At 40.4% G+C, this 57,671-nt stretch carries 62 protein-coding genes and 3 pseudogenes (2 of these 65 only partly in view); 8 read left to right on the forward strand and 57 right to left on the reverse strand.

What is annotated here, in order from left to right:
* A protein-coding gene (locus C400_RS0122090; RefSeq protein ID WP_017428231.1) for a bifunctional cytochrome P450/NADPH--P450 reductase crosses the window boundary here: on the forward strand, nt 1-3,051 show its 3' portion. 126 nt of this gene lie to the left of the window's left edge; 3,051 of the gene's 3,177 nt are visible here — the last part of the coding sequence; its start codon lies off the left edge, out of view; its stop codon occupies nt 3,049-3,051.
* 94 nt (nt 3,052-3,145) lie between these two features.
* Here the strand turns inward: C400_RS0122090 and C400_RS0122095 are convergent, their stop codons facing one another.
* The 4 genes from C400_RS0122095 to C400_RS0122110 form a co-directional block, all read right to left on the reverse strand.
* A complete protein-coding gene (locus C400_RS0122095; protein WP_017428232.1) occupies nt 3,146-3,733 on the reverse strand; it encodes a restriction endonuclease in 588 nt (195 codons plus the stop codon).
* A gap of 167 nt (nt 3,734-3,900) precedes the next feature.
* Nucleotides 3,901-5,310: an aspartate ammonia-lyase gene (gene aspA / locus C400_RS0122100; RefSeq protein ID WP_016821686.1), complete on the reverse strand. Its 1,410-nt coding sequence runs from the start codon at nt 5,308-5,310 to the stop codon at nt 3,901-3,903.
* 199 nt (nt 5,311-5,509) lie between these two features.
* Nucleotides 5,510-6,040: a GNAT family N-acetyltransferase gene (locus C400_RS0122105; RefSeq protein ID WP_017428233.1), complete on the reverse strand. Its 531-nt coding sequence runs from the start codon at nt 6,038-6,040 to the stop codon at nt 5,510-5,512.
* Nucleotides 6,041-6,146: 106 nt separating this feature from the next.
* On the reverse strand, nt 6,147-6,551 hold the full coding sequence (locus C400_RS0122110; RefSeq protein WP_017428234.1) for a VOC family protein: 405 nt from the start codon (nt 6,549-6,551) through the stop codon (nt 6,147-6,149).
* Nucleotides 6,552-6,848: 297 nt separating this feature from the next.
* Between C400_RS0122110 and C400_RS0122115 the strand changes: the two genes are divergently transcribed.
* Nucleotides 6,849-8,012 (forward strand): aminotransferase A, encoded by a 1,164-nt coding sequence (locus C400_RS0122115; RefSeq protein WP_017428235.1) that lies wholly within the window; start codon nt 6,849-6,851, stop codon nt 8,010-8,012.
* A 519-nt stretch (nt 8,013-8,531) separates the two neighbouring features.
* On the opposite strand, the gene C400_RS0122125 is transcribed toward C400_RS0122115, so the two are convergent.
* The 7 genes from C400_RS0122125 to C400_RS0122155 form a co-directional block, all read right to left on the reverse strand.
* Entirely contained in the window at nt 8,532-9,605 is a 1,074-nt protein-coding gene (locus tag C400_RS0122125) for an ABC transporter substrate-binding protein (protein ID WP_017428236.1), read from the reverse strand.
* Entirely contained in the window at nt 9,602-10,423 is an 822-nt protein-coding gene (locus C400_RS0122130) for an ABC transporter permease (RefSeq protein WP_017428237.1), read from the reverse strand. Before C400_RS0122130 ends, C400_RS0122125 begins: the two co-directional genes overlap by 4 nt.
* Nucleotides 10,413-11,225, reverse strand: coding sequence for an ABC transporter permease (locus tag C400_RS0122135; protein ID WP_017428238.1), 813 nt, complete (start codon nt 11,223-11,225; stop codon nt 10,413-10,415). The genes C400_RS0122130 and C400_RS0122135 overlap by 11 nt, the downstream gene beginning before the upstream one ends.
* Nucleotides 11,215-12,324 carry an ABC transporter ATP-binding protein gene (locus tag C400_RS0122140; protein WP_016821693.1) on the reverse strand — a complete coding sequence of 370 codons (1,110 nt, stop codon included), beginning with the start codon at nt 12,322-12,324 and terminating at the stop codon, nt 11,215-11,217. Before C400_RS0122140 ends, C400_RS0122135 begins: the two co-directional genes overlap by 11 nt.
* Before the next feature lie 71 nt (nt 12,325-12,395).
* Nucleotides 12,396-13,535, reverse strand: a complete 1,140-nt coding sequence (locus C400_RS0122145; RefSeq protein ID WP_017428239.1) for an N-acetyldiaminopimelate deacetylase — start codon at nt 13,533-13,535, stop codon at nt 12,396-12,398.
* 182 nt (nt 13,536-13,717) lie between these two features.
* Entirely contained in the window at nt 13,718-14,431 is a 714-nt protein-coding gene (gene dapD / locus C400_RS0122150) for a 2,3,4,5-tetrahydropyridine-2,6-dicarboxylate N-acetyltransferase (RefSeq protein ID WP_013372273.1), read from the reverse strand.
* 212 nt (nt 14,432-14,643) lie between these two features.
* Nucleotides 14,644-15,549, reverse strand: coding sequence for a hypothetical protein (locus C400_RS0122155; RefSeq protein WP_017428240.1), 906 nt, complete (start codon nt 15,547-15,549; stop codon nt 14,644-14,646).
* A gap of 232 nt (nt 15,550-15,781) precedes the next feature.
* On the opposite strand from C400_RS0122155, the gene C400_RS0122160 reads away from it, so the two are divergent.
* Nucleotides 15,782-16,726 (forward strand): DMT family transporter, encoded by a 945-nt coding sequence (locus C400_RS0122160; RefSeq protein ID WP_017428241.1) that lies wholly within the window; start codon nt 15,782-15,784, stop codon nt 16,724-16,726.
* 74 nt (nt 16,727-16,800) lie between these two features.
* Nucleotides 16,801-17,664 (forward strand): sulfurtransferase, encoded by an 864-nt coding sequence (locus C400_RS0122165; protein ID WP_017428242.1) that lies wholly within the window; start codon nt 16,801-16,803, stop codon nt 17,662-17,664.
* Nucleotides 17,665-17,806: 142 nt separating this feature from the next.
* On the opposite strand, the gene C400_RS0122170 is transcribed toward C400_RS0122165, so the two are convergent.
* The 21 genes and pseudogenes from C400_RS0122170 to C400_RS0122275 form a co-directional block, all read right to left on the reverse strand.
* Nucleotides 17,807-18,829, reverse strand: coding sequence for a phosphotransferase enzyme family protein (locus C400_RS0122170; RefSeq protein WP_231124941.1), 1,023 nt, complete (start codon nt 18,827-18,829; stop codon nt 17,807-17,809).
* 18 nt (nt 18,830-18,847) lie between these two features.
* A complete protein-coding gene (locus tag C400_RS0122175) occupies nt 18,848-19,447 on the reverse strand; it encodes a YdeI/OmpD-associated family protein (RefSeq protein WP_017428244.1) in 600 nt (199 codons plus the stop codon).
* Between the two features lie 203 nt (nt 19,448-19,650).
* On the reverse strand, nt 19,651-19,959 hold the full coding sequence (locus C400_RS0122180; protein ID WP_128574153.1) for a hypothetical protein: 309 nt from the start codon (nt 19,957-19,959) through the stop codon (nt 19,651-19,653).
* A gap of 91 nt (nt 19,960-20,050) precedes the next feature.
* The gene (locus C400_RS0122185) at nt 20,051-20,674 is read right to left on the reverse strand and encodes a class I SAM-dependent methyltransferase (RefSeq protein ID WP_017428246.1); all 624 of its coding nucleotides are present in this window, start codon (nt 20,672-20,674) and stop codon (nt 20,051-20,053) included.
* A gap of 21 nt (nt 20,675-20,695) precedes the next feature.
* Complete coding sequence (locus C400_RS0122190; RefSeq protein ID WP_017428247.1) at nt 20,696-21,151, reverse strand: DinB family protein; 456 nt, start codon at nt 21,149-21,151, stop codon at nt 20,696-20,698.
* A gap of 79 nt (nt 21,152-21,230) precedes the next feature.
* Nucleotides 21,231-21,449 carry a GNAT family N-acetyltransferase gene (locus C400_RS0122195; RefSeq protein ID WP_017428248.1) on the reverse strand — a complete coding sequence of 73 codons (219 nt, stop codon included), beginning with the start codon at nt 21,447-21,449 and terminating at the stop codon, nt 21,231-21,233.
* A 48-nt stretch (nt 21,450-21,497) separates the two neighbouring features.
* Nucleotides 21,498-22,373: pseudogene (locus C400_RS0122200) on the reverse strand (class I SAM-dependent methyltransferase).
* Nucleotides 22,374-22,421: 48 nt separating this feature from the next.
* Nucleotides 22,422-22,919, reverse strand: coding sequence for a hypothetical protein (locus C400_RS28170; RefSeq protein WP_017428251.1), 498 nt, complete (start codon nt 22,917-22,919; stop codon nt 22,422-22,424).
* A gap of 87 nt (nt 22,920-23,006) precedes the next feature.
* Nucleotides 23,007-23,447 (reverse strand): hypothetical protein, encoded by a 441-nt coding sequence (locus tag C400_RS0122210; protein WP_017428252.1) that lies wholly within the window; start codon nt 23,445-23,447, stop codon nt 23,007-23,009.
* A gap of 71 nt (nt 23,448-23,518) precedes the next feature.
* On the reverse strand, nt 23,519-24,142 hold the full coding sequence (locus C400_RS0122215) for a hypothetical protein (protein WP_017428253.1): 624 nt from the start codon (nt 24,140-24,142) through the stop codon (nt 23,519-23,521).
* 19 nt (nt 24,143-24,161) lie between these two features.
* Nucleotides 24,162-24,740 carry a hypothetical protein gene (locus C400_RS0122220; protein WP_017428254.1) on the reverse strand — a complete coding sequence of 193 codons (579 nt, stop codon included), beginning with the start codon at nt 24,738-24,740 and terminating at the stop codon, nt 24,162-24,164.
* 136 nt (nt 24,741-24,876) lie between these two features.
* The gene (locus C400_RS0122225) at nt 24,877-25,401 is read right to left on the reverse strand and encodes a hypothetical protein (protein ID WP_017428255.1); all 525 of its coding nucleotides are present in this window, start codon (nt 25,399-25,401) and stop codon (nt 24,877-24,879) included.
* Between the two features lie 312 nt (nt 25,402-25,713).
* Entirely contained in the window at nt 25,714-25,983 is a 270-nt protein-coding gene (locus tag C400_RS0122230; protein WP_017428256.1) for a hypothetical protein, read from the reverse strand.
* A 772-nt stretch (nt 25,984-26,755) separates the two neighbouring features.
* Nucleotides 26,756-27,607, reverse strand: coding sequence for a phosphotransferase (locus C400_RS0122240; protein WP_232795408.1), 852 nt, complete (start codon nt 27,605-27,607; stop codon nt 26,756-26,758).
* Entirely contained in the window at nt 27,601-27,879 is a 279-nt protein-coding gene (locus tag C400_RS28175) for a hypothetical protein (RefSeq protein ID WP_017428259.1), read from the reverse strand. Before C400_RS28175 ends, C400_RS0122240 begins: the two co-directional genes overlap by 7 nt.
* Before the next feature lie 280 nt (nt 27,880-28,159).
* Nucleotides 28,160-28,786 carry a hypothetical protein gene (locus C400_RS0122250; RefSeq protein ID WP_017428260.1) on the reverse strand — a complete coding sequence of 209 codons (627 nt, stop codon included), beginning with the start codon at nt 28,784-28,786 and terminating at the stop codon, nt 28,160-28,162.
* An 8-nt stretch (nt 28,787-28,794) separates the two neighbouring features.
* Nucleotides 28,795-29,148 (reverse strand): toll/interleukin-1 receptor domain-containing protein, encoded by a 354-nt coding sequence (locus tag C400_RS0122255; protein ID WP_232795409.1) that lies wholly within the window; start codon nt 29,146-29,148, stop codon nt 28,795-28,797.
* 42 nt (nt 29,149-29,190) lie between these two features.
* Nucleotides 29,191-29,637 (reverse strand): hypothetical protein, encoded by a 447-nt coding sequence (locus C400_RS0122260; protein ID WP_017428262.1) that lies wholly within the window; start codon nt 29,635-29,637, stop codon nt 29,191-29,193.
* 206 nt (nt 29,638-29,843) lie between these two features.
* A complete protein-coding gene (locus C400_RS0122265) occupies nt 29,844-30,446 on the reverse strand; it encodes a DMP19 family protein (RefSeq protein ID WP_017428263.1) in 603 nt (200 codons plus the stop codon).
* A gap of 124 nt (nt 30,447-30,570) precedes the next feature.
* Nucleotides 30,571-30,984, reverse strand: coding sequence for a GNAT family N-acetyltransferase (locus tag C400_RS0122270; RefSeq protein WP_017428264.1), 414 nt, complete (start codon nt 30,982-30,984; stop codon nt 30,571-30,573).
* 89 nt (nt 30,985-31,073) lie between these two features.
* Nucleotides 31,074-31,523 carry a GNAT family N-acetyltransferase gene (locus C400_RS0122275; protein ID WP_017428265.1) on the reverse strand — a complete coding sequence of 150 codons (450 nt, stop codon included), beginning with the start codon at nt 31,521-31,523 and terminating at the stop codon, nt 31,074-31,076.
* A gap of 504 nt (nt 31,524-32,027) precedes the next feature.
* Between C400_RS0122275 and C400_RS0122280 the strand changes: the two genes are divergently transcribed.
* Nucleotides 32,028-32,435 (forward strand): hypothetical protein, encoded by a 408-nt coding sequence (locus C400_RS0122280; RefSeq protein ID WP_017428266.1) that lies wholly within the window; start codon nt 32,028-32,030, stop codon nt 32,433-32,435.
* Nucleotides 32,436-32,528: 93 nt separating this feature from the next.
* Here C400_RS0122280 and C400_RS0122285 read toward each other — a convergent pair whose 3' ends face one another.
* Complete coding sequence (locus C400_RS0122285; RefSeq protein WP_017428267.1) at nt 32,529-33,098, reverse strand: TetR/AcrR family transcriptional regulator; 570 nt, start codon at nt 33,096-33,098, stop codon at nt 32,529-32,531.
* 220 nt (nt 33,099-33,318) lie between these two features.
* Between C400_RS0122285 and C400_RS28760 the strand changes: the two genes are divergently transcribed.
* A complete protein-coding gene (locus tag C400_RS28760) occupies nt 33,319-33,627 on the forward strand; it encodes an SDR family NAD(P)-dependent oxidoreductase (RefSeq protein WP_017428268.1) in 309 nt (102 codons plus the stop codon).
* Between the two features lie 231 nt (nt 33,628-33,858).
* Here the strand turns inward: C400_RS28760 and C400_RS0122295 are convergent, their stop codons facing one another.
* From C400_RS0122295 to C400_RS0122335, 9 genes and pseudogenes are all read right to left on the reverse strand, one after another.
* The gene (locus C400_RS0122295; RefSeq protein ID WP_017428269.1) at nt 33,859-35,580 is read right to left on the reverse strand and encodes a helix-turn-helix domain-containing protein; all 1,722 of its coding nucleotides are present in this window, start codon (nt 35,578-35,580) and stop codon (nt 33,859-33,861) included.
* A gap of 109 nt (nt 35,581-35,689) precedes the next feature.
* A complete protein-coding gene (locus C400_RS0122300; RefSeq protein ID WP_017428270.1) occupies nt 35,690-36,466 on the reverse strand; it encodes a (2Fe-2S)-binding protein in 777 nt (258 codons plus the stop codon).
* Between the two features lies 1 nt (nt 36,467).
* The gene (locus tag C400_RS0122305) at nt 36,468-37,508 is read right to left on the reverse strand and encodes an ABC transporter substrate-binding protein (protein ID WP_017428271.1); all 1,041 of its coding nucleotides are present in this window, start codon (nt 37,506-37,508) and stop codon (nt 36,468-36,470) included.
* 713 nt (nt 37,509-38,221) lie between these two features.
* Complete coding sequence (locus tag C400_RS0122310; RefSeq protein WP_017428272.1) at nt 38,222-38,722, reverse strand: hypothetical protein; 501 nt, start codon at nt 38,720-38,722, stop codon at nt 38,222-38,224.
* A 146-nt stretch (nt 38,723-38,868) separates the two neighbouring features.
* Nucleotides 38,869-39,513, reverse strand: coding sequence for a hypothetical protein (locus C400_RS0122315; RefSeq protein ID WP_231124942.1), 645 nt, complete (start codon nt 39,511-39,513; stop codon nt 38,869-38,871).
* Nucleotides 39,514-39,686: 173 nt separating this feature from the next.
* A pseudogene (locus tag C400_RS0122320) lies at nt 39,687-39,947 on the reverse strand (DUF3024 domain-containing protein); the annotation flags it as partial.
* Nucleotides 39,948-40,303: 356 nt separating this feature from the next.
* Nucleotides 40,304-41,117: pseudogene (locus C400_RS0122325) on the reverse strand (class I SAM-dependent methyltransferase).
* Nucleotides 41,118-41,312: 195 nt separating this feature from the next.
* Nucleotides 41,313-41,795: a hypothetical protein gene (locus tag C400_RS0122330; RefSeq protein WP_232795411.1), complete on the reverse strand. Its 483-nt coding sequence runs from the start codon at nt 41,793-41,795 to the stop codon at nt 41,313-41,315.
* Nucleotides 41,796-42,205: 410 nt separating this feature from the next.
* Nucleotides 42,206-42,430 (reverse strand): helix-turn-helix domain-containing protein, encoded by a 225-nt coding sequence (locus tag C400_RS0122335; RefSeq protein WP_010345209.1) that lies wholly within the window; start codon nt 42,428-42,430, stop codon nt 42,206-42,208.
* 153 nt (nt 42,431-42,583) lie between these two features.
* On the opposite strand from C400_RS0122335, the gene C400_RS0122340 reads away from it, so the two are divergent.
* Nucleotides 42,584-42,871: a DUF6809 family protein gene (locus tag C400_RS0122340; RefSeq protein WP_016821722.1), complete on the forward strand. Its 288-nt coding sequence runs from the start codon at nt 42,584-42,586 to the stop codon at nt 42,869-42,871.
* 168 nt (nt 42,872-43,039) lie between these two features.
* Here C400_RS0122340 and C400_RS0122345 read toward each other — a convergent pair whose 3' ends face one another.
* From C400_RS0122345 to C400_RS0122420, 15 genes are all read right to left on the reverse strand, one after another.
* A complete protein-coding gene (locus C400_RS0122345; protein WP_128574155.1) occupies nt 43,040-43,513 on the reverse strand; it encodes a hypothetical protein in 474 nt (157 codons plus the stop codon).
* Between the two features lie 224 nt (nt 43,514-43,737).
* Complete coding sequence (locus C400_RS0122350) at nt 43,738-44,145, reverse strand: hypothetical protein (RefSeq protein ID WP_017428274.1); 408 nt, start codon at nt 44,143-44,145, stop codon at nt 43,738-43,740.
* Nucleotides 44,146-44,537: 392 nt separating this feature from the next.
* Nucleotides 44,538-45,590, reverse strand: coding sequence for a hypothetical protein (locus tag C400_RS0122355; RefSeq protein ID WP_017428275.1), 1,053 nt, complete (start codon nt 45,588-45,590; stop codon nt 44,538-44,540).
* 169 nt (nt 45,591-45,759) lie between these two features.
* Nucleotides 45,760-46,209 carry a hypothetical protein gene (locus C400_RS0122365; protein ID WP_016821725.1) on the reverse strand — a complete coding sequence of 150 codons (450 nt, stop codon included), beginning with the start codon at nt 46,207-46,209 and terminating at the stop codon, nt 45,760-45,762.
* Nucleotides 46,210-46,447: 238 nt separating this feature from the next.
* On the reverse strand, nt 46,448-47,407 hold the full coding sequence (locus C400_RS0122370; RefSeq protein ID WP_017428277.1) for a hypothetical protein: 960 nt from the start codon (nt 47,405-47,407) through the stop codon (nt 46,448-46,450).
* A 159-nt stretch (nt 47,408-47,566) separates the two neighbouring features.
* A complete protein-coding gene (locus tag C400_RS0122375; RefSeq protein WP_017428278.1) occupies nt 47,567-48,055 on the reverse strand; it encodes a hypothetical protein in 489 nt (162 codons plus the stop codon).
* Between the two features lie 174 nt (nt 48,056-48,229).
* Nucleotides 48,230-48,868, reverse strand: coding sequence for a hypothetical protein (locus C400_RS0122380; RefSeq protein WP_016821728.1), 639 nt, complete (start codon nt 48,866-48,868; stop codon nt 48,230-48,232).
* 218 nt (nt 48,869-49,086) lie between these two features.
* The gene (locus tag C400_RS0122385) at nt 49,087-49,659 is read right to left on the reverse strand and encodes a hypothetical protein (protein ID WP_016821729.1); all 573 of its coding nucleotides are present in this window, start codon (nt 49,657-49,659) and stop codon (nt 49,087-49,089) included.
* A gap of 152 nt (nt 49,660-49,811) precedes the next feature.
* Nucleotides 49,812-50,159, reverse strand: a complete 348-nt coding sequence (locus C400_RS28180; RefSeq protein WP_017428279.1) for a hypothetical protein — start codon at nt 50,157-50,159, stop codon at nt 49,812-49,814.
* A 399-nt stretch (nt 50,160-50,558) separates the two neighbouring features.
* The gene (locus C400_RS0122395; protein WP_016821731.1) at nt 50,559-50,786 is read right to left on the reverse strand and encodes a tyrosine-type recombinase/integrase; all 228 of its coding nucleotides are present in this window, start codon (nt 50,784-50,786) and stop codon (nt 50,559-50,561) included.
* Entirely contained in the window at nt 50,783-50,959 is a 177-nt protein-coding gene (locus tag C400_RS28185) for a hypothetical protein (protein WP_016821732.1), read from the reverse strand. Before C400_RS28185 ends, C400_RS0122395 begins: the two co-directional genes overlap by 4 nt.
* A gap of 192 nt (nt 50,960-51,151) precedes the next feature.
* Nucleotides 51,152-51,532: an immunity 22 family protein gene (locus C400_RS0122405; RefSeq protein ID WP_016821733.1), complete on the reverse strand. Its 381-nt coding sequence runs from the start codon at nt 51,530-51,532 to the stop codon at nt 51,152-51,154.
* A 158-nt stretch (nt 51,533-51,690) separates the two neighbouring features.
* The gene (locus C400_RS0122410) at nt 51,691-53,754 is read right to left on the reverse strand and encodes a methyl-accepting chemotaxis protein (protein WP_017428281.1); all 2,064 of its coding nucleotides are present in this window, start codon (nt 53,752-53,754) and stop codon (nt 51,691-51,693) included.
* A 283-nt stretch (nt 53,755-54,037) separates the two neighbouring features.
* Nucleotides 54,038-54,577 (reverse strand): CueP family metal-binding protein, encoded by a 540-nt coding sequence (locus tag C400_RS0122415; RefSeq protein ID WP_017428282.1) that lies wholly within the window; start codon nt 54,575-54,577, stop codon nt 54,038-54,040.
* A gap of 135 nt (nt 54,578-54,712) precedes the next feature.
* A complete protein-coding gene (locus tag C400_RS0122420; protein WP_017428283.1) occupies nt 54,713-57,100 on the reverse strand; it encodes a polyprenyl synthetase family protein in 2,388 nt (795 codons plus the stop codon).
* 178 nt (nt 57,101-57,278) lie between these two features.
* Here C400_RS0122420 and C400_RS0122425 point away from each other — a divergent pair, with 178 nt between their 5' ends.
* A protein-coding gene (locus C400_RS0122425; RefSeq protein ID WP_017428284.1) for a TerD family protein crosses the window boundary here: on the forward strand, nt 57,279-57,671 show its 5' portion. 177 nt of this gene lie beyond the right edge of the window; the window shows 393 of its 570 coding nt (coding positions 1-393); the start codon lies at nt 57,279-57,281; its stop codon lies off the right edge, out of view.

The raw sequence follows: 57,671 nt of genomic DNA on the forward strand, positions 1-57,671 counted from the left end.
CGCATGGATCTGCCTGAAGGAACGAACATTTATATTTCCGGTCATAAGCTGGTCGCAGATGCTTGTGATGAATCCCGTTTCGACAAACAGGTGTGGGCTCCCTTACAAAAAGTACGAGCTTTTGCCGGAGATGGACTATTCACAAGCTGGACTGAGGAGCCGAACTGGCGCAAGGCCCATCAAATATTGCTGCCAAGCTTTAGTCAGCGGGCCATGAAGGGTTACCACAATATGATGCTTGATCTTGCTGTTCAGCTGGTGCAGAAATGGTCTCGGCTCAATCCAGATGAAAGTGTAGAGGTACCGGAGGATATGACCCGCCTGACTTTGGATACTATCGGGTTATGCGGCTTTAATTATCGTTTTAACAGCTTTTACCGCGACCAGCCCCATCCGTTCGTGACCAGTATGACACGCGCACTGGATGAAGCAATGGGTCAGTTGCAACGTCTCAATTTGCAAAACAAGCTGATGTTATCGAAGAAAAAACAGTTTAAACACGACATCGAAACGATGTTCTCTCTGGTGGACAGCATTATTCAAGAACGCAAAACCACGGGCAACCAAGGTGAAGAGGATTTACTGGCACGTATGCTGGAAGGCAAGGACCCGGAAACAGGTGAAACGCTGGATGATGAAAATATCCGCTATCAGATCATTACCTTTCTCATCGCCGGTCATGAAACGACCAGTGGACTTTTATCCTTTGCCATTTACTATTTGCTTAAAAATCCACGAACACTAACCAAAGCCTATGAAGAAGTAGATCGCGTGCTCACCGATTCGCTGCCTTCCTATACTCAGGTGCGTGAACTCAAGTACATAAGGATGATACTGAATGAAGCCCTGCGGCTGTGGCCAACAGCTCCCGCCTTTTCTCTCTTCGCCAAAGAAGATACGCTGCTCGACGGAACCTATCCGCTTAAAAAAGGCGACAGTGTCAATGTACTCATCCCGAAACTGCACCGTGATACCGAGGCTTGGGGTGAAGATGTTGAGGAATTTAGACCCGAACGCTTTGAGGACCCATCCGCCATTCCGCAAGATGCCTACAAACCGTTTGGCAACGGTCAACGGGCCTGTATCGGACAACAGTTTGCCTTACAGGAGGCCACCCTTGTGCTGGGTATGGTACTGAAACATTTTGAGCTGATTGACCATACTCATTATGAGTTGAAAGTCAAAGAAACGCTCACACTCAAGCCTGAGGGCTTCACCATTCAAGTACGTCCGCGCAGCACACAGACTACCGTCATGCTGCCAGGTGCCACTCAAGAACTTCATGAAAAAGAGGAACAAAAAGTTGCAGCCCCCCATGCCGAAAAGCATGATACATCTTTGCTATCTTTGTACGGCTCGAATCTGGGTACAGCTGAGGGACTTGCAGGTGAACTAGCCGATTTAGGCCGGAATTGGGGTTTCAACAGTAGCATTGCAACTCTAAATGATCGTGTGGACCATTTGCCTAAAGAAGGCGTGGTACTTATTACGACCGCATCTTATAACGGGCATCCGCCAGATAATGCAGATGCCTTCGTAGAATGGTTGAAGCAGGTAGACGAGGGACAATTGGCAGGCATAAGGTATGCTGTCTTTGGTTGCGGTGACCGGAATTGGGCCAGCACGTATCAGCGCATTCCAAGAAAGATCGATGAGCTAATGGCTGCCAAAGGGGCAAAGCGACTGTATGACCGGGGTGAAGGCGACGCCAGTGGTGACTTCGAGAAGGATTGGGAAGACTGGAACCATGGCTTATGGCCGGAATTGCTAAATGCCTTCGGAATAGAGCACAGCGATACAGAACCGCAGGACACCAGCAGTCTGAGCATAGAGTTTGTAAGCGATGTACTAAGCGCTCCGCTGGCGGCCAACTATGAGGCAGCTACTGCCGTTGTTACCGCGAATCGTGAACTGCACGCTGCTGAAAGTGAACGCAGTACACGACATCTGGAGATCCAATTACCAACCGGATTGTCCTATCGCGAGGGTGATCATCTTGGTGTTTTGCCGCGTAATCCTGCTTCGCTGGTTAATAGGGTGATGCAACGCTTTAAGTTACAGGATCAGGACTACATCGTATTAAAAGGCAGTGACCGGGATGCGGCGCATCTCCCCTTGGATCGGCCTGTCAGCGTAGGAGATTTGCTCACTCTCAGTGTGGAACTGCAAGAATCGGCAACCAGAGCCCAGCTAAGGCAACTGGCATCCTTTACAGTGTGTCCACCGCATAAGAAAGAAATCGAAGCTTTGCTCGAGGATACTACTTTCGATCAAGAGATACGAAAGAAGCGCGTCACGATGCTGGATATTCTGGAGAAGTATCCAGCCTGCGAGCTGCCATTTGAAAACTTCATCTCGCTGTTACCACCACTCAAGCCTAGATACTACTCCATCTCCAGTTCTCCGCTTGAGTCGGAGAATTCAGCGAGTATAACCGTGAGCGTCGTGCGTGGACCAGCCCGTAGCGGAAAGGGCGAATATCTCGGTATCGCCTCCAATTATTTGGCACAGCTCCAACCAGATGATCCGGTTGTCATTTTTGTGCGAAAGCCTCAGTCTGGCTTCCGTTTGCCGGAAGACCCGACCGTGCCTGTGATCATGGTCGGTCCAGGGACTGGTATTGCTCCATTCCGCGGATTTCTCCAAACACGCCATGTGCTTAAGGAGAGAGGAGAACAACTCGGCGAGGCGCATCTATACTATGGCTGCCGTGATCCAAAGCTCGATTATCTATACAAGCAAGAGCTGGAGGCCTGGGAGCAGGAAGGAATCGTTACGGTTCATACAGCCTTTTCACGTCTGCCTGGTCAACCCAAAAGGTATGTACAGCATGTCATGAATGAAGATGCAGACACTCTGATTCACTTGCTTGATGAAGGAGCGCATTTGTATGTATGCGGCGACGGTAGCCGGATGGCCCCCGACGTTGAAGACACGCTCTGTGCGGCCTATGCGGATGTACACCATACAAGTAAAGAAGAAGCGCAGCAATGGTTGGAGCAGCTCCAACAGGATAAACGCTATGCCAAGGATGTCTGGACAGGCATCTAATGATAACGGTATAAGAGCAGCATCATATTCAATAATAAAAGGGACTGATTACTAGGCTTCAAGCTTGCCGCCAGTAGTTCAGTCCCTTTTATAATTATTTTTCACTCCATTTGGAAGCGATCACCTCTGCCCTACTTTCTATTACATCCATAACCTCCTCGCGGCGCTTTGACTTGAACAAATCAATCATGTCTTCCAAATCATTGCGGTCCAATAATTTAACCCCGTTGACAGCAGCAAGTGTTTTACAGGATTCCGTGTAACGTCCGGAGGTGATAACAATAGACTTGTCGGCTGCATAATAACGCATAGAGGTGTAAATTTCCTGCACCGCACCCAAGCCGACCGGATGTTGTACAGCATAACGCTTGGCCTGAATTACGACTCTGGCGCCTTCACGGTCTGTAAATACCAGATCTGCTCCAAAATCGCGACTGTTGGTTGTTTTATAAATGTCCTTATAGCCAAGCGCGGATAATAGCCGCTGCAAATAAAGCTCAAATTCTGAGCCGTCCTCCATACGATCTATATCCTGAATTCCGATTTTACGCGGGTCCAGATCACGTAAAATCCGATTCCGACGACCACGTATCATTCCCCTGATGATGAGCACAAGCAGTAATAGTAATACAATAAGTCCTATTCCTAATTCCTTATACGCCGATAATTGCTCCAGCAGCATTCCTCTTCCCCTTTTCTACAGCAGGCATGCAAGCGGTATATTCCTTAGTAGGGTTACCGTTACTACCTATCACACTGACACGGTTTTACACAAAAGCAACCCCGCCGAATTCGACGGGGCTGCCTTCATTTTATCTCAAAGTTGCCTACATTCTAAACTCCGCAATATTATTCACGATTCAGCAAAGATTCTCCGGCAATACCAGGCTGAGTCATTTGGTACGGGTCCAATATAATGTCCAATTCTTCCTCAGTCAGTACATTATATAGCAGACACAGCTCACGTACCGATTTGCCAGTCGTAATTGCTTCGCGGGCAATGCGTGATACGACCTCATATCCGAGGTGCGGATTGAGCGCTGTAATAATACCTACACTGTTCTCCACATATTCACGGCACCGCTCCACATTTGCTTCAATTCCTTCCACACAATGAACACGGAAAACGTGGAAGCCCTGCTTCATAATTTCCAGCGATTGCAGCAAATTGTAGACAAGTACAGGCTCCATCACGTTCAGCTCCAGTTGGCCTGCCTCCGAAGCCAAGCAGATTGTATGATCATTACCAATGACCTGAAAGGCAATTTGATTAATGACTTCACACATCACTGGATTTACCTTGCCCGGCATAATGGATGATCCTGGTTGACGAGCAGGCAGACTCAGTTCTCCCAGACCAGCGCGTGGTCCAGAAGCCATCAAACGGATGTCATTGGCCACCTTGGACATATTCATCATACAAATTTTCAAGGCAGCGGACACTTCAGTATAGGCATCCGTATTTTGTGTGGCATCTACGAGGTTTTCGTCTGCTTCCACAGGAAAGCCACTAACCTCAGCCAGTACCTCAGCGACACGCTGAATATAACGACGGTCTGCATTCAGGCCGGTACCCACTGCAGTTGCACCCATATTAATGGTTAGCAGGTGATCTTTGGTTGCACGAACACGTCCGATATCACGGCCCAGCACACGAGCATAAGCCTGAAACTCCTGCCCTAATCGGATCGGCACTGCATCCTGCAAGTGGGTTCTACCCATTTTAATCACACTATCAAACTCAGTGGCCTTGCGGGAAAAAGCTTCCTGAAGCTCACTCATGGTGACTAACAGCTTATCAATCATACTTAATACAGCCAAATGTACAGCCGTAGGAAAAGCATCGTTCGTCGATTGCGCCATATTAACGTGATTATTAGGACTGATCTCCTGATAGTCTCCTCGCTGCTTACCGATCAGCTCCAGCGCCCTGTTTGCAATCACTTCATTTGTATTCATATTAATGGACGTGCCTGCGCCGCCCTGAATCGGATCGACGATAAAATGATCATGCAACTGTCCTTGAATAATCTCGTCAGCAGCCTGAATAATGGCCTCTGCTTTGGGGCGATGTAAACGGGTTAGTTCCATGTTTACCGTCGCTGCTCCCTTTTTTACGATCGCCATGGCTTTAATCAACTCAGGATGCAATCGTTGGCCTGTAATTGGAAAATTTTCTTTTGCTCTTAGAGTTTGTACACCGTAATAAGCATCTGACGGCACTTCCTTGGTTCCTAAAAAATCATGCTCCAGCCTCATATTCTTTGATTCCTCCGCTGTGTTTGCTACGTTCTTCAATTCAGTACAGTCAAATGACATAAAAAGATCTTTTCTGACTTCCTCTTCATTATACGTTCCGATTCCCGTGCTTTACCAGTCGAATAAACGCGGAAAAAGGTTATGTAATCCTATGACAAGTTATGATTACCCGCAAATACCACGGTTATTCGGCAAATGCTCAGCTATGACTGGAATACGAATTTAATGGCTTATAATAATATCGAGTGGCGTGCAGCTGACCATCGGCTGATTGAGCGTAGTTCGGAATAACACCAGCTTCCACAAACCCGATCGACTCATATAATCTATTAGAAGGATCTCCCACCCGCGTATCCAGCACCAGTAGGGTTCTGTTATGACGCACTGCCTCTTCTTCGGCTGCCTTCATTAACTGTCGTGCGATCCCAAGCCTGCGTCCGGACGGATGCACCATAAGCTTTGCAATTTCTGCACGATGTATAGCGTTCGCTTTTTGAGCCAACTGAAGCTGAACCGTCCCAACAGGTATTCCGTCCTTCTCGGCAATCCACAGAACTACACCGTCCTCAAGCACACTGTTCCAATAAGCTGCTGCCTCCTGATACCCCAGTGGCGGTAAGAAACCTATAGATGCACCATCAGCAACCACGTCGATCAACAGCCGGCTTAGTGAATCTGACAATACTTCGCTGAGCACTTGAACAGAGTATATTCTCACTTCGTTAGACATTGTAATTCCTCCTGATAAGTTCAATCACATGCAAGAAAGAAAGTAAACTATCCTTTTAGGATAGATTACTTTCCATGATACTTTGTTTGCTTAATCACCCTTACTTCTATGACTGCTCTGCCATATAAAAGAACTCCCATAGATGACCATCCAAATCCTGAAAACTCCAGCCATACATAAAACCATGATCTTGAGGCTCATTGGAGGGTTTGCCGCCTGCTTTCAAAGCTTTGTGGACGATCTCATCCACCTTTTCTCGGCTCTCCACCGATAGGGCAACAATCGCTTCTGTGCTTTTCGTGGCATCTGAAATTTCCTTGGAAGTGAACGCTTTAAAACGTTCTTCAACCAACAGCATGACAAAAATATGTTCACTAACAACCATGCAGGTTGCATGTTCATCCGTGAACTGAGCATTGAATTCAAATCCGATGGAAGTGAAAAAATCAATGGAGTGTTGCAGGTTTTTAACTGGTAAATTCACAAAAATTTGTTTAGCTGTTACTCCCACGACATCTCACCTCTTCATTCTACTTTATCATACTACTTCCCCACAAAAGATAACTTAACTATCCTATAAAGTCAATCAATCTGACATTTATCTAGTTCTGTGATCGTTAAGTCAATTGGCTTTGATCACTCCCATTTCCTTTATGATTACGCTTACAAACATACCCTATATTTAAGATACCACAAATTAGCCAATTTAGTACCTGAATTATGTAAAATGAATTCTTCTTGCCGTAGCATAATCAGATCATATTATTGTAAACTTGTTCTAATACAGAAAAAGGTGGCATTACACACTATGGAGCATTTGCTTAACGATCAGGTTAAAAATATTCAAATCAGTGGCATCCGCAAAATCGCCAATAAAGTTGCCGCATTACCCGGAACTCTGTCATTAACGATTGGGCAGCCAGATTTCCCCACCCCTGTACACATTATGGAAGCTGCCCATCGGGCGATTGATGAAGGTCGGACCACGTATACACCTAATCCGGGACTACCGGAATTACGCGAAGCCGCAGCAGCGTTTGTAGATCGCAAATACGGCCTGAATTACCGAGGACAGGATGAGGTTATCGTGACGAACGGAGCCAGTGAAGCGCTGGATATTACCCTGCGCACGATTTTGTCACCCGGAGACGAAGTCATTCTACCTGTGCCGATCTACCCAGGATATGAACCATTGATCCGTTTGTCAGGTGGCATTCCAGTGTTGGCTGACACCCGCAACAGCGGCTTCAAGCTAACGGCCGAGGTACTAGAGCCTTATCTGACTGAGCGGACAAAAGCAGTCATTCTCGGGTATCCTTCGAATCCAACCGGACGAGTAATGAGCCGCGAAGAGCTGGAAGCAGTCGCAGATTTGCTCAAGGAACGCGACCTGTTTATCATTTCGGATGAAATATACAGCGAACTGATTTATGATACATCGCACGTATCTATTGCGACTCTTCCAGGTTTGCGGGAGCGCACCATCGTCATTAACGGACTGTCCAAATCACATTCCATGACAGGATGGCGCATTGGTTTTACACTTGCACCTGCTGAAATCACACAGCACATGGTCAAAGTGCATCAATACAACGTGACCTGTGCTAGCTCAATTAGCCAATATGCAGCACTAGAAGCCCTGACCGCTGGGGTGGATGATGCACTTCCGATGCGCGATGAGTACCGCAAACGTCGTGACTATGTACACGGAAGACTGGCTGATATGGGAATTCCACTGGAGAAGCCCGAAGGAGCCTTCTATTTCTTCCCTTCCATCGCCCATTTTGGATTAAGCTCGATGGAATTCACATTGAAGCTGCTGGAAGAGCAAGGAGTGGCTGTCGTGCCGGGAGATGCCTTTTCTTCCTATGGGGAAGGCTACATTCGCTTATCTTACGCCTACGGACAGGATGTACTGGAGCAAGGGTTGGATAAAATAGAGAGGTTTGTTAAAGGAATTGTGAGAGGTTAAGGTGGTTAGGGGCGCTACGCAGTCCATTTGATCTTCCAATCGCTGTTGCTGCGGGATTCTTTAATTGTATAAAACATTTATAGGTAAGAATCCCTCAGCAAAGGCGAACGCTGCCGCTTCTCCAGATTCAATTGGCCCGCTTCGCTCGCTGCCCGCCTTAAAGTCCCACAATTTTCTAAGGTATGTGAAGTGGTAGGGTTAAAGACATTACTTACCGCTTCGCGCGGTGAGTACACAAAAAAAGGCCCTTGAACCACCTACGTTGGTGGTTCAAGGGCCTTTTCACTCTTCCCCTACTCCCTCACCGTCGGCGTGAGGGATTCATAGGTACGTGGCTTTAAGCACGTCACAGCGGAGGGGGCGGAATGGTGCTGGACAAGCGAAGCGGTCGCCTTAAAATTCCGATTTTCACCTTTACATATTCAATCATAAAAATCGGAATTTAACAGCGATGGTAAGCACCATCCGCCTCCGCAGCGGCCTCTAAAGCACCATTCCCTGATCCACAACGCCACTCCCCTACTTTAAATGCATTTTGAATTGCAGGAACAATTCATTATAGTGAGCGAGCATTCGCTTACCCAGATTGTTGTATACTTCCAGCTTATCTGTAATTTCAGATGGAGGATAGAAACGCTCATCGCCAGAAATATCCCCAGGCAGCAATTTCTTTGCATCCTTGTTTGGCGTGGAGTAACCTACAAACTCGGCATTTTGAGCGGCTACATCGGGCTGCATCATAAAATTGATAAATTTATGAGCCGCGTCCACATGGGTGGCCGTTTTTGGAATAACTATATTATCGAACCACAGGTTGGACCCTTCATCTGGCACGACGTAATCCAGCTTATCATTCTGATCCATGATTTCGGAAGCATCACCGGACCATACAACTCCAGCAGCAGCTTCCTCGTTGGCCAGCAGCATTTTAATCTCATCGCCAACCACTGCCTTGACATTGGGTGCTAGCTTCTCCAGCTTCGTCAAAGTTTGCTGCAAATGCGCCTGGTTCGTATCATTCAAGGAATAGTGGAGACTGTTCAGCGACATGCCCATAATCTCCCTAGCTCCATCAACTAGCAACAGATTATTACGCAGCTTCGGGTCCCATAGGCCATCCCAGCTATGAAAATCAATGCCCTTCGTTAGCTCCGGGTTAAAGACAATCCCGACTGTACCCCAAAAATACGGAACCGAATATTGGTTATTCGGATCAAACGAAAGGTTTAGATAATGAGCATCTACATGCTTCAAATTCGGCAGTTTGCTGTGGTCCAATGGGAGCAACAGATGCTCCTGCTTCATTTTAGCCAACGCATATTCCGAGGGAACCGCTACATCAAACGAAGTTCCCCCCTGCTCGATTTTCGTCAGCATCGCTTCATTGGAATCAAATGTTTGATAAATGACGGTAATGCCCGTCTCCTTCTGAAACTGTTCCAGCAGCTCAGGATCAATGTAGTCTCCCCAGTTGTACACCGTCAGTGTGTTACCACCGGAGTAGCCTTGGCTGGAGTTCAGCCACGCTGCCACGCCCATCAGGCCAAACGAGATAATGAAAATGGACAGAAACACGCGCACAAGCGACTTCATCTAGGCACCCCCATTTCCGCCGCAGGCTCTTTTTTACTATTACGATTCGCCTTGCGCATGATAAAGTAGTAGCCCACCACCAGCAGCACAGTAAACAGGAATATGAGCGTGGACAGCGCATTGATGGACAAGGAAACCCCTTGACGGGCACGTGAGTATATTTCCACTGATAAGGTCGAATAGCCACTGCCAGTCACAAAAAAGGTCACCGCAAAATCATCCAGCGAGTACGTTAACGCCATAAAAAAGCCTGCATAAATTCCTGGCTTGATAAAGGGCAAAATCACCTTGGTTAGCACATCCAGCCGGCTGGCACCCAAATCACGCGCGGCATCGACCAGAGATGGACTCATTTCCTGAAGCCGTGGCAAAATCATAATGACCGCAATCGGCACACTAAACGCAATATGGGATAACAAAACAGAGTAAAAACCCAGCTTAATCCCAACCATCGTGAACAAAATGAGGAAGGAAGCGCCAATAATAACGTCCGGGTTCACGATTAGTACATTGTTGAGCGACAGCAGCGTATTTTTGACTCGACGGTTCTGCATCTGATGAATAGCCAGCGCACCCATGATCCCAATTATCGTAGCCAATGCAGACGACAGCAAAGCAATTACCAAAGTGTTAATGACAATAATGATCAAACGGGTGTCTGCGAACACCTCTTTGTAATATTGAAGTGTAAAGCCTTCAAACTCGTGCATGGTCCCGCCGCTGTTGAAGGAATAGTACATCAAATACAAGATAGGTGCATACAACACGAGAAAAACAATCACCAAATAAATATTTCCGAATCGGTTTTTATTTGCCATGCCGCACCCTCCGTTTCGTTCGCGAGGTGAGCAGCATAATGATCGCCATCGCCAAAATCAGGAACACAGCAACTGTAGAGCCCATACCCCAGTCCTGAGTAACCAGAAAATGCTGCTCTATCGCCGTTCCCAGCGTAATCACACGGTTACCCGCAATCAGACGGGTAATCATAAACAGCGACAGCGCTGGAATAAACACAGCCATACAGCCGGATCGCACACCCGAAAGTGTTAACGGGAAAATAACCCTGCGAAACGCGGTCCATTTGGAGGCTCCCAAATCACGGGCTGCGTCCAGCAGTGAAGGATTCAAGCCTTCCAACGCGTTAAAGATGGGCAAAATCATAAAAGGCACAAAAATATACACAGATACAAACACAAAGCTGGAGCTGGTAAACAATATTTGCTGACCACCCAACCCAACCATTCCTAGCACCGCATTCACCGGACCATAGGTTCCGAAAATGCCAATAAAGGCATACGTTTTGAGCAACAAGTTAATCCAGGTTGGCAAAATAATGAGCAACAGCCACAGCTGCTTATGCTTGGTGCGAGTAAGTAAATAGGCCGCCGGATACGCCACGAGCAGTGAACATACCGTAATCAGAAATGCATACCAAAACGAGCTAAGCGTCATGCTTAAGTAAACAGGTGTCAGAAACTGAGCGTAGTTGCTGAATGTGAGATGACCATCCACATCAAACAGTGAATAGTAAAATACAAGGACAACTGGCGCCGCCACGAACAGCACAATCCATAAATAGTAAGGCAGCAGATACGCTGCTCTTGTATTACCGGACATGCTGATCTACCTCTTCATAGGCTTCCAGACGCCGATCGAATTCTTCCTCTGTCTCCCCAAAGCGCATGACATGAATGGCTTCCGGGTCAAATTTCAGGCCGATTTCACTTCCCAGCTCCGCCTTTTTGGTAGAATGCACGAGCCATTCCTGTCCTGAATCATCATAGCAGCTTATTTCATAGTGAACCCCACGGAACAATTGAGTATCCACCTTTACCCGCAGCTTGCCTTCAGCAACACTCGTAATCTCCAAATCCTCGGGCCGGATCACAATTTCAATCGGTTCGTTCGGACGTAATCCTCCGTCAACACATTCAAACTGTCGACCGTTAAATTCCACTTGATAATCCGCGATCATACGTCCAGGAACAATATTCGATTCGCCAATAAAGTCAGCCACAAATCGATTAATCGGCTCATCATAGATATCATTTGGCGTGCCGCTCTGCTCAATCTTGCCTTTGTTCATGACAAAAATTTCGTCTGACATGGCCAGCGCTTCCTCCTGATCATGCGTAACGAATATAAAAGTGATTCCCAGGCGCTGCTGCATTTCACGCAAAATATACTGCATTTCTGTCCGCAGCTTTAAATCCAGTGCCGACAAAGGTTCATCCAGTAAGAGAACATCAGGCTCATTGACGATAGCCCGTGCAATCGCTACACGCTGACGCTGCCCCCCGGACATCTCGGAAATTTCCCGTTCACCGTAGCCTTCCAGATTGACAAAGGACAACGCCTGTGTAACCTTTTCCTGAATGTCCTTTTTGTTCATCTTTTTGATTCGCAGACCAAAGGCGACATTTTCAAACACGTTCAGATGTGGAAATAGCGCATAATCCTGAAAAACCGTATTGACCTGCCGCTCATTAGCCGGAACACGATTAATGAGTTTATCATTCAAATAAATAGAGCCTTCTGTCGGCTCTGCAAAACCTGCAATCATACGCAAAATTGTCGTTTTGCCACAACCGGAAGGGCCCAGCAGTGTATAAAATTTACCACGCTCAATCTCAAAGCTGACATCCGCCAGCACTGGGGGATCGTTGTCATATTGTTTGGTCACCCGCTCAAATCGGATGATGGTTTGCTCTCCCATAACACCCTCCTTCAAAAATTCGACTTCATTCCATTACATTCTCTTCATTAAACATAATTATTCAGGCTGTATCATTCACCCTGAGACTTCCATGTAAAATAGTCTGTCAGCACGCGGATGGCTACCTCAATGGCTTCCTCTGCAGGCTCCAGCTTGGCATGATGCAAGCCATAAGGCGTATCCACGCCAAGCCAGAACATCAGACCGGGAATTCGCTCCAGGAAATACCCGAAGTCCTCTCCCGTCATTGCTTCTCCGCATTCAACAAGCTGCACATCCTGCCGATTACTAACCCATTTCATGAATTCCTCAGTCACCTTGGCTTCATTGTACACTTGCAAATAATTGGAGCCATAATGAATCTCCGCCTGACATTCAAACCCAGCTTCCACACCGCGCACCAGCGCCTCAATCCGCGATTTAACCAGCGTCATCGTATCGGCAGACAGCGTACGGATTGTACCTTCCAAACGAGCGGTTTCCGCGATGATATTTTGCTTCGTGCCTCCACTAACCTTGCCAACGGTAATGACCGCTGCATCCAGTGGATTCACATTACGGGCTACCACCGTCTGTAATTGTCCTACCAACTGGCAAGCAGCTACTACCATATCATTCGCCTTGTGTGGATACGCCGCATGTCCCCCCGTACCCTTGAGGTCGATGAAAAGCTCCGATGTATTAGCAAATAGGATGCCCGGGCGAGTGGCAATCGTGCCTACAGGATATTCTGGTGCAACATGCAATGCGACAATTTCATCCGGCATCCAGTCGGCCAGCTCCGTGCTGTTCCGCATAGGCAAGGCCCCACCAGGTCCTTCCTCAGCTGGTTGAAACAACACGACCAGATCATCCTTAATCGGATGGCTCGCAAAGTGAGTCACAATTCCCAATCCAATCGTCATATGTAAGTCGTGTCCACAAGCATGCATGTAGCCAGGATGGGTCGAACGGAAATCGTAACCCGTCTCTTCCTCAATCGGTAAACCATCCATATCACAACGATATCCATAACGGCGCTCAGGAGCCGTTCCATGAATGAATACTAACACGCCCGTACGCCATGTACGAATCTCCAGCCGCTCCTGAGGGAGCGTTTCCAAGTAGTTCAGCAAGTATCGTTGTGTTTTATATTCCTCAAACCCTGGTTCAGGTATTTGATGCAGATCCCTTCGTATTTGAACAAAAGAACGATAATCGGCTGTACTCATTTTGCTGCTACGCCTCCTCTTTATAGCTCATCAGCTCTTATCTGGCAAAAGAATAAAAGGACAAAAGCCCGGCGCAGCCGCCGAGCCTTGTCCGTTGTGCTTCGTCCCTATGTTATGCTGTCAGTCTATCATGCTCCTGACAAGGAATCGTTCACCTTTGGTACATAAAAAACTTTGCCTTCTTACAGAACGCGCAGTTCTTTCAAAATCTCAGTTTTGGATTTGGTCTTGTCATCGACCTGTTTGATTACACGTGCAGGTGTGCCCGCTACTACGGAGTATGGAGGCACATCTTCAGTTACAACCGCTCCGGCTGCGACAACTGCACCTTTACCAATGCGTACGCCTTCCAGTACAACCGAGTTCGCACCGATCAATACTTCGTCTTCTACGATAACGGGCTGTGCGGAAGGTGGCTCAATGACACCTGCAAGGACAACGCCTGCACCGATGTGGCACATGTTGCCTACTTTAACACGACCGCCAAGTACAGCATTCATATCAATCATGGTGCCTTCACCAATCGTAACGCCAATGTTAATTACTGCACCCATCATAATGACTGCGTTGTTACCGATGCCTACCATATCGCGGATATAGGCGCCTGGCTCAATGCGTGCATTAATGCCTTTCAGATCCAGCATAGGAACAGCGGAGTTACGGCGGTCATTTTCCACTACATAATCTTCTTCTTTAGCATTTGCGCTATCCAGTACCGGCTTGATATCGGCCCAATCACCAAATACCACACCGCTGTCTCCAGAAATAAAAGCTTGAACGTTCTCGCCAAAAGATGCGGAAGCCAAAGCCCCTTTTACATATACTTTAACAGGCGTCTTTTTCTTGCTGTTTTTAATCACGTTGATGACTTCTTGTGTATTCATTTCGATGGACATATTAAATCTAACAACTCCTTCATCGCTTCATACGACTTCGCAAGCCGGAATGATCTTATTCTCTCATCCTTTATAGCACAAAAGTGCAGGTCTCGCAATTACAGATTAGATCTTCGAAGCGCTAACCTTGTACCTAAAACAACAAGCTTCAGCAATTTGGCTGCCTTAAATTCATAATTATAGGCCAGCGTCCATCTGACTTTATATTAGGATTATTTATTAGCTTGCAGGCTCTCCAGCGATGTATAAATGAAGGATTCAAATCCTTCAGCAGGCTCCCCTTGTGGAATATTCACTTTCACGCTGAAAGCGCCTGTAGTATTTTCCACAACAATATACTGTTGTGTAATCTTCGAGCCGTTCGCTTGCAAGAACAGACGGCTGCTGGTCAGCACTTTAGGCACGTCTGCTTTGTCCAGCTTTTGCACCTTGTCAATGGAAGCCAAGTCCTTCTCGCCTTCTTTTTGAAGCTCATCTAAATTAAAGTTGGAGGGCAACTTCGTAATTTCGGCGTAGTAGTTATCATCTACCGCCAAAGCGACACGGTTTTGATCTGGGAACAGGGACATCGGGTCAAACACATACAGCGAATAGCCCTCTCCCTTTGCCAAGGTTGCTGTCTGCTTTTCCTTTTTCCCTTCAAGGGTAAGGTCAAAAGTTTGAGTTTTCGCACGTTCCCCGCCTACTTGTTGACCAGAACTTCCGTTTTGATTGCCGTCTGTTGCAGCCTCTGTCTTTTGAATTTTCGTTAAAGTCAGTTGCTTCGCTGTCGCGTCGCCCTCTACTGCTTGTTCGTTATATTCAAACGCTACTGGATCACCTTCTTTAAGTCCAGCTATTACCGTATCCATCCCCTCCCCTAATTGGAAGGATTGGGCTTCGCCGTTGGTTTCAATCTCTACCGTATGTGGGTCAGCAGCTCCGTTATATACGCCTGTGCCTTTTTTAACCTGCGGTTCAGCAACCGGCTCTGGTGCGACTTGCGGCTGTTGCGTTTGCGGTTGGTCTGCCCCTGAAGGTGCATTGTTATTGGTTTGCGGTTTCGTACCACAGGCTGATAGAGCCAGCACTGCCACGACAGTCAGTAGTATGATTGAAAATGTGTTATGTTTTTTCATAAAATCCACCTCCACTATGTTTGACGAGCTTGTGCAGCAAAATTTCTATGCAGCATCTCACTTAAAATCCTCCCTCTCGCTCCCGTTGATTATATTCTCAGTATTTTGCAAAATCCTAATACCATGGGAATGCCAGGTACGGTATAATGAGCTATATTAAACCTCATTTTCGAGATACTGTTAGAAAGAATTTTAACGTATTTATTTTCTTTCATACGGATGGAGCTGCCACATGAATCAAGCACACAAACCGTCGTTTTCCTTTGAATTATTGTACATCATAGGTATTATCGCTATTTCGTTCTCCTCGATCTTCGTTAGATGGTCTGAAGCCGAGGTGTCCGTCATCGCTATGTACCGTTTGTACCTGACCAATCTGCTGATGCTGCCATTGGTCTGGAAATACCGCACCGAGCTATTCAGCCTCACTCGCAAGCAATGGATGCTGATCCTCTGGTCCGGAATCGCGCTAGGGCTGCATTTCTTGCTGTGGATGGGCTCGCTGCGACTGACCACCGTTGCAAGCTCTACTGTTATTATGACATTGGAACCGATCCTTGTCATGCTCGGTTCTTTTTTGTTTTTCCGGACAGGCACGAATCGCGCTATGCTCTTCGGAATGGGTATGGCCTTTGTCGGCTCACTGGCCATCGGTGCAGGGGATTTTCATGTCTCAGGACAAGCCCTGCTCGGAGATGCACTGTCCTTTTTGGGTATGGTCGCCGTGTCCATCCATATGCTGATGGGCAAGCATCTGCGCGAGCATTTGAGCGCTTTTGTCTATAATTTTTGGGTTTTTATCATCGCAGCCACATCGCTTGCGCTGTATAATGTGGTCAATGCTATACCTTTTACTGGATATGCGCCACGGGAATGGGGACTGTTCCTGCTGCTTGCCATTGTGCCTACGCTGTTCGGACATTACCTGTTTAACTGGCTGCTCAAATACATTAACGCCACCGCTGTGTCGATGGCGGTACTCGGTGAGCCTGTTATTTCTTCCCTGCTGGCGTGGGTGCTGCTCGGGGAAAGGCTGTCTGCCTTGCAGTTTGGTGCAGGCTTTTTCATTCTGTTTGGAGTATGGGTTTTCATCCGATACGGAACGGATTTTAAAAAGCAAGTTGTCCACCAAAGTGAAATGCCTGACAATGAGCCCCCCCTGAAGGTTAGCTCTTAGCTTATTACCCCATTTTCATAAACCATACTCAATGGATTAAATTTACTGTTAAAAAAAGGAAGGCGGAATCCTCTATGAAATCCATCGTATCTAAGCGCTGGCTGTTGGCCCGATTGTATGAACCCGACATAATCATTGCCGACTGCCGTTCCGTGCTCGGACAAGCCGGGGCTGGACGGACCGAATTTAATGAAGACCACATTCCTGGGGCGATTCACTTCGATTTGGAAGAAGACCTTACCGCTCCTCTAGGCGAGCATGGTGGTCGCCATCCACTACCTGATGTAGATACACTCGCTGCACGTCTGAGCCGTGCCGGGATCAATGCAGGTTCACGCATCGTCGCTTATGATGACCAAGGGGGGATGATGGCCTCCCGCTTCTGGTGGCTGCTGCGCTACCTTGGTCATGAGCAGGTATACGTGCTGGAAGAAAGCTACAGCGCTTGGAAGGAAGCAAAATTCCCCGTTACGGCAGACCAGCCGATTCGCATTCCCTCGACCTTTGTGGCAAATATTCAGCCGCAAATGCTCACAAGTATGAAAGAAGTACAACGTATATCCGAAGCTTCTGTTCCTGTTGGCTCCTATATCGGGTTTTCACCTATATTGATCGACTCCAGAGAGCGGCCACGCTACCTGGGACTGGAAGAGCCTATAGATCAAGCAGCGGGGCATATCCCCGGTGCAGTGAATTTCTTCTGGAAAGAGGTCTTGGACGAAAAGGGTGCATTTAAAAATGCAGAGCAGTTGAAACAGCATTTCTCTGATCTTGATCAGGACGCTGAGATCATCGTATATTGCGGATCAGGCGTATCCGCCTGCCCGAATGTTCTGGCCTTGAATGAGGCAGGATTTAGTAATGTGAGACTCTATCCAGGAAGCTGGAGCGATTGGATCAGCTATGAGGAAAATCCGGTGGCGACCGGGGAGGAATAATCCGTTTTTAACGGATATAAAGGTTTTAAAGACAAACCCACTGCCTTAAGCGGTTAGACTCATGGCAGTGGGTTTGCTTTATTTATGTAAAGGATCTCTAGGTTGATTTCGGAATATAGTTATCATTAGCTTTTCATACTAATTAAAATATAGGGTTTAATTCCAACCACTTTTGAAGCAGTTTAATATCTTCATCTACATTCCTGATGACAGCAGAGTCTCCCCAAGTATTTGGAAGATAAGAAATGTATAGAGTGCCAATATTAAAAATTCTTCTGAAGGGAATAAAGAGGGCAATAGAATCTACTTCACTTTGGCTCATAGCTCTAACCTTGTTATATCCATTTAAGAATTGATATTTTCGTTCTTCTCTCTTTTTTAATTTCGTTTCGTCACATCCCATGCCAAATGGGAAAGCATACATAGATATGTCATATGCTCTCCATCCATTTCCACAGAAATCAAAATCAAAAAGGATAGGATTGCTGTTAGCGTCAACTCGGATATTCCCACTATATATGTCGCCGTGACATATACCATATTGCGGTCTTTCAACAGTTAAATACTCTAGTTTATCGCTCACATTCTTTGCAACTTCCTCTAAAAAATGCAGGTCAAAATCATGAATGGTTGAGAACTGTCTGATAGCATCCATAGAATTATCTATAAATGAGGCAGCATCTAGATTCCATCGTTTTTTTCCAAGCTCACATTTGTCCCAAGCATTATGAATTGTAGCGATATAACTACCTAATCTCTCGTTTAATTCAGCCGTTTCCGCAATTTGATTAAACTCAAGTTTTCCAACAGACGTATATAGCACTCCATACCTTATCCCATTTGCAGTGTTGAACTGTGAAATAAATTTTCCATCATGTCTTGTAACTGGTGTAGTGATTTCAATGTCTGATGATCTTAGGTGATTGAGCAAATCTACCTCTGCTTGTATTTCTTCCATGCTTCTGATCCCTTGACGGTATACCTTAAAGAAATACTCTTTTTCGTCTGCATTAACTCTATATATGTCATGTATGCCTCTATAAAATAACCGGCATTTAAGTAAGCCATAAGAAAAATATTCTCTTGAAATGTACTCACGAAGTGCATCGGCAGATAGTACAGATATCTCCAACGGAAAAAAATCCAAATAAATATCTCCCTTCAATTTTATTTCTCATCGAATTTATCGATCATTTAATCCCTTTCCTGCGAGAATGTCCTGCATACATTTTTCAATCCTCGATTCCCGAGTTTTAGATTGTTTGGGCGCAGCAAAATGCATAATGTATGCTCTTTGTCGTCCCGGCGTCAATGCAGCAAAAGCAGTTTTCAAAGCAGGATTTTCATATAATTTAGCTTGAAATTCTTCTGGAAAAATGAGTTCTGTATTCTTTTTAAAATCCACTTTCAAACCGGCTTTTTCCACTTCAACGGCTTCAATAATATAGGCTTTCAAGATGGTTTCCATCTCAACAATTTCTTCAACATTCGTGAACCGAATCTGCCGCCCTGCCTGCGTATCCTCCCCAGGTTTGATTAGAATACCATTGGGGTCTTTTAACAAAGCACCTTTGAAAAACATAAGCGCACAGTGTTCTTTAAAGCCTTGTATTATAGCTATGTTACTATTCTGAAACATGTAACAAGGTTTACCCCACTTCAGTTCTTCAGTGAGCTGGCAGTCAAGCATGATTGCTCTCAACTTCTCCATTTCCGCCTTCCATTTGTTCACTTTTCCTAAATACACATCAACCTTAGGATTCATTTCCTCTCTATTTGTCATGTTAGCTCCCCCCTTATGTTTTTGCTCATCATGTTTATGTATAAATATTTACAGAAAATCGATTTTCGATACGAATACAGAAGAAATCACGATATCAAGGGCAAAGCCGAAACGTATATTTTTTATTATACGAATTCAGTCAATCGAAGAATAGCCGTCACATTGCTATATTTATTATATGTTCACCTCATCCCATCTATAAATTACATAACCCAAACTTCTTCGTTCACTTCTCTTGTCTTTATTTTCTCACTCCAACTCATTATTCTTGAGAATTCTACCGCACCCAATACTCCCCATAGCAATGGAAAGAATAGAAATATGGCATTTACCAAAGACAATAATATACCCATCCCTACATCATCCATTGTTCTTATTGATTTAAAACAAATGTGCACCACTAGTGTCAGACTAAATAATCCCAAGCCTATAATACTTACTATTGGTTTGTCTTGCATTCTCATTTTTTTATTCCCTTCGGTTCCAATTACATATAACGATGCTGTATTCACGATGTCCTAGCGTTTTAGGACTAACAGTCCGGCTGCCACTTGCGGCAGTTAAGCGGTAGGGTGTGTCTGTTGAATTACTTCCCCGAAATAGCTATCCAATATTTTGAACAATTATATATCTTAATTCATATTCTTGTTGTTTTTCTGCATGTGTCAGATATTCTTTTATGGAACCAGTTTCTAATATATTCAAATCATTAAAATGTTCAATTAAATTTTCTTCAGTAAAGAAGTGAGCATATTTCCCTTTCTTGTATTCATATGTTCCTTCCTCAACTTTTCTACCCACGCCATTATTAAAATCGCGATCAGAAAAACACGTAAAATACATCACTCCCTGTCCCTTCAAATGTATCACACAATTCTGTATCAGTTTTTTTCGGTCTTCCAACAAAAATAAATGTAATAAATCATAACAATATATGCCGTCATACCTTTTGCTTGTACGAAACTCTAACACCGATTCTCGAATAAAATTCGTTTTTAAATCCCATTCTTTTGCTAGATCTATAGCTGAACTAGATATCTCAATTCCATCAACCTGAAAACAAGAAGAGAGCATCTTAGTATTTCTCCCATATCCAGCACCAGGAACCAATATATGATGTGCATTATTCTTTTTGAACAAATCTATAGCTTGCGTTACAGTTTGACTTGGTTCACAACCCCAAATCATTCCTTCTTCAGCAAACCTTTTGTTCCAATAATCTCTCATATTATTCACCTGCCTATATACTCACATAGCTCTTCTTTTAAGCTCATCAATCTGTCTTATATGATGTTGATCATGCCAGATAAAATCTCTTAGATAAGATATTACAGTAAACTTCCCGTCAGTATATTCTTTAGTAAACTTATCATCTTCCAAACTCTCTATGCTCTGCAATATCATGTTACGGTACTGAATAGTCATTTCAATTAATTCTTCCTTCGTTTTTGTTTTCCCATATTCAACAGTATCCTGATTAAATTGATTAAAATCAATATGTGTTAATGTCAAAGGCGTATTGTTTAATATCGGATGTATGGCTGCTTCATAAAAGTATTTATCCCACAGCAGTATATGACTTACGATATCGTGAACTGACCATTTATCTTCGGCAATCTTTATTTGCCAATCCATTTCACGAATCTCAGAAACAAAACATATCCATTCCTTGAACTCCTCTAGTAACTGCGACTTTTCATTCATGGTTTCCACACCCCTCTTTTCAGATTTGCGTTAGTTAGAATAACGTATTTGTATTCATGAACCCCAAAAGTGGGGTTTGCTAAAAATTTTTATGAATTCTATAATGATTATTTCTTTCAGCATCTATTTCTATCTCACCAACAAACTTAAAATCACTTTTTTGAATAACTCTATTGGATGGTCCATTCTCAAGTAATGCAATTGCATTTAACTCTTTAATCTCCGTATTTTCAAATAAATACTGAGTGTCTTTACATTCTATAGCCAGGCTATACGTGGAATTCTCTTTAGAGTGCATAGCGCTTCACCTTTGATTGTATTGGTATTATAATGATTTGCACTAATTTCATTTAACTGTACCAAAAGAAATCTTCATATTAGGCGCATATACTAACCAAGATTTATCACTGAACTCTTCAGAAAAAGTTGCTTTTGCTTCATATTGTTTTTGAGCTTCCATTTCGTTTAATCCTCTGGCCAATAAATTTTTGAATACCTCTGAAATATCATTAGGTTCTTGTCCCAAGCCTTCTTCTTTTAAAGAACTATAAAGCATGTTTTTACTTTCCGTGTCCATGTTCTGATCAAGAAAGTTCACCTTATCGCTAACCCTACACCCTACATTTCTTAAGCCTAGCTGGCTTAGCATGATCGGTATTTGGATGCCTATATTTCCGTCCTTAGCCGTACGCTTATGATCTCTCTCATATAACTCCTGTAGAATCCCTAACCGGATGACATCGCTTTGTTCAATTCCGTCTAGATAATAATTCGCCATATTACCAATCCAATGCGGTTCAAAACAGATAACCATTCCATTATCCTGGACACTATCAAGCATCTTTTGTAGAACACTCTTTGGATTAGGCATATGTAATAAAAAAGCATGACTGACTGCTATGTCATACTTCTTTTCTAATTCCACTTTTTCAATATCACACTCTACAAATTCAGCATTATAAGAGAGTTTCGAAAATATTTCATTGGCTTGCTTTATTAATTCCATGCCTTTGTCAATGCCAGTATATGTTGATCCATTTGGTAGCAATGGAAGAAGCTTTAGTCCCAAATATCCAAATCAGCATCCATAATCTACGATCTCTACAGGTTTATTTATCTTCCACACCTTTTGTATAAGAAATTCCAAATAATCATCGTTATAGTACAACCAGCGGGTATTTCTTAGGTAATCAATTTTAATGTCCCAGTAGTATTCAGACATAAAAATCCCCCTAGTTATTTTATTACGTCGCTTCTCCGATAACTTGCTCTAATGACTAAATTCCTTTCTAATCATGTCCTTCTTCTCATCTATTATTTCCTTTAACTTAATAGCCTCTTTTTCTGTTATTTCTCCATTTATTCTTTCAGCTTCTATTTCTTCTTTAATATCCTCTAATAAGGCCCTTGTCTGATATAACCTCAATCCAGTCCATTCAGAAATAAAAAAATCATCCTCTACCGTACCATCTAGATTGAAGATCAGCCTGTAATAACCTATATGATTTGTTCGATACTCGATTCTAATTTTCACTTCAACATACTCAAGATCTCTATTAATTGGGTCTAAATATTCCAAGCTCTTGATATGTAAGGAAACATCCTCTATTAAGATCTTTAAATAATCTTTATCATAATCCCAAAATAACTCATCAAATTGCTCAGGCTCCTCGAGCCTATAGTTATTTAAATTAAGCCAAAAAGCCTCTAATGCCCGACTTCTTATATTGTGTTTGTCTACCCAATCTCTTAGCTTTTTTACATCCATAAGATCCATCACTCCATAAAGTATTTTGCTGTATTTCAGATAAAGTTTCGTGGCCAAGGAAGCAAAAGCGACCACAGTGTGAATTACTTAATTCAATTTCCCTTTAGGCTCTACTCGAACTAGCACCTCTTCCATAGTCATCTCTGGGGTAATAATTATCGTTTTGTTTAGTTTTCGACTTAGGCTTTTTAGGAAGTTCATGAGTATATCTATTTTTTTCTCTGAGTCTATCTGTATTGGTGAAATATCAAATTCAATAACGCTTCCTTCATAAAAATGCCCACAAATATCAATTTCACTATATTCAATAGTTATCCCAATACTTGCTTCTTTTTTAATTCTTAACAATTCAGCAATATCCCTAATTCTTGTAATTAGCCCATCTATAGTCACTCGATAATTAATTTCGTTACTTTCCAAATACTCAAAAATTATAGCCCATATTTGGATGTCTGTATCCAATATATAAATGTCCCTTAGACTTCCATCTTTAAAGAATACTTCATTCGCTACTTCATCGTAATTCATGCAAACCTCCTAACACTCCGCGTTTCACCTAACGTGCTTATATTTCACGAGTCCTCACTATCTATTTGCTTCTAATCTTCGTTCATTCTATCTGCTCGTATCCAACTCATTTCCTCAATGTTTAATAATTCTTTAAACTCTTCTACTAATTCATGCTCAGATTCTAATTGTGTATAGTAACTATTATTTAAAATATCCTCTAATTGTTTTATTTGTTTATTATCCAGTTCAAAAAATCTAAATGTTTCTAAATTGCAATTTGTAAACTGTTTTGCTATTTTCTCATTGTATTCATTAGATCTCAGAACTTCTTCAATTAATTCAATTCTGATTTTGTCCCCTCTAGGGTCGACATATAAAAATTCAATGTGATCTTCCTCTGGATATCTTTCTTCTGCAAGCTTAATAATTGAAGTATCTAATAAAACATAAGATATATGAAGACTTGCTATCTCTTGTGAATTGTAAACTACACGGTATCCCCAACAGTGATCTTCAAAATTATAAAAATATAACACTGGGATTTTTTCTGAAATTTGAAATAGACTTTCCGGAATTTCTTCACTTTCTTCTGTGTCTTTGGTTATAAAAACAAACCATTTTTCATTTAAATCCTCCGCGTATACAGGATGATGCTCAAGAATTGCCTCTTTATATTTCAATAGTGATAAGCTTCCTGAAGTCAATTCACTCATTGTTTTGGCTCCTTTTTAGTCATACAAATTTATATTTTGTTAATTTATTTAATTCGATCACTTGTTCTTGATTAAAATAGCCCACTAGGCAGCCCTGATCTAAATTTGAAATATACAATTTCATGGATTGTTCAGTCTGTGTTAACTCATTAAATTTCTTGAATATCTCCATATCCAACCAATCATCCTCTACTTTCATTTCCCATCTTATAAATTCATTCATATATTCAAAGGAGACCCATACTGTGCTATTCTGAATATCTACGTAATCCGTTATCTTATTTAAATTAAGTTTTGTCATATTCTCTAATCGCATTATTACTCTTACATAATCTCTATGATCCTCAATACATTCCGTATCCAGATACCAAATTTTATCAGATACATTTATAAATTCATCATTTACTACAACTTCTCCACCTAAAGTAAGTAGTAGCAAGTTGTAGGGATCTTCTTCATATTCACTTTTTGAAGTTTCTTCTAAAAGTAATTCTTTCTTTAAACCTGCCCTCATAAAAATACCCAATTCAGAAAGTTGGTTTAGTTGTTTTTCAAATATTGTCTTCTTTTTCTTAAATAAACCAAACAGCTTGAACACCTTCTTTTTATGGTTTGCGTCCTTTTCCTATAACGCTACTGTGTTCATGAAGCTTGCCAGGGGTTGTCAGATCTGATTGCAGACCGAAGCTCCGAAGGGGCACAGCTCGTATATATTATGTTATCTGATGTTGCTACTACTTAGAATTAGCATTCAAATTATTAATCTGTTGTGTATTTTCTATTCTTAGTTTTTCTATGTGTTCATTAATTATATTTTGTCCTTCAATTGAATTAAGAAATTCTCTGACCTCATTATCTATTGCCCTTCTCCTATTATACAAAATGGATTGTTCTTTTTCGGTTTTAAACCCAATTAGTGTAATTGCTATACCCAAGCTAATTAGTGTAAAAGCGTCGCTAAAAGTATTAACTTCTTTGACAGAAATATTGATCTTTATATTAGGTAAAACGATTATAGCAATCACCGCACATCCAAGAAATATAGAACGTAAACTGAATAAAAATTTACTTAGCATTAATCCTTTCTTTATCCATATGCATTCAACAATAAATTCCAGCAAGTCATATAAAATAAGAAAGAACGCTGCAATTGAGATATATAACAACCATTTTCCAGTAGCATTCATAAAAGGGGTTAATCTTAATACTGATAAAATAATAAAACCAACTCCAGTTATCTTAGTAAAAGTTGTGGTCAAGATACTCTCCTCCTATTATACCTTTTAGGCTTTAATAATCGCAGATAACGTTCTTGTATCTACAAACTCTCACTGGCTTAAGTGACCCAGCCTTGGCCGTGATGCAGTTAGGCAGTGGTTTGGCTGCCTGTATCCGTTTCTACAGAATACCTCGGGCAGACCAAGAGAGTGTTATTCACAAAGCGTAAATACGTTGTTATCTGATGTATAATCTTCTTCAAATACTCTCTCTAATATTGTGTTCTCTGTGTTGTTGACTCCTTTAACCATTCTTTTAATCCATCTGTACTTATATAAATATCAGTTCCAATTCTAATAAGGGGAAAACATCTTACCAGAATATGAACCAGTAGTCTTTAATATAGTCTCTTCACTAAATATGATTGTTTTTACTTGGGGTTCAGTTATATTCAAGTATTCAGCTGTTTCTTTGATTGTCATTAGTGGTTTATATTCTTTTTGATTTGTTCCGTCTTTATTTAGCTCTTTGTCTCCAGTATGACTAATAAACAAGCCACTAATAACAATTGATAAACCTAATATGAAAGAACTAATTATTGTACTTAGATTTAGTCGCTTCATTGGCCTTCCCTCCTATAAATAAAAATTAACCATTTAATCGTATTTCAGATAACGTTTCTGCATTAATGAGCCCGTCAGGGGTCATCTGCTAAAATCCCTCTTTGAGATAAATCTCATTTGGCAGACTCAGGTCGAAGCGTGAATTATTGTTATCAGAAGTTCATTTCTTCCGAAATACTCCCTAGCTGTTGACTCTATATATTCTTTATTCTACTTTTTTTGTATTATTCAAGTCGATCTGTTGCATGCAACTCATTATTAAAACTACCAATAAAGAAATTATAACTTCCCATTTCAATATTAATAATGTTTCTGAATCAGGATGCAATATACTTTGAGAGGATAGCCCCCAATTCATGTAGTTTAGGGCATGTGATAGTAATGTTGAAATTGGTATTAATATCCAGTTCTTTATAAAGTAATAATTGTTATGATCTTTATTGAACCATCCATTAATGACTACCAAACAAAAAGGAATAATTATGGTTGTTCCCATTGCAGAAAAAAAAAGTAACAATCCATAATTCTTCAAAAACATTTATCAGCATCCAAATAGGAAACAAAGTTAGATGAAATATAACTATTGGCAATATGTTAATGGTAAAAAGGTTTCTTCGTATTATTGCAACTAGTTTTGTAATTTCTATATCCCTCTTTCTATTGTGTTTTGAGGACTAGAGAATTTCTGATAACGTTTTTGTACCTACGAACCCGAGAGGCTTAAGTTGCAATAGGGCTAACTCTTCAAATACAGACAGGGCGTAGGTGCACATTAATTTTTTATAATAATTTGTAATTTGTCTATAACTTCATTCCGATCTTCACCGTTTACTTCACATACTCGAGCTGCTAAAGTTGGTGCCATCCATTCCTCAAGGAAATTGGGATTCATTCCAGATAGCATTAAATACTCTCTTAGATACTCTCTATTAAAAAATTCACGATATTCTCTCTTAATTAGCCAACCGGGAGCATTAGACGGTAGTGCATGTGATTGAATCATCATTGAAGTTCTAGTAACATCTGCCGCTTGATTACCAACCAAAACATTCATCCAATCAATAATTATAGGTCCCTTGGATGAAAGGATGATGTTGCCGGGATGAAAATCATAATGACAAAGTGCATTACCTCCAGGCAATGTATTAAGCACATTTATAACTATTTGCTTCTCATATTCTTTAATCACTTCAGCAGTATTAATTTTGTTGGTTAATTCAGTTTTTAGATTTGAGTTCATTTTGATCTCAATGTTATGCAATTCAAAATGAAGTTGCGCCATTAGCTTAGCATAATGAGAAATACTTAATTTCGTTGGATCTATTTGTTTTAGCATTGTTGGCCCATCAATTTTCTCATAAATAAGACACGACGTGCCCTTATACTCCAACAGGCCAGAATAATTAGGTGCTCTAAGATTTAAGTTATTTATAATCTCGGCATTTTTTGCTTCCTTTTTTGCCTCGTGCATTGAGTGGCTCTGATTATGAAAAATCTTTATTACTTCGGTTTTCCCCCATTCATAGACACTTGCAGTATTACCAATACCAAGTAATTCACCTATCATAATTTGCCCCTTTCTTCGAACAACAGGACGTTGCGTTTGCTCTCTCCAAATTAACATTCCAACGCTTTGCTTGCTTCTGTTAATTCATCATTGGCCTCTAAATATTTTAATATTTTTTCAATATCATCGTTTTCCATTGTTTTCGTTATAATTAGATGTTTAATATTAAATCCTGGTATTTCCATTTCTATATTAAAGTGATTTACTAATTTTTGAGGGGTTGTCACCAAACTCCATCGTTCACTTCCATCTGAAAAAGTAAGGGTCACCTCCACCAAATCAAACTCCTTTGGATCATCATCAAACTTCCATTTTTCTAAATAAGGCACTTCAATATTTCCTTCAATAAAATGAGCTTTTGATATCCATACTGCTTTTCCATGGTTTCCAATAATTCTATACTTGTCCCCATCTTCTTTTTTTTACGATGTATTTATTGCCTCTTGTAAGTGCATGAGCATAAACGCCTATACTCAAACAAGTTATGATTGGTCCCTCCATCAATTCACTTCCATACTGTATTTAATTTAATGAGGTTTCGCATAACGTTTTGTGGATCAAAAGTTGCCAGGTTTGAAGTGTAAATACAATGTTCTTGACTTTTTGAATCTAAAAGAGTTTATCTCCCTTATACCAATTAAATTTACTTATTAATTCTTTTGCAGCTTCATGTATTTCATCACCTCTTGAAAACCTTTGCGTAGAATGTTCAGATTTTTCATTAGAGACACCGTACTGTTTTTTGAATTCTTCCATCAATCTCCATACATACTCATCACATGCATCAACTGAATTTCCTACATACAAATCAAAATCGGTTACTCTCAAATGGTTCGGATTATAAGCTTCCTTAAATGTAGCCATATAAGCGTTTTTATCTCCAACTAATTTAATAGAGATTGATTTCTTTCCAGTTTCAGTCCGTGTATGGAGTGTAATGGAATATTCATTAGCTGTTCCTCCGACCCAAGTTGACCAGTTATAATCAACAGCTCTATCAACTAGCGTTGTTACCAGATTTTCAAATTCTATTATCTTAAATTTCCTCCAATTAACCTTTCTAGACTTAGTAAACTTTCTCCAATTATCTTGGGTGATCGCTTCTGTCTCTTCAATGCCAAATATACTTGCTAATTCGCTGAACCCTTGCTCGTAATTTGTTCTAAAGTCAGCAAACTTTCTATCTGAATAAAAAAAGAGGGATACTACATTCCCTATAATAAATGGGCAAAACAAATACTTTTCTAAGTTGCATTTGTTTTGCCCATTGCAGCACCTAATTCACTTTTCACCCATTCTGAGCTTAGCGCTTCAGGTGATAAAACAATTCCAAGATATTCATTTTCACGAATTCCCTCTTCGATTCGCCATGTAATTGATTCCCCCATCTTTATTTCCCACTTATCAAACCAAACATTGACACCAATTCGTTTTAAATCCCTAGCTAATTTTTCAACAAATGGTTTATCAATACTAGTATGACTCAAAAAAATACTAGACAAATTAACCTTCCTCCTTTTAATAAATTCAATTTTCGTTCCTGTATCTATATATCCCAAGGATTTTTTTGGTAAAATCCCACCTCGAAATCCACCCACAGACCAAGGTATGATGTCTTTGCTTCTTCGAAGCAGTGTACATTATTGTTTTTCTAATATTCCAAAAGTATCATGAATGACTCTTTCATAGTTTGCCCATTCAAAATAAAAGGGACCTATATTTATTGGTTTGTTCTCATGCTCCAATTTGAAATCCTTCCATATTACAATTTCTTCTTCCCTGTCAATTTTCACTGAGATATAACCACACTCTTCATCTCCACACCAAGGACATACAAGTATTGGATATCTATAGTACATATCCTCATGTGGTTTCTTTAGTAAAAAGTATTGAATCATTTCTTTTTGTTGATCTTCGCTTCCCCATCCTAAGGATGGAACAAGATCGTGTTTCTTGAGCATTTGGTAAAGTGATCTTCCATCAATAATTAAATCTGCAAACTTTGTGTTTTTATTTCCATCTTGTTCTGGGTCAAATTCATCATATCGGCTGGAAAGTTTAGTTTGTAGAGTGTTTATCGTTGTCATTGGTTTCTCTCCTTGTTGATTATCTAGATTTCACATAACGTTCTTGTATTCACGAACCCTCACTGGCTTAAGGACCAAAGGACTGGCGTGATGCGCTTAATCAGTGCAGGATTGTTCTGATGCACTTCATCAAGGCCTCGACTGGACCAGGGAATTCATGATGCCCAGCGATCCCGGGTTAGATAATACCAACGCACTTCTGCGAATTACTTACGAACATCCTTAAGCTCTTGCAACAATACAATCCAGTTATCAGAGAGATAACCAATTAAGTAATCAAAAATATCTCTATCTATTGAATATATGTACAGTCCATCGGCCAATTCTTTAATTCTTTCAAGCAGCCATTTATTAATTTCATGTCTCTCTTCAAATGGTGTAACTTGATATTGTTCTAATTTTATTTTTCCATTAAGATTAATACCTTCAATAAGATCCCTTATTCCCTCCATAATAGACGAATCTTCTTCCGCTCTAATTAGCTTTAAAGCAGCAATTGTTCCATTCAAGTACTTTCCAGTGGCATTTTCCAGAAATCCGAAAACTCCATTCATTGATAATTCTGTATCAAAATCTATTAACAAAATAATAGTCCGCAAAGATTCTGGTACCTCATAAATTATGCCTCGTATTGAGCTAGCCTCTTCTCCGTAGATAACACTACCCATGTGTTCCACAAGATCTGTAGCCGAAAAGTTATTATGGGGCGGAATTAATAGCTTTATAACATGATTTAGGGTGCTCATCATATTCACCTTGATTTCATAGTTTTGGTTTCGCATGGTTTCGTCTAATATTTCTGTATCCATGAACCCAAAGGGGGCGTCTGCTGAAATCTCTCTTCGAAACCCAACTCACAGACCTAGGCCCCATTGGAGACGCAGCTTGAATATTATATTTTAAAGGTCACTTCCTTCAATGATTTCCTCAACGTTAATTTTGGTTCAACTCCTTTGTCAGTATTATTTCCAGAGGTTCGTTCTCAAGCATTAAGCATCCAGCATCTCTATATCCAAGCTTCCTATAAAAATGTTGAGCTCCTTCATTCGACTGTGTTGAGGTCATGACCATCTCAAATCCCTTTTGTTTCATTAATTCCTCCCAATACTGGACAACTTTTTTACCAATGCCTGTTCCTCTGTACTCCTCATCTATCCATATCATATTCATAAATGGTGTGTTGTCCCAAAAAAACCCGTATCTCATCCAACCTATTTCTTGATTGGATTCTCTAATTATTAGAATTTCATTTTCTTTTATTTTTGGTCTTATCAGTGTTTTATGTATGTGCTTGTCTCTTAACGAGATATACTCATAATCTGATTCAATGGCAAAATCAATCTTCATTGTAAATCCTCCCTTTCATGCTTTTCATTAAATATCTTCTTGGTAACACTTAGCACTGATGTATCATAACGTTTGTATATTACATAAGTTTATAAAGTCTTTTTAAAAATGTATAAGTCACCTTCTTCTCTAACCTTAATAAACCCACCCTTTGAATAAAAGTGATGATTCTTCACACTCCAGCTAGGAGTATCCAGCCACCATTCAGTGCTATCTGGAAATTCACTTTCAATTTTCTCCATCACCTTCGTTCCGATTCCTTGATTTTTAAAATTTGGATCAATAAAGATCCTTCCTAGATTATGCACTCGATTACATTCTACAAATATCATAGCTCCCCCGATTATTTCTCCATTAAAGAGTACCTTGAAATATTCGCAATTTTGCATCATTTCTTCTTGCCAACTTATGGAATCATATCCTATGGGCCCAACGCTTCCGTTAATATTAAAATGCTTTGATTCATCCTCAAAACTGGCCTTTTGTATTTCAGCAAGTTTTTGTGCATCATTTTTTCTAGCTTTTTCTAATGTCAGCACCCAACATACCTCCATTATTTTCTATTTTTTATTTTTTCTTGCACAGGTTTCGTCTAACCTTCCCATATTCATGACCCCCAAAGGGGTTGTCTGCTGAAATCCTCCTCGAACTCCATCCCAGCAGGTCAAGGCTCTGTGAGAATTCTTAAGCTTGAATATTATGTTATCAGAAGTTACCGAACTTCTTCATTATGCATTCAAAATCAATCTGCAATTTTTTGACTCCAAACTGAAATCAGTGCTTAACGTAAAGGATAAGGATGAAAATGGAATAACTTCGTCAAACACTAACTTTTAAGTCGAGCTTTTTTATTTTAAAACTTTTACATATTGGAATTATCTCAAGAATATAATCGTATCGATTAGAACAATCAAAAGAGTGTAATTATGGCATATATGATTAGATATGGAAATTTTTCCTTTGAAACAGTAGCCTTTCGGTAGCAAAAAATTTAGTCCATGGTCGATTTTGTGGCAGGAAATAAGTCATAAGGAGATGTAGAAATGGCTGTGATGCTTGAAGTAACATTAATCGGCATTTCTTATGGGCACAACTTGGATGGAGGGTCATTAGAAATATCCGGTGATCTTTATGTGAAAACAATAAATCAAAACCAGACGGAAAAAGAATCTTTTGTTATGTTTTCTACAAATACACCTGTGACAATAGGCGTTGGAGAGATGTATAGAATTGGTACAGCGGTGAGAATTGCTATTTCTCATGATCAACCCACAATATTTGCTAGGTATATAAGACTTGGTGGTTTCTTAAGCATCGGAAGTCCTAAGTATATAGATATAGACTATGTTTATTCTGCAGCTACTCAATATTATAGGGTTATTTTTCCTAATCAAGATGTTAGTAAATCTGCTGTAGCTCAATATTCGATTAGATGGTTACATTATATTTGATTCTATTTTCCTAATATTAGTATAAAATAAAAACCTTATTTTTATTATCTTCATTATAGGTGTCAGTCTCAAACAAGCCTCTACATTAGAGGCTCATCTGGACGATGTTCGTTCGTGTCCCTCGACACCACAGTTCAGTAAATTCCAAAATTGTTCAACCATGATCGATGCCGGATATGGCATTGAACGGGTAATCCACCATTCCAATACCCCCACTGCTGCTGAAATTAAAAATTGCACCGTAATGTCCCTGTTCATTTTCTGATCAAGGTTGATCGAATCCAGATGCGCGCTCAGACTTTGCCGAAACATTGTCTCCATTTGGTTCCGAAAAACCGTACTTCCCTTGTTCGTCAGCATTCTTGAATAGAATGAAGCATGCTGCTCCAAATATTCAAACGTGCGCAGTAGTGCGGTTTTGGAAGGGACATGAAAGAAATTATCTTCAGACATACAATTGCGTAGTAACTCGTTAATTTGAGCTTCCATACATTGATCGCGTAGATCGTACTTGTCAGTGAAATGCAAATAAACCGTTCCACGATTGACATTCGCTTCCTCCGCAATTTGATTGATCGTAATTCTCTCGAATTCCTTTTCTGACATCAGCCTCATAAAAGCATCAATAATGGCTTGCCTCGATTTTTGAATACGCCTGTCCATATCCTTCTCCCCTTTTTACCATCCGAAAAAATGAACATTTCGAAGTCCTCTGTTGAAAAATCAACACCCACGCTTGTTTTAACCATTGAACCCCGTGTATCGCTCTGATACATTCACTTTATAAAATTTATGTTGATGATTCAACATATGTTCAATTTTAAAGAAGCCATAATCATTCTTTGAGATGAATTTATTCACAAGAATTAGGAGGGTTTAAAAATTGAAACTTACAGGAAACACGATTTTTATTACAGGCGGTGGTTCAGGGATTGGACGTGCGTTAGCAATAGCTCTCCACAATCTTGGAAACAAAGTTATTATCTCCGGTCGACGTAAAGAGCATCTGGAGGAGACGATCAAAGCGAATCCCGGCATGTCCGCACCCAAGAGTCAATTGTATCCATATTTTACCTGTGTTTACTTCTGCGAACCGAGTGTTCCCATCTATTTTCTTACATTTTTCTTTTATTCTATTTGTTGTCCATCATTTCTAGCATATAACGTTTCTGTGTTCACGATGTCCCTCTGACTTATGCGAATGAAATGAGCGGCCGCGGTGCGTATGTGTCCGCCTGTCCCTCCCTGGCATTCCTTTTTGCCGGACCAAGGAACCGCCAGGCTCCGATGCATGGATATGATGTTATCTGATGGATTGGCAAAAAAACAGTTCAACTTTCCCTCTATGACATAAGGCAAAGATGAACTGTCTTTAGTTCCTGTTAAAATCTCTATGCGCACAAGTAGCAACTTCCTTCCCCCATCAAGCCAACAAAGCCTGAGCGATCTGATCCACAATGCCATTGATACCTGTGGGTCCATAACAGCCGATCCATGTCGCGGCATCGACCGCGTGTATGTGCTGGCGCTCAACGGTATCAAGCATTCCCCAGACACGTTGCTCTGTCGCCGATATTTCCTCCTGCATGAGTTCATGGCTAAGCAAGAAGTAATGGCTGGCATGTACAGCCGGTAGTCTGTCAACTGAGATGTGATAGGCCGTGTCGGAGGTATCTGCCACAAATAACGGAACAGGCAGACCTAGATCACGGTACAGTACAGCCCCTGTACGATGAGAGGCAGAATGCACGCGAACCAGAGAATCCAGCGGACGGATCAGTGCCACGCTCTTGCCTGCCAGTACGGGAGCAAGTTCTTCGGACAGCAATGTGGTTCGTCGGTGATAATCCGCTATAATACGCTTTGCCTCTTCTCGTTTGCCTGTCAGTTCACCGAACAGAGTCAGAATAATCTGCCAGTTTTCATTGCGCTTAAACATGAGAACTGGAGCGATCCGGCTTAACTGTTCATAGTGCGGCTCATGTACCTCGGTGCAAATAATTAGATCCGGAGACAGTCGTTCCACTGCAAGCAGGTCGGGGTACTCATATGTTCCGAGTAATTCAGTATTCTGAAGTCCTGCCCTGATCGTTTGAGGGAAATGTAACACTGCATTGCCTAGTCCTACACTACCTGCTGGAGAGAGCCCCAGCGCAAGCAAATGATCGGCATATTGCACATCGAGTACAGCGATACGCTTCGGAGATCCGATAACATAGTATTCCCCTCGCATATGACATATCACCGAGCCTTGGGCCGACTCATATGAAGAAGCTGTGCGGTTCCGCTGCAAGGAATGGGCATAGTCTATATCTGTTTTCGAAGCGGCATCAAGCCTATAACGTAGCGGAGGGACGCCATAATATTTCTTAAACGCCCTACTAAAATAATACATGTCGCGATAGCCCATTCTGTCAGCAATTTCACCGATGGGAGCATCCGTGTGACGCAGCATCCGCGATGCACTCTCCATGCGCAACTGAATGACATACTCAATCAGTCCGAGCTGCTTCTCTTGTTTGAATCGTCGCTGCAGCTGTCTTAAGCTGCATCCAGCAAGGGCTGCCAGCTCTTTAAGCTCCAGATTCTGGCGATAATGCGACGCTATATATGAAGCGACAACATCCACCATGTCAGACGCTTCTCCTCCCTGACCACGTTCGTAATCCATGATCAGTTCGTAGATCATACCCTGAAGCAACGCATTGGCATGAAAACGTTCCATCCCTTCGCCACGACGCCATTTGGCAACGATTTTTTCTGCATTCTCGATCCATTCTGCTTGGGTTACCGAATTTTGCACAAATGAAGTGCGCAACGGATGTTTTCGATATGAAGGCAAAACAAGAGAGGCTCCCTCCATAGAAGAAGCCTTGTACATGATCACGATATAATAAATGTCGTCTGATCTGGCCGTCAGCGTTAAGGATGTCCCCTTAACAATATGACCAGCAAAAAAAGCTCCAATGTGGCAAACCTCACCATTCATTGCAAGCTCTCCTTCCCCTCCGTATGCCAGCAACAACACATTCGAGGTTAATTCCGTTTCGCGAAGAACACTGCCTGTCTGCAAAGTACCGCTATACTCGTCAAGCATCTTGATCGTTGTATCACTCCATAGACTTGTCTGTTCTTGTAGCGGCATTTCTCTCATCTCCTGACAATAGCATCCTTTGCTAGAGTGACTCACATGACTAGGCTTAACCAATTAACTACAACCAGGCCTGTTAGCAAAAGTAAAATTGTTGCTGTTGTCATTTTAATTGAGATTTATTCTCATTGTCAATTTTCGGACATTTTCTGCAATATTCCCCTGACATCTGGTAATAAAAACAACAGGTGGTACGCTTGCTTTTCACGACTGGAATGCTGTCCTTATTTTTTGTGAACCGAGTGAACGGATTTCTTTTTACACCGAACAAATGCCCGGGCGCTCCTTGCGTCAGATATGAAAAATCTGCCTGGATGTGCTGACTTTCTTGCTCAGCATTGTCTACTTCAGGAGTATATAATGGGACAATGCGTATCATGATATTCTCCCAAAGGATACTCATCGAAAGAGGAGCAATCGCAGCAAGCGTCTTTAACAGCGGTGCAAGGTGTAACGAAAACATCTCCTTTACCACCTTTTCCCGCCATACTTCCCTGTCTCCCGTTAGTGCTTCTGCCCGAAGCCCGTTCATAGCCAGAAAAGGAAAACGCGTCTCCCCCTCATTAGCTGTGAGCGTCGGATGATAGAGAAAGCTGTTGTCTAGCCGAAAAGAAACATGCTGATGATGAACGCTCATCGCGGTCAGTAACGGAGCAATCCACAGGTAGCCGATTCGCTTAGCTAACATCGAAGCAGCTACCCTTATGTCAGGCGCACCAATATACTCTTGAAGCCAGCTTAAATACTCTCGGCATGCAGCTTCTTCATGTAGTTGACTCAAAGCAATAATACGGACATTATCTTCAGACGGCTCACCAAGCCGAATCGAGTGTTCTTCCACCGTTTGCTGCCATAAGTCAGTCGATAGATAATGGTCCATTTTAATTCGATCCCAACAGTGCTTCCGATGCCTGATCTACAATAATATTAATTGCAAGTGGGCCATAATAAGCGATCCAAAGTGTAGAATTAACATCATATGCACGGTTATTTTTGACTGCATCAAGGGATTTCCATACTGAGCTGCTATCCAAAGCCTCTGCCTCTGCCGCAAACAACTCATCAGACAGAACAAAATAATGATCTGCACCAATCTCAGGAACTTTCTCCATCGAGATTTCAACGGAGGTATCATCTTTGATCTTCTGGACTAATGCAGGCATTTTTAAGCCCAAATCCTCATACAGAATGCCGCCTGTTCGATGCTCAAGACCATGAACACGAATGCCTTCTTTTCTCGGACGAATAAGTGCTACCGTTTCCTCTCCCAATTTTTCCGACAGCTTCTCCTTCAGTCCTGCAATTTTGTCCTCATAAGCCTTACGCACAGTTTCTGCCTCTGCCTGCTTACCTGTGATCGCAGCCACCGTAGCTAACGTATCTCGCCAGTCCTCGTAGAAGTCAAGTACGATTGTGGGCGCTATTTTGCTTACTCTCTCATACTCTTTCTCTTGAAAATCAGTCATTAAAATAAGATCCGGGTCCAATGCTACAATCGCTTCCAGATTGGGCTTGTCCCGTGTACCTAAAACCTGTACGTCACCCGGCTTATCGCCTAAATATTCTGGAAATGTGGTATTGCCTTCAGCGATAACACTGCCTGCCGGCTGCTCGCCAATGGCTAGCAATTGATCCAGAAATTTGACATCAAGCACAGCAATTTTCTTTGGTTTTTCGTTAAGCGTATACTGACCCTTCATATGCGAGATCGTAACCGGGAAGGCTCCGGCAGTCTGAGACGCTCCATTCGAAGGCGTGTCCGTTGGAGTTGTAGCAGACTCATTGCCGCCATTTGTACCTGCTCCGGCACCGCAAGCCGTCAGTACTAGAACAAGGGCCAGCATCCAGCCCATTAAAAATCGTGATTTATGGTCAGCATGTGCCATGCTTCCGGCAGCTTGCCTCTTTGTTCCTTTATTCATGGTGAATCCTCCTTATGCATGATAATGATTTTCATTATCGAAATATAAGGCGAGTATAATATATCTCCACATCGCGTTACCATGTACTTTTGCGACATTTCAGCCGGACTAATGCGACATGTAAACCGCTTACCCAGCTTTTAATTTTTCTGCAAATATACAATTGCAATTTGTAAATGTCCGAGTATAGAATATAAACTCCCGTATTCGAAAGCTTCTCCATATATATCTTCATTTACAATTCTATCAGCTCTCTTTTACTAATTACTGCATAATCATCGTCTAATGTATCAAGCCAACAAAACCAAGAATCTCCCATTTTTTCTTTTCATTGATTTCTACCTCTTGCGTCAATGTACATTCCATATCCATTTGTTCCATTGAAACTACAACAGAGGTTTGTATGATAAATTTGTGGTACTCTTCATTAAATTCTGAATGTGGGACTCATAAAATGTTCCTTTGGATTCATAAGCCATTTTCGGTGAAATATCTATCTTTAATACCCTTTCATCCGCAGATATTTCTAAAACATTTTGCTTTCTCCTTTTATCAAGTATTTCCTATAACGTCCTTGTATTTATGCACCCGTTAGGGGGTATCTGCTGAAATTTCTCCCCGACACCCTTCTATCAGACCCAGGCTCCAAAGGAGCCGCAGCTTGAATATTATGTTATGTGATGCCACATCTTCTTCGAACTTTCTACCTACAATTATTTATGGATTTGAACTTTGATTTTAGATATTCGTTTATCTATTAAATTATAGATTTTTTCGATTTCATCTTCTTTGATCTTATTTTTTACCAATTCATTTTTAATTTCTTGTTGAAGTTCAATTAACGCTTCAAGTTTCAATGTTATATACCAGCCTGTCCATTCCGTAACTAGGCTATCGTCAAAGCATTCGCCATCGGTATAAAAGAACATTCTATAATAGCCTATTCTCTTTTTTTTGTAGTAAATGTCTAACGTAGATATAACCTGCTGGGAATAGTGACTGTCTACAATCTGATAATCGGAATGAAAAATAGTTTTATACTCAATTGTATCTATTGAAGGCTTAATATCTTCTAGATTCAATTCATCAAAAAACAAACTAATTTCTTCTGGGCATTCTTTCATGTAGTTATTGAATGTTACCCAAAAACCTTCTAAGGTTCTATCCATAATTTTATGTGTATCAATCCAGCTCTCTAGCGCTAAATTATCCAATTGAATCATCCATCCTTTAAAAACTTATGTGGTTTCACATAACGTTCCTGTATTCATGACCCAACGAATGTTGGGTGTCCGGCGAATGCCGGATCAAGGGCGTATGCCCGCAGCGTGAATATTATGTTAGGCGATGCCTCAATGAATTACTTACAAAAATCTTTCAAATAATATTTACTTACCTTGCTAGAAAAATCGATCAGTGTCCCTATAGATTCTTTAATACTTATTATTAACTCTGCTACAGGTAACTCTTGTTCTAACTTGAGTTCATTAGAAGAAAATAATGACCTTAATAAAATTGTATTTCTTACGTGCTCTGCAAACAAAAACCTTTGATCTTTTTCTTCATAAAATACAATTTCATTACTCACCTCTTCTAAAGCTTCTGAAAGTTCATTCCTTTGAGGTTTAGAGTAGTGATAAGTTATGTTTCTTGTGTTAGATAATTTTTGCAACAAATCTGCTTTTTCGCCATTTCTAAATAGTAGTTTAAGAGTCTTATATATCTGGATTATATGCTCGGGTAAAGAATCAATATATATTCTTACTTCTTCTAATTTCTCAGACTCTTCTAAATAGAAAATAGCTTCTCTTAGGGAGGCAGTGAGAATTTTAAGAATAGATGGTGCTTCTGAAATCAAGTCCGAAAGCTCGTCTGAACTTTTGAATAATTTTTTCTTTAGAAAGATAAAATCGTTATGTATGATTGCCAATCCAACTACCCACTTAGCAACAGCATTATCACTTGGAAAAACCTCGTTCATGCGGATAAGAGCATATTCCATCATTGTAGTCCCCTTTATTTACTATCTACTACGAGGTTTCGCCTAACGTTCCTGTATTCATGACCCCAAAGGGGGTGTCTGCCGAAATATCTCTCCGAAATCCTTCTCGCAGACCCAGGCTCCATAGGAGCGGCTGTTTGAATATTATGTTATGAGATGTCATTGGCTTCTTCGATTTATCCCCAAAGCAATCCGTTATGCCCTTCATCCACAATCTTTAACTGTTTTTCAAAATCTTCATCCGGTTCTATTTCATCTATGAAGTGCCATTTCCCCTTGCTGTCTTGCCAATATATTTTCCATTCGTTTTCATCTAATCTAAATTGAGCTACAGGCAACTGCACCCATTGATCACTTTTGAATCCCTGTCTTTCTTCAATTAATGTCACATGATTTCCTCTGATCTTATAACTGATTTTAATCTGGTTTTTCACATGTTCTGGTACTACATTTTATATATATTTTTCCATTATTTTATTAATCCGCTTCTTCGTAAAGTCATCCATGAATTTTGTCTCTCCTACCCTAACACGTTTTGCAATGATTATATCACAATGATGTCTCATAACGTTCAGGCATTCACGAACCCTCACTGCCTTAAGCGACCAACGGGAGCGGCCGCGATGCGGTTAGGCAGTGCAGGGTTGTCCGCCTGTTAATTTTCCCTGAAAATCCTCAGGCGGACCAAGGGGTGCGACAGCGACCCGCAGCGTGAATGTTTTGTTATCGGATGTCAATACCTTCCTCGAACCTCTAAAAATCTTGGAGTCAGTTTCGCTTTTGTTTTTATATCTTATAGTTTTCTTGCCTTTATCACAAAAGTTACTGGAAGCATTTTTGCTCTCTTTGCCATATCGCTGTTATCATCCCGCAATTGCATAAACTCATAATCACATTCCTCAATCATTAGCTCAATTACAAACCCAGCTTTTGCAAGCGCGTTTACATAAGTTGACAGCATACGGTCCGCTAACAATAGCTCACCTTCATCAACTGCTACCGGATACCAAACCTTCATTAAAGTAACTCTTATTAATTACAAACCTATCATTTTCTGTAGTAACCCATCTGTGTATAGGGTGAGACCAACTGAAAATAAATAGCCCGTCTTTTTTAAGGTAAGAAGATATTCGTCGAAAGGTACCCTCAAGATCGGTGGTCCAACCTATGGCATAAATTGAATAAACATAGTCAAAATAATCCGTCGGGATGCCGCATTCTTCTTCCATGGGAGAACATATCAATTTTGCTGCTATTCCACATGACTTCAAATGTTGCGCTGCCTTTTCAATTTGTCTTTCTGAAATATCCACAGCCCATAGTTCAGATGCGTTTCGTTCCCCTTGATATTGCAAGGATTGACCATTTCCGCAGCCGATCTCCAGCAGTTTTTTTCCTGAGATATCACCAAAGAGCTGGCACTTTTCTTCTGAGATAAATGCTCCATAATAAGGGAGCACGATTGCTTTTAAGAAGTCATTGCCTTTGGTATCCCAATATAGGCTGTTTGTTTTATGAATAACATTCTTTTTTAAGTCTTCCGAGCTGCCGACACCATTTTCCCCGTCAACAATAATGCTTCTTCTATTTAATGAATTCTTGTCCATGAAGGCACCTTCTCTTAGTAGATATTTATATTTGAGCATTTCAGATTTGCATTAATTTCCGATAACGTTCCTGTATTCACGACGTCCGACGAATGTCGGATGTGTCTGCTGAACCCGCTTCCATGAAATTCATCTAGCAGACCAAGGCTCCGTTTGGAGCCACAGCTTGAATATTATGTTATGTGAAGTCGCTACTTATAAATCTTGATCTTCTCTGTAACGTAATAATGTATCTTCAAGTTTTTCTAACAACATTTTCTTATATATATTGTCATCGATAAAAATTAATTCTTTTAGTTCATTGGAAAATCTCTTAATAACATTCACTAAAACAATTATCATTAAAATAGAAAAGGTACTAACGACTAACATTGAAATAGCTTGTTCTTCAGTTGTAATCATCTTGTACTTAAAGGTGAGATACTGTATCCAAATTGGAACAAAGAGTGAAATAAATATTCCTGGATTAATAAGAGAAGGGAATTTACTTTTCTCAATATCTTTCTCAAGTCCTTCTATCAGTAATTTAATTTTATTTTCTGTGTATAAATGATTTCTATTTAAGTGTTCTTTTAGAATATCTATCTGCATTGTTTCAAATTCCGGTGTTCGCCAAGGCCAACCACTCGGATTGATGTCATATTTCTGTTTCACAATTATCTTAGCTTTCTTGTTCACTAGTGAAAACATGAATATCAATATCAATAATGTAAAAATAAAAAGGATTAAAAACCATATGCCTACTGTGCGAAACTCTGTCCATACCAAGCCTATCAACAAACCATAAATCATTGGTAAAACCGATACCATAAAAAGAAAAAACGAAATTCTCAATAATGTGTATTTCATTCTCATAAACCGAAATACCAATCGATAAGATGTGACTTTCTTTTTATAAAACTTCACAAGTAATTCAATCATTTTTGTCCTCTAATTTTCGTTTTATCGATTTCACATAACGTTGTCGTATTCACGAACTCCGCTAGGGGTTGTCTGCTGAAATCCCTCTTTGAAATCCAACTCGCAGACCAAGGCTCCAACGGAGCCGCAGCTTGAATATTATGTTATATGACGGAATCGCTTCTTCACTACTGGTTTTCTTCGGGTACATACTCAATTAAATCTGATAATTTGCAGTTAAATGTATCGCATAGCTTGAATAAAGTTTCCAGCTTTGTTGTTTCTATATTCGTTTCCCTATATAACTTGTTGATTGAATTCCGACTTAAGCCCGATTTCGCCATCAATTCTGTTATATCATCTATTCGATGTTCTGCCATGAGTTCTCGTATATTGCACTTGATTACGTTCATCTTTTCCCCTCCATAATTCTATCTTATCTCCCATACCAGCAATCATCAACGAAAAGCGAAGTTTTAACTCTATAACGTCAAATATTCACCTTGCAATTAACTTTATAAGGTTATATAATAACTCTATAGAGTTAATTAGAGGAGGAATAACATATGATTAATACATTAGAATCATTAACAGAGCCGCTTATAAGAAAACGTTTAGAATTACTCTATACTGAGCTTCTGGAGTGTCATAAGGAGTACACTCAGCTTTCTTCGGAGACAGATCAATATTTTAAAACGCTTCGTGATGCTTTGCCCGATCAACTTCAACATACGGTTTTTCTTTACGAAGACGCCCAAATTTCTCTCCAATCCATCCTAGAAAGAAGTATCTACATACAAGGTTTCAAAGATGCTCTACAACTATTAAGTGAATTGCAAAATTCTAGTATTTAGAGGGTCATATGACCCTCTTTTTCTATTGTTCATGATTCTGTCGGATAACGTTCACTGTATTCACGACCCGACGAATGTCGGACCCAGGGTGTATGCCCCAGCGTGAATATTATGTTATGCGATGCCCTAGCTTTTCAGATCTCGTTCCATTCAGTAGTTTCACTTTCACTACACACCATACAAGATTCTCATTAATTCCTTATCACATTCGCTTTCTACTTTATCTGGTATATCCTTAGTACCTTCTCTGTGAACCAAGTATAGGTATACCTTTACATCATCTGAGAATTTTTTAAATGCTTTCTTGTTAAAATATATGTTTTGAGCATTAATTAAAAATTCTCCTTTAATTAGAGGCCATAAACACTTGAGTTTCCCCCTTTTGTTGGAATGATTCAAATCGAATTGTTCTTTTAATTTATCAAGACTAATGATTCTTCCATTATTTTTATAATAAGAAATAATAATATAAGGTTTTTCTGCATTGATAACATTTGTATAACAAACTGTATCTTCAATAACCATAATTTCTGAAAGAGAAAAATTCACTTTACTTAGTGGCAATTCAAAAGATATGTTTTCTAAACTAGGCTCTATGTTATCTCTTAAGAGTAGCTTGAGTTCCTCCAATACTTTCAGCATAAGAGGATACAATTCAAATAATGAATTAACTAGTACGCTATAATCACGAAAAAAAAGTGGATTTTGAACCAGTTGGATTAAAAGCAACATACTTAGTTTCTTTAATCAATTCCGAAAGAAATTTAATATTCATTATTTTGTAATATATATCAAAGCTAATCGCCTTTAAGGCATACTCCAAATTTTGAATATTACTACCTGAATAGTTCCCATTCCCATCTGTTTCAATTGAAGAAAAAAAGTTCTACATCGTGTTTTTTGCAAAAAGAAACTGTGACGCTTGCATCTTCAATATCAATCTCAGAGTAACCACTTTGTGTTATCGCATTACGCAAAAAGTCTTTGCCTTCTCCTAAAATAACTTTATGGTCATTAAATCGAATTACTTTTTCACCATCACTTAGATTCTTTAAAACAATACCTCTAGAGAGCGTATGAGATCGTCTCATATGATTTTTATTGTCACAATCGCCGAACACCTTATTAGCAGCGCAGTAGCTAATATTCTTTTTATTAAGAGATTTATCTTCTGTAATATAACTTAATAACTTTTTATCTTTTTTAGAATATATCTCTTCTAGCATTTCATTTACATAAGGCGTTTTTTTTTCTATTGATTGCCGCTTCTTCAACTTCCTTTTTGCAGCAATTTTCGTACAGTTCTCCACTTAGACAAACACACATTTTATCATCCATAGGCAAATGGTCTTTTGGCGAAAATACAGGGTAATTATTTCTGTTAAACAGCTCATCATATAGTTGAAAATTCATTTTGATTACCTCCACTATTATTTCATTCTGCTCGCAATCAATTATAAAACTCACTCGACTCACTTTAATGATTTAAAGTTATAAATGATTTTAAGAAATTCTTTATTTTTCACATCATTGTTGACTTTAGATTTTTAAAAGGTTTCGCATAACGTCTCTCGCATTCACGAACTCCCGTAGGGAGTTGTCGCAGCAATCACTTCTTAAGCCACGTCTGCGACCGAGGGCGCTAGCCTAATGCGTGAATTCGTTGTTAGGCGGAGTATTTAACTGGATCTCCTACATTAAACGCTTCCGTAATCTTCACTTTAAACTTCCTCCTACCCGATAAGCCTATTTTCTCTTCAATATCCATTATCTCCGCTTCAATCAAGTCGGTATTAAAATATCTTTGTAGAGCGTGGTAGAATGCACCATAACTACTTCTTTGGGTATTAATAATTCTTCCAATAGTTGTTTCTTCAGAATCAATTAAATTAATTGGACCCCTTTCGTCTTTATCTTTCTTTGTTAAAGCCACATAAACTTTATCGCCAATTTTAAAATCTTGAATATCTCGTCCTATTTGGTACTTTTCCTCCTTGGTCCAAAAACCAGACAATACCAAATAGCCATTTCTCTTGATCTCTCCTAGAATTGTACCTAAATTTATTTTTATTTGTTCATCTAAATTATTTGAAGTAACTTCCTTATGTTGCTCCTTGATTTGTATCTTTATAGTTTCCGGTAACGATGACATTAAATCCATCAATTTTTTGTTATACTGGTCAATTTCGATCTGCTTATTATCAGTTTTCCCATCATCCCCAGTGATATTACCTTTACCATTTATAGATAAAATTCTTTCTCTTTCTAATATGAGTTTATTTATTTCTTCTAATGTTTCTATTTCATCACCAATAATGTCTCCCCAATCCGCAATTGATGATCCTATGCTCTGTTTGATTCCATCAGTAATTACAAGTAACACCTCGAAATCACTATTAAAATCTGAATTAATTTTCATTTTTTCGTTAATTTTTCCAATTAAATTCAAAACACTTTTATCCAGCTCTGTCATCCTTCGATATGCAGCAATAGCAAATCTCTTTTGACTCTTGATGAATTCATTTTGAAAGGTAACTCTTGCAAGAAATATGGAGAATACTGCAGAAAAAATAAATTGAAGAACATTTAACAAGGCTAACTCAAGTTTTGTTGTTTCTGGATTCACAGTATATAACTGTAATAAAACAATCCCTATAGCTATTATTCCTAGAACAATTGTTGTAATAATATTAAAGATATTACTTTGACTCTTCTTCATTGATATTAAACCCCATTCTCTTCGAATATTTCGCCTAACGTTTCTGTATTCATGAGCCCTTCAGGGGTTGTCTGCTGAAATGCCTCTCCGAAATCCATCTCACAGACCAAGGCTCCAACGGAGCTGCTGCTTGAATATTATGTTATGCGATTCCTCTGTCCTCTCCAAATCAACGTTCCAAAGCTTTGCTTGCTTCTGTTAATTCATCATTTGCCTCTAAATATTTTAATGTTTTTTCAATATTGTCGTGGTTCATTGTTTTCATTATAATTAGATGTTTAATATTAAATCCTGGTAATTCCTTTTCTTTTTTAAAGTGATTTACTAATTTTTGAGGGGTTGTCACCAAACTCCACCGTTCACTTCCATCCGAAAAAGTAAGGGTCACCTCCACCAAATCAAACTCCTTTGGGTCATCATCAAACTTCCATGTTTCTAAATAAGGCATTTCTATATTTCCTTCAATAAAATAAGCTTTTGATATCCAAACTCCTTTTTCATGATTTCCAATGATTCTATACTTGTCCCCATCCTCATTTTTTACGATGTATTTATTCCCTCTTGTAAGTGCATGATCATAAACACCTATACTCCTACAAGTTATGATTCGTCCATCCATGAATTCACTTCCACATATCATCTTTAGTTTACTGAGGTTTCGCATAACGTTTCTGCATTCACGACGTCCTAGCGCTTTAAGGACCGAAGGTCCGGCTGCCGCTTGCGGCAGTTAGGCGGTGGGATGTGTCTGCCTGATTCACTTCCCTGAAATGCCTCGGGCAGACCAAGGGCCGGGTTCGTCCCGGCCCGACGCGTCGAATGCGATGTTAGGCGATGGTGCTGGCATCTCTGAAAAATTATACAAATAAGTTAAAGTTCTTAAATGCCACCAACTTATTAGGTTTGGTCTTTCCTTTACTGGTATTGCATATCTGATAGTATTTTTCCCTAGTTGAACTAGGGAGATTGTCCCATAAATCAGGGGAAATAAAGACATTTTCAATATATAGAGCAATTAAGTTAGAAATCGCAATCCTTTGCTCCTCCATTGATAAAGTCAATATTTGATCTCTAATAAATCGATACTTTGACTTATCTTTAGTAAAATAACTCATTAAAACATAAGTCTTTCCTGCATGTGGAAAAAATGTGAAAAAGAATGGAGAAATATACGAATTCATTTTATTAATTGTTTTTCCTTCATTGTCTTTTTCTATAAAAAACATAGAAGTAGAAGCAAAGCCATATTCTTGAGGCCAAATTAGAACATCTGTCGTAATTCTATCAAACCTACTGTTATCTAAATACTTATTCATTATAATTTTGTAGTTCTCAATTACTTTCAAATGATCATCATATAACCGGTATCTTGCTCCCAATTCAGTATGTAAATTACGGGGATCATCTTCAACTCTCGCTTTAATTAATTGATATGCACTATATCTCTCGTAATAACCAAGTGCAAAAGCCCTGTAAGCAAATAGAAAGTTATGTTGGCTATCAGTTGGTTTATAATCGTTATTCTCAATTGGACTAAATATACTCGAATCATGATGATTACAAAAACCGGTAAAGGTAGAAGCCTTGTCCCTTCCTACTTTAAATAATTTGAAGTTTCCTTTATCCAGATATACTTTTGAAAAATCAATAGCCATTACTTCACTGTTGCGTGAGAGTTTATTAAGAATTCCATTGTTTTGTATCGAATGAGCCCTACTAATTCTATTGCAAAATTCATCTTGATGAATACAACCTGAAAACAAGTTATTGTTTCTCATCTTGTTAAATTTTATGTTTTCTTTAATATTTGAATTCATTTGAATCACCTTTTTTATAGATTTTAATGATTTCAGCACTTTCGCCTAACGTTCTTGTATTCATGACCCAGCGCATGCTGGGTGTCCGGCGACTGCCGGACCGAGGACGAATGTCCGATGCATGAATATTATGTTATCTGCTGTTTCTCACTTCTTTGACTAAACAGTAAGCAAGTTTTTTAACGACCATTCATTATCATTTCCGTCTTTCGAAACAAACCAAATATGAGTGTATTTTTCTGGCTTGTATATTGCATTTTTATTTCTAAGAAAATCACTCATTCCGAATATAGGAGAAGCGTTCCTAATTAAAAGCGCTATTGGATATGCAGCATCATACTTCTCTATCTTTTTTTCCTTCTGTTTCAGTAGTTCATTAAGAACCTGCATATAGCTTGCTGAATTTTCTAATCCATGCATTTCCTCAGCCGATCTTCCAAATAACATTTTAGCTTCGTCGGCATCGTAGAATAGGTGAGTTACTTCTAGACCTACTAATCCATCTTTTATGCTCTTTAAGATATAATCTGGACGCTCACGTCTCTCTATTACTTCTAAGTGATCTTCGCGATTTAAATTATACAAATCTACAAAGATGCTAACGGCAGCTTCTTCTAAGGCAGATTTTTCATCATCATGATTTTTCATTACTTCTCCCTGCCTAAATGTATTTGAGAAATTGCAGATAACGTTTCTGAATTCATGAACCCCGAAGGGGTTGTCTGTTGAAATGCCTACTTGAGATCCATCTATCAGACCAAGGCTCCTTTCGGAGCCGCTGCTTGAATATTATGTTAGCTGAATTAACTGACTTCATTGAATTTACTGTAGCCCATCCCCTTCAAGAATAAATTTCAAGAATTTCTTTCCGTACAATGAAATTTCAACATCTTTTCTATCTTTATCTGAATCACTTCCACCAATGTCTTTCAATGTTTTCTTTATATTTAGTAATCCATTGTTCTCTAATCTTCTATCTATATTTCTTATCAAACCATGTTCGTCACTTCCTTGGACAAAAGTAATAGTTTCTTCAGTCAATCCGGCTAAATAAAATAATCTTTTCAGATCCAGGTATCTTAAACTCCTTAACATATCATAAAAGTTAATTATTACCGATTCATTACTATTCTGTTCAATAAAAATATTTTCAAAGCCATTAAGTATTAAATTTATTTTTGCATCTTCATGTTCTTCAAACAAATCCGAAAAGATAATTCGGAAAATCCTTTGACTGATATATTCGGATGATAATACAGAATCTGCTGCAAGGTCCGATATAAAATTAATTTTTTTGTCATGCTCTTTGAATCTGCGAATTAGCCGATTAATTTTAACTGTCTGAACTAATTTTCCTATGTAAGGCACAAAATCAATTCCATTTTCTAATATTTGCCCAAAGTATGGATTTATCATCCCTCCTTCTTGAATTACTTCATTAAAGATTTCCTTATCTGTCACTCAATATCACTCCTTGTTCTCTCAGATATTTCAGCTAGCGTTCCCGCATTCCTGACGTTCAAGCAGCTTAAGAGACCAGAGGGAACGGGTCATCATACTTAGCTGGTTGAATGTATCGCCTGAATTAACTTCCCGAAATACCTCTCGGCGATCAAGGAGCGACCGTGACGATGTAGGAATGTATTGTTATAAGATGTGTTAGCCTTCTCCGATACATCCTATTCAAATAAATGCCCTAAAAAATCCTCTTGCAACTTTTGTATACTTTCCTCTAAAAGACTTATAAATTCTTCAGCCCTTAATTGGTATGTGTTTACTTTATCTCTTATAAGTTTTATGTCTCCTGTTCCAATGTAATCATTTTTCAAATCCCACAGAGCCTGATCAAGTTCAATTCCTGATTGTCTAATTTTTGTGTACATATCACTATACTGTTTTATTACAACAATACGTTTTAAATAAAAGGTCTCTAGTGCACTGTGACATTTGACCCAAGTTTTTGCGATCTCCCAAAACCTCTCATCAAATTCTCTTATTCTTGTTTTTATATCACTATTTAGGTATCTGTCATCAAATGGAATACTAAGTGTTCGATTTTCTTTTGTATTCTCGAGAAATTGAAAAAGCAATTCGATAAATTCATCATTAGCTTTTAATCTTAAATCTCTTTTGAATTTTTCTGTTTCATTCTTATATGCAGCTTTCCTCTGTCTGTTAACATTAATAAAAGAAACTAACAGACCGGCTAGTGAGACTACTAAAGCAATATAAGAGATGTTTATGGTCTTCATGCTCTATCCTTCCTTTTCTTTTATCTTGCTGGCATTTCTTATAACGTTCTTGTATTCACGACACCTGACGTGCCAGGTGTGTCCGGCTGCCTCTGCTTCTCTGAAATCCCTCAGCCGGACCGAGGGCGTATGCCCGATGCGTGAATATTATGTTATACGGAGTCATCTTCTTCTCGAGAAACACAAACTAATGTCCATGCATTTCTTGAAAAGACATTATCAATGGCTATGATATTCATTAAGTTATATATCTCCATTGGTTTAGAGTATAATTCCATAAATTTATTAACGGTAACAGGCAAAAAATTTCTGGTTGATCCATGCCACGACCACATATCTCTATTTTTAAATTCTTTCATGATATTCAATTTGGTTTCATAGATAAATCTATATGGATCACCTCTCCATTCTTCTGGAAGATGAGATAATATTTCATTCAGTCCGGCAGCAATCCAAATCAGGGCTTGCTGCTCATTACTTTCTTTGTTGTTCCATAACATTTCAGCTGTTCGATTAAAACCGACTACTGTATCCCAATCAGCACCTAAAATGCCTCGATCATTTAGTTTCTTTGTTCTATATTCAACTTCATTGGTTGGCCACCAATCTATTATTTCAGTTCCAATATTAAGATTAGGATTTAACTGTGGTTGTATTTTAATTTTTTTTAAAACTTAGTTCGTCAATAGATCTATAGCTATACTCTTCAATAAAGTGCTTCCAGTATGAATAGACTTCTTTCCATGAAAAATCATTAGAATTCATATTTGGTCTCCTCTTATGTAAGATGATTTCGTATAACGTATTATTTACGAACTTCCGAAAGAATGCTCTCTTCGCCATATTCACGAACTTCGTGAATCCTGCACTTTTCTCCTTATTCCGGCACTTTCTGCGTTTCAATCCTCCTGCCCGCTCATCCGATCCAATGGACTTTGAATCCGCCCAATGTCCCGTCTGCTCACATGTGTATACCGCTCCGTCGTTCGCACACTCTGATGCCCTAGCAGTTCCTGAATATAGCGAAGATCAATCCCATTCTCCAGCACATGGGTCGCAAAAGAATGCCTTAGCGAATGGATACTTACCTGTTTGTGAATGCCCCCTTCAAGCCAGTGTCTTTTCAAATACTTTCTGCGCTGAACGTTCCGTCAGGTGGCGGCCTTCCCTCTGCCCTGGAAACAGCCAGTCTTCTGGCTGCTCCACCCCTATATACTTCTCGACCACCGCAAAAGCCGCTTCGGAAAGCAGCGTTTGCCGAACCTTCCTGCTTCATTCCGATAAAGTAGGTAATCTTCATCTCGCTTGTCTCCTTAGTATATCAGCCGTTCAAAAAATTGGAAATCTATTTCCGCATAAAAAAAGGGCCTTAAGGTGGAAATTCACCTTATGGCCCTGATTCTTTCGGATCAAATTATTGATTCTTTAAGTTCAATTTTCATTATCATAATTACTTAGAATGAGACTCCGAAGACAGCGGAATAGTGTAACGTTAATCTCTTGCATAAGGATATGCGACTAAAAAGCGTAGTTTCTCACCATTTTTTTCAGGCAAACTGCTTGTATTACAATCATATATAAAGAACAACGAATTATATTTACCATCTATTTTACTCAAATCATGTAATAGTGGAGATAAAAAAGAATCAACATAGGAAACATCTTTTATACCATCATCTGCCCCATCCATCAGAAAGACTCCTTCAGCAAAATCTTCGTCAAAATCATCTATTTCATGATCATTCAAAAAACCGCTAAAAACATCCTCATTCTCATCTTCCGGGTATTTGATCTCAACATATTCAAACAACTCATCTTCAGAGGCAAAGTGACCGTACCAGACGGACACCATATTTTTTTCAAAGCAATTCATGTCTTCACCCCGCTAATATTTCATTTTATACGTATGGTCTATCTCTATCCCGCACTAACTACCATGCCCTCTACCCCTCAACAGCTGTTGAAGCTAAAAAGCCCGCGCTGATCGCGGGCCTTGCTGTATATAAGTCAAAATCATGCCTAGTAGACTTGTTACTCCACCTTAAACTGCTTTAATTCGTCTTGCAGCTTAGTGGACAATTGGTTTAATTGTTTGGATAGTTCAGCAACCTGTTCGAAGCTCTCCAATTGTTCCTGCGTGCTGGCGCTAACCTCTTCGGTTGAAGCGGAATTCTCTTCGGTGGTGGAAGAGATGATCTCCAGCGCTTGTAAAATCTCATCTTTGTGCTTGTGGACTTTGGAGGTGTTGGTGCTGATCTGGATCATTCGCAATTTCAAATCTTCCAAATCCTTGTTAATACTAAAGAACACTTGCTTCGTGTCCTCTACTGATCTCGCATTTTCTTCTGCAATTTTCAGACCGTGAACGGTATGCTCAACCGATACGCTGGTTTTTTCTTCGATGACACGGACCTTCTTGTAGATTTCCTGTGTGGCCAGCGCCGTCTGCTCAGCCAGCTTGCGAACCTCCCCGGCAACCACAGCAAACCCTTTGCCCTGTTCTCCTGCACGTGCAGCTTCAATAGAAGCATTGAGCGCTAACAGGTTGGTCTGCGTTGCAATTTGGTTGACCGTATCCACAATGCCTGAAATCTCATGACGACTCAGGTCGATATCCTGGATAATAGCCGACATCGCTTGTGTGGAATTATGATTTTCTTCCGCCCATTTGGATAGCTGATCTACTACTGTAAGCCCTTGTCCGCTTTGTTCGGCAGAGGTTTGCACCATCGTTTCGATGGTTTTGGCATCATTGGCAATTTCGTCAATTTGGCCGGATAATGCTCCGGTTTTTTGTAAAATGTTATCCGTCTCGATGGATTGGTAGTTTGTCGCATTGGCAATTTCATTAATTGCTGTCGCAGTATCGTTCATCGTGATTGCGGTTCTGGAAGAAATGGATTGCAAATCATGAGAAGACTGATTCAAGACTTGAGCTGAGCCGCCCACCATTTGGAGCATACCTTGAATTTTTTGAACCATATTGTGAACCCCTTGAGAAATTTGCCCGATTTCGTTATGGGAATTCGTATCAAACGGAACGGTCAAATCTCCATTTTCAATCAGTTTGATTTTGGCAAGCAATTTCGGGATTGCTCTTAATAGATAACGGAGCGTTATATAACAGATTACCACGAGCAGAATGGTGGCTGCGGCAAAACCGCCAATCGTAATCCAGGTAAAGGTTCTTAATTCTGAGAGCGCCTCTTGTTCAGAAATGGTTAAGCCTACGGACCATCCCGTATCTTTACTGGTTGCATACCCAATGTAACGACGCTCGCCATTATCATTAATGAGCTGTACTCCAGACTCGCCAGCAATCATTTTCTTACCGATCTCGCCAAGATCACCTGTGCTTTCGGTAATCTTTTCTTTCAGCACTTTATTTTGATCAGGGTGATACAAAATATCACCTGTTTTGGATGCAAGAATCGAATAGCCTGTGCTTCCAAGCGAATAGCTTTGCATAACGGCAGGGATGTCTTTGAAGGCAATATCCACAGCTGCAAAGCCGATTAATTGGTTGCTGCTATCTTTGATCGGATAGAAAATGCCCATGACCACATTCCCTGTATTGACGTCCTTATAGGGTTCTGAGTAGTACAAACCGTCTGCTTCAACAGCTGGCTTGAAGTACGGACGCGAATGGATATCGAAATCCGGCTTGGAAGCAGCACCATCATTCTGAAGAAAGAAGCCTTTACCATGTATTCCTGCAATCCATGCGTCGGCAAAAGATGGCTCTTCCTTGACAATCGCTGCCAGAGTCGCTTGGGTTGCCTCAGCATGTGGGGAAGTTTTCACCATCTCTGCTGATTCGGTGGTTTCTATATATTGTCTAAATAAAGTGTTGGTTGACATTTGCTTGACTAGCGAGCCCTTTTCCTTAAATAACGCGTCAAATTGACTGACAGTGGCCTGCGTCTTGGTCTGGAGCATGGCCTCTTGCTGCTTGACAAGCATGCTTTGCGTGCTTGCATACATGAACGTCCCCAAGGTTGCAAAGACGACAACGATAATAACTAACAAGACCATGGCCAACGTGTTGGCGATGCTGGATGATCTGAATACGCGCTTCTTCATATTTTGTGACATGCTGCCATCTCCCCGAGGAATATTGAGCGAAAAGCTCTTAGATAATATGTCGGAAGTTTGCAGCTGTTTGAATAGGTTTTTAGTATACACAATTTAAAGTTTTGCTATCTGATTCCTCATAGATTTCTTCCCAACCTGTTCGGTAACTCTAGCAAAAGATTAGAGCAGCACAAAGAGCCTCCGTCAGACGTAGGCTCTTTACTAAAAGTTATAAACACGCAGGGTTATGCGGACTTAAAGTGTACGAGCAATCAAGTAAGCTCAACCTCTTTATTCTCTATCGTTAACCCAACTGCATCGTTGTGATACATGTATCGTTTTTCTCATATGTAGAGAATTCCGTTTGGGCCGTTTTACCTTCATGGTTCACACTAATGCGGTAGGTTTTATCTCTTGGCAGCCATAGATCAATAAAACCATTGGGTTGTGATTTCATGGCAGCATTCTCCATGATGATATTCCCTTCGGAGTCGTGAACGGTCACATTGAACGCCCCATTTTTTATTTCGCCTTGGCAACCAGTTAGACTATGAGTTGCACAAGGGTGGGTCTCTTCTACATATGGCGCAATCGAAACAAAAAACTCGTTGTCAGGCAAATCATAAGTTATGGGTTGGGTGTTGTCTCCATTAACAATTAACTGACGGGAATTAATGGAAGCGGACTGAGCTGTTGCCTTGCCTGCGCTGATATCATGCACCAATTGCTTGATATCTGTTGTCCCGAGCTTGTCCGCTCCTTCTTTCTGCATATTTCCTGCAATCAGGTATGTCCCCAATGCCGCAACAACCAATCCTGATGCGACCAAGATTCCTTTTTTCATCTGGAGTTCATCTCCTTGTCCGTTTTAAATCATTATAAGGGAGAACGCACCGTAACGGACAAAATACGGTACTGAAGTCACCAGATATTCACATCTTTGCTTGTTTATTCAGACATATCTGGGGCACAATTCTTTTTAACGATCCCGGTTCACAATATAATTCATTAGATGCTTCAGAAAAGCGATATTGCGGGGCACCTCTTTTAATGCTTCCATGGCAAGGCAGTAGTGCTCCCACATCTCTTTACTGGCACCTTCGTAACCAAGGATGGACACAAAATTCGAATTATTGTTATCCGAATCCTGACCCACAGGTTTTCCAAGTAAGAGCGTATCTCCTTCCACATCAAGCAAATCATCTTTGATCTGAAAAGCAATCCCCATATGATAGGCGAATTTCTGCAAAGCGGCAATCTCCGACTCCTCGGCCTGTGCAAGCATGGCTGGCATAACAAGACAAGCCTCAAACGCCACTCCTGTTTTGTAAAAGCACATCATATTCAGCTGCTCCAAGGTCAAACTCTTTCCTTTGGAATCCAGATCCATCGCCTGACCCATACACATATCCTCTGCCTTACGGGCCGAGTATTGGATCAAGGCAAGCACAGTCTCAGCATTGAACTGGCTCAGCGATGCTTGTTCCCCGATGGCCTTTTGGATCAGATATAGACCGGTTAATTCCGCAGTAGCACTATTGTGCACCTGATGTAATGTCTGACGCCCTCTACGGGTAGAGGCGTTATCCTGGGAAGGCAAATCATCAAAAATCAGGGAGGCTGTATGCATATATTCCAATGATCGCAGAAGAGGTACGATTGCCGATGCGTCTAATCCATATTCATTTACGCCCATGACCCAAGTCAAAATAGGTCGTATCCTTTTCCCATCCCCCTCAAGACTATAATTGGCAGCATCAATAAGCTGTTCTTTCATGACCTCGATCCCAGGAGGTTTGGTAATTTTCAATTGGTTGTTAATCTGATCACGGACTGTTTTGACCGTATTCATAAAGTCTTCCTTTTCCCTCGAATCGTTTTTCAGATGGGTAATCATCTGGTCCCGAAGCAGCTTATCGAAGAAATCTACATCCTCTGCTTTGCCTACCATCTTCTGAATGAGACGATTAAATTCAGGATTTCCAGATGCAAAAATCTCCATTATTTCATTGTACTTTTCTGCACCTACTCGTTCTTTATAACGTTTGAGTCCATTTATTGCACGGTCCAGTATCACCTCACGAGCCGTGGCATCGGAATGATACACGTTATGGATCAAATTAGAAATGACCGCCCAGTATAGTTCGAAGGGATTGATCAAATCCGATCTTTGATGATGATATTTTAAATAATAGGTATAGGGTGTTACCCCACCATCTCTCATATCATCAGCCATATCCGCAAAATCATCAGCAAGCTGGTTATAGATACCATAATAGAAAGTTCGTTGCTCGAACCCTTCATCCTCAGGAGCACTAATCACGGAACGGACAATCAAGCGGGAAGAAGCAGATTTTAAAATAACGGGTATATAAAGCTCTTCATTGGTGTAATGAGCTCGCGCTAGATTCTTATCCCGGTCGATATCTTGAGAATGAAAGAAAACGTAGGACTGCTCGAAAAAGGTTTGCTGTGTGTCTGGCCGCTGATGTGCCTTAATATACTCAAAAGCATCCGAGAGCTCCGAATGGATATAGCGAATGAACTTCATATGCTCGCCAGTCCAGTCGCCCAGCTCTGGCACAGATCCGGTAAGAAGCGCGGTACGTATCATATGGGAGTATTGTTCTTTCTCTTGAACGGTCAACAGCTGAGAATCGAGAAGATCATCAATAAAAGGGTAGGTCAGCCCATAGGAGTACCCAAGCCTAATCGCTTCATCCAGTCTGCGCGAACGCTCAACAGGTGGCACGGCTTCGTCCATTTCTTCCATCACATGCAGAATAACCCCAATGATGATTTTAATCAGTTTGCGCTGAGCGTGCTCTGCATCCATTTCCTCAGGAATATGAGAAGATACAGAGTTAAGCTTGTTGATTAGCCAGATTACAGTGGCTTCGATCCCTTCCTTTTGAGACCACCGATACACCCCGGCTATATTCATAAACTCCGGTTGATTTCTTCTATTAGCACGGGTGGGTTGAAGCAAATATCTTTTCACGTCAGCAATAATGCGCTGAATCCGGGTCTGTGTGTTCGCAGAATCTAGAGCCTTGCCTAGATCCCTCATGTAAATATAAGAGACACTTCGCTTCAGATAATCATCCAATTTGCCTGTGTAACTCAGCCATTGAATGTATCTGTCATAATCCCGAGTATCCGGCTTTCTCTTATTCCGCGAAATGAAGGATAACCATGAAGAAGGACGGATATGATTCCTTTTCCATATATGGATATCTTCTGTAAGAGAAGTCACATAAGTCTTATCCTTGACCTGATTATAGAGTGATGCAAAATACTGAAGTGCCTTCTGCTCAGCCAGCTGGTATCCTGTATCGGCTCGAAATTTTTCATTCATATGATGCATTACCTCAACTTCTCATTTTGTTTAAACATGGTTGCATTTATCCCTAAGGGAACGAATTTGGATCATGTTTTTATCTTTATACGGAAAAAATTCTGTGAAGTTACGAATAGATTATATCCTTCTATATATATGCTACAATTTCAGAGTAAAGCAAAAATAATGATAGGGAGGCATAACGTTGAGTATTAGTCTAGTTAAAGGCCAAAAGATAGACCTGACCAAAAATAATCCACACTTATCCGTGCTGAAAGTAGGGCTTGGATGGGACCCTATGAGGGGTAGAAGCATGGATATTGATGCGTCAGCGCTGCTTCTTAATGAGAACGGCAAGCTGACTCAGACGAAAAATCTAGTATATTTCGGAAACAAAAATAGCCCTTGCGGGGCCGTCGTACATAGTGGTGACAACTTGACAGGACATGGTGCCGGTGATGATGAAGTCATTACTGTATCCCTTCAACAACTACCACCTGAAGTGCATAGAGTCGTATTTATTGTGAATATATTCCGTTTTTTCAGCTTTGGTAGACGTAAGGATTTCAGTATGGTGAACAATGCTTATATTCGAGTA

The sequence above is a fragment of the Paenibacillus sp. ICGEB2008 genome, from assembly GCF_000307675.1.
Classification (GTDB): domain Bacteria; phylum Bacillota; class Bacilli; order Paenibacillales; family Paenibacillaceae; genus Paenibacillus; species Paenibacillus polymyxa.

Coding starts and splice junctions, on each gene's coding strand:
- C400_RS0122335 (WP_010345209.1), bottom strand. CDS start 42,430: ATGAACGTAATCAAGTGCAATATACGAGAACTCATGGCAGAACATCGA.
- C400_RS0122315 (WP_231124942.1), bottom strand. CDS start 39,513: ATGATGGAATATGCTCTTATCCGCATGAACGAGGTTTTTCCAAGTGAT.
- C400_RS0122095 (WP_017428232.1), bottom strand. CDS start 3,733: ATGCTGCTGGAGCAATTATCGGCGTATAAGGAATTAGGAATAGGACTT.
- C400_RS0122165 (WP_017428242.1), top strand. CDS start 16,801: ATGAAATCCATCGTATCTAAGCGCTGGCTGTTGGCCCGATTGTATGAA.
- C400_RS0122140 (WP_016821693.1), bottom strand. CDS start 12,324: ATGGGAGAGCAAACCATCATCCGATTTGAGCGGGTGACCAAACAATAT.
- C400_RS0122405 (WP_016821733.1), bottom strand. CDS start 51,532: ATGAATTGCTTTGAAAAAAATATGGTGTCCGTCTGGTACGGTCACTTT.
- C400_RS0122415 (WP_017428282.1), bottom strand. CDS start 54,577: ATGAAAAAAGGAATCTTGGTCGCATCAGGATTGGTTGTTGCGGCATTG.
- C400_RS0122215 (WP_017428253.1), bottom strand. CDS start 24,142: ATGAGTGAATTGACTTCAGGAAGCTTATCACTATTGAAATATAAAGAG.
- C400_RS0122370 (WP_017428277.1), bottom strand. CDS start 47,407: ATGAATTCAAATATTAAAGAAAACATAAAATTTAACAAGATGAGAAAC.
- C400_RS0122260 (WP_017428262.1), bottom strand. CDS start 29,637: ATGACAACGATAAACACTCTACAAACTAAACTTTCCAGCCGATATGAT.
- C400_RS0122280 (WP_017428266.1), top strand. CDS start 32,028: ATGGCTGTGATGCTTGAAGTAACATTAATCGGCATTTCTTATGGGCAC.
- C400_RS0122130 (WP_017428237.1), bottom strand. CDS start 10,423: ATGGCAAATAAAAACCGATTCGGAAATATTTATTTGGTGATTGTTTTT.
- C400_RS0122105 (WP_017428233.1), bottom strand. CDS start 6,040: ATGTCTAACGAAGTGAGAATATACTCTGTTCAAGTGCTCAGCGAAGTA.
- C400_RS0122265 (WP_017428263.1), bottom strand. CDS start 30,446: ATGGATACAGAAATATTAGACGAAACCATGCGAAACCAAAACTATGAA.
- C400_RS0122355 (WP_017428275.1), bottom strand. CDS start 45,590: ATGAAGAAGAGTCAAAGTAATATCTTTAATATTATTACAACAATTGTT.
- C400_RS0122210 (WP_017428252.1), bottom strand. CDS start 23,447: ATGAATTACGATGAAGTAGCGAATGAAGTATTCTTTAAAGATGGAAGT.
- C400_RS0122145 (WP_017428239.1), bottom strand. CDS start 13,535: ATGAGTACAGCCGATTATCGTTCTTTTGTTCAAATACGAAGGGATCTG.
- C400_RS28185 (WP_016821732.1), bottom strand. CDS start 50,959: ATGAAGATTACCTACTTTATCGGAATGAAGCAGGAAGGTTCGGCAAAC.
- C400_RS0122305 (WP_017428271.1), bottom strand. CDS start 37,508: ATGAATAAAGGAACAAAGAGGCAAGCTGCCGGAAGCATGGCACATGCT.
- C400_RS0122340 (WP_016821722.1), top strand. CDS start 42,584: ATGATTAATACATTAGAATCATTAACAGAGCCGCTTATAAGAAAACGT.
- C400_RS28180 (WP_017428279.1), bottom strand. CDS start 50,159: ATGTTATGGAACAACAAAGAAAGTAATGAGCAGCAAGCCCTGATTTGG.
- C400_RS0122155 (WP_017428240.1), bottom strand. CDS start 15,549: ATGAAAAAACATAACACATTTTCAATCATACTACTGACTGTCGTGGCA.
- C400_RS0122190 (WP_017428247.1), bottom strand. CDS start 21,151: ATGAATGAAAAGTCGCAGTTACTAGAGGAGTTCAAGGAATGGATATGT.
- dapD (WP_013372273.1), bottom strand. CDS start 14,431: ATGTCCATCGAAATGAATACACAAGAAGTCATCAACGTGATTAAAAAC.
- C400_RS0122365 (WP_016821725.1), bottom strand. CDS start 46,209: ATGGATGGACGAATCATAACTTGTAGGAGTATAGGTGTTTATGATCAT.
- C400_RS0122175 (WP_017428244.1), bottom strand. CDS start 19,447: ATGACAAATAGAGAGGAAATGAATCCTAAGGTTGATGTGTATTTAGGA.
- C400_RS0122295 (WP_017428269.1), bottom strand. CDS start 35,580: ATGCCGCTACAAGAACAGACAAGTCTATGGAGTGATACAACGATCAAG.
- aspA (WP_016821686.1), bottom strand. CDS start 5,310: ATGAGGCTGGAGCATGATTTTTTAGGAACCAAGGAAGTGCCGTCAGAT.
- C400_RS0122240 (WP_232795408.1), bottom strand. CDS start 27,607: ATGTTAATTTGGAGAGAGCAAACGCAACGTCCTGTTGTTCGAAGAAAG.
- C400_RS0122160 (WP_017428241.1), top strand. CDS start 15,782: ATGAATCAAGCACACAAACCGTCGTTTTCCTTTGAATTATTGTACATC.
- C400_RS0122270 (WP_017428264.1), bottom strand. CDS start 30,984: ATGAAGATTGATTTTGCCATTGAATCAGATTATGAGTATATCTCGTTA.
- C400_RS0122285 (WP_017428267.1), bottom strand. CDS start 33,098: ATGGACAGGCGTATTCAAAAATCGAGGCAAGCCATTATTGATGCTTTT.
- C400_RS0122410 (WP_017428281.1), bottom strand. CDS start 53,754: ATGTCACAAAATATGAAGAAGCGCGTATTCAGATCATCCAGCATCGCC.
- C400_RS0122195 (WP_017428248.1), bottom strand. CDS start 21,449: ATGCACTCTAAAGAGAATTCCACGTATAGCCTGGCTATAGAATGTAAA.
- C400_RS0122385 (WP_016821729.1), bottom strand. CDS start 49,659: ATGAAGACCATAAACATCTCTTATATTGCTTTAGTAGTCTCACTAGCC.
- C400_RS0122420 (WP_017428283.1), bottom strand. CDS start 57,100: ATGCATCATATGAATGAAAAATTTCGAGCCGATACAGGATACCAGCTG.
- C400_RS0122345 (WP_128574155.1), bottom strand. CDS start 43,513: ATGCTGAAAGTATTGGAGGAACTCAAGCTACTCTTAAGAGATAACATA.
- C400_RS28170 (WP_017428251.1), bottom strand. CDS start 22,919: ATGGATGTAAAAAAGCTAAGAGATTGGGTAGACAAACACAATATAAGA.
- C400_RS0122375 (WP_017428278.1), bottom strand. CDS start 48,055: ATGAAAAATCATGATGATGAAAAATCTGCCTTAGAAGAAGCTGCCGTT.
- C400_RS0122300 (WP_017428270.1), bottom strand. CDS start 36,466: ATGGACCATTATCTATCGACTGACTTATGGCAGCAAACGGTGGAAGAA.
- C400_RS0122125 (WP_017428236.1), bottom strand. CDS start 9,605: ATGAAGTCGCTTGTGCGCGTGTTTCTGTCCATTTTCATTATCTCGTTT.
- C400_RS0122185 (WP_017428246.1), bottom strand. CDS start 20,674: ATGAGAGATTATTGGAACAAAAGGTTTGCTGAAGAAGGAATGATTTGG.
- C400_RS0122135 (WP_017428238.1), bottom strand. CDS start 11,225: ATGTCCGGTAATACAAGAGCAGCGTATCTGCTGCCTTACTATTTATGG.
- C400_RS0122230 (WP_017428256.1), bottom strand. CDS start 25,983: ATGAAGCGACTAAATCTAAGTACAATAATTAGTTCTTTCATATTAGGT.
- C400_RS0122115 (WP_017428235.1), top strand. CDS start 6,849: ATGGAGCATTTGCTTAACGATCAGGTTAAAAATATTCAAATCAGTGGC.